The organism is Klebsiella michiganensis, from assembly GCF_002925905.1.
In the GTDB taxonomy this organism is placed as follows: Bacteria; Pseudomonadota; Gammaproteobacteria; order Enterobacterales; family Enterobacteriaceae; genus Klebsiella; species Klebsiella michiganensis.
The window spans coordinates 1-57,671 of record NZ_PRDB01000021.1 but is presented as its reverse complement, the minus strand read 5'-3'; the positions used below and the strand labels follow the sequence as shown (position 1 = coordinate 57,671).

Annotated in this window: 52 protein-coding genes and 1 pseudogene; 33 read left to right on the top strand and 20 right to left on the bottom strand. The window is 57.5% G+C overall.

The window, feature by feature from the left end:
- Positions 1–8: 8 nt before the first annotated feature.
- From CDA56_RS27035 to CDA56_RS27025, 3 genes are read left to right on the top strand one after another with little or no spacing between them, the layout of a single operon-like run.
- A complete protein-coding gene (locus CDA56_RS27035; RefSeq protein ID WP_103814047.1) occupies positions 9–1,373 on the top strand; it encodes an MFS transporter in 1,365 nt (454 codons plus the stop codon).
- An 18-nt stretch (positions 1,374–1,391) separates the two neighbouring features.
- Positions 1,392–3,752, top strand: coding sequence for a beta-glucosidase family protein (locus CDA56_RS27030; protein WP_103814049.1), 2,361 nt, complete (start codon positions 1,392–1,394; stop codon positions 3,750–3,752).
- A 13-nt stretch (positions 3,753–3,765) separates the two neighbouring features.
- Positions 3,766–4,740 carry a helix-turn-helix transcriptional regulator gene (locus CDA56_RS27025; RefSeq protein WP_047724012.1) on the top strand — a complete coding sequence of 325 codons (975 nt, stop codon included), beginning with the start codon at positions 3,766–3,768 and terminating at the stop codon, positions 4,738–4,740.
- On the opposite strand, the gene cobO is transcribed toward CDA56_RS27025, so the two are convergent.
- Both cobO and CDA56_RS27015 read right to left on the bottom strand, forming a co-directional pair.
- Entirely contained in the window at positions 4,712–5,302 is a 591-nt protein-coding gene (gene cobO / locus CDA56_RS27020; RefSeq protein WP_004850148.1) for a cob(I)yrinic acid a,c-diamide adenosyltransferase, read from the bottom strand. The two genes, CDA56_RS27025 and cobO, sit on opposite strands and share 29 nt — an antisense overlap.
- Positions 5,299–6,060, bottom strand: coding sequence for a YciK family oxidoreductase (locus CDA56_RS27015; RefSeq protein ID WP_014229011.1), 762 nt, complete (start codon positions 6,058–6,060; stop codon positions 5,299–5,301). Before CDA56_RS27015 ends, cobO begins: the two co-directional genes overlap by 4 nt.
- A gap of 254 nt (positions 6,061–6,314) precedes the next feature.
- Here CDA56_RS27015 and sohB point away from each other — a divergent pair, with 254 nt between their 5' ends.
- Positions 6,315–7,361 (top strand): protease SohB, encoded by a 1,047-nt coding sequence (gene sohB, locus CDA56_RS27005; RefSeq protein WP_025106986.1) that lies wholly within the window; start codon positions 6,315–6,317, stop codon positions 7,359–7,361.
- A 55-nt stretch (positions 7,362–7,416) separates the two neighbouring features.
- Here sohB and CDA56_RS27000 read toward each other — a convergent pair whose 3' ends face one another.
- A complete protein-coding gene (locus CDA56_RS27000; RefSeq protein ID WP_004101388.1) occupies positions 7,417–7,668 on the bottom strand; it encodes a YciN family protein in 252 nt (83 codons plus the stop codon).
- 410 nt (positions 7,669–8,078) lie between these two features.
- On the opposite strand from CDA56_RS27000, the gene topA reads away from it, so the two are divergent.
- The 4 genes from topA to acnA all read left to right on the top strand — a co-directional run bounded on the left by topA (position 8,079) and on the right by acnA (position 15,463).
- The gene (gene topA / locus CDA56_RS26995) at positions 8,079–10,676 is read left to right on the top strand and encodes a type I DNA topoisomerase (RefSeq protein WP_014229012.1); all 2,598 of its coding nucleotides are present in this window, start codon (positions 8,079–8,081) and stop codon (positions 10,674–10,676) included.
- Positions 10,677–11,007: 331 nt separating this feature from the next.
- On the top strand, positions 11,008–11,982 hold the full coding sequence (gene cysB / locus CDA56_RS26990; RefSeq protein ID WP_004121248.1) for an HTH-type transcriptional regulator CysB: 975 nt from the start codon (positions 11,008–11,010) through the stop codon (positions 11,980–11,982).
- Positions 11,983–12,227: 245 nt separating this feature from the next.
- The gene (locus tag CDA56_RS26985) at positions 12,228–12,395 is read left to right on the top strand and encodes a YmiA family putative membrane protein (protein WP_004121247.1); all 168 of its coding nucleotides are present in this window, start codon (positions 12,228–12,230) and stop codon (positions 12,393–12,395) included.
- Between the two features lie 395 nt (positions 12,396–12,790).
- Positions 12,791–15,463 (top strand): aconitate hydratase AcnA, encoded by a 2,673-nt coding sequence (gene acnA, locus CDA56_RS26980; RefSeq protein ID WP_102802794.1) that lies wholly within the window; start codon positions 12,791–12,793, stop codon positions 15,461–15,463.
- Between the two features lie 57 nt (positions 15,464–15,520).
- Here acnA and ribA read toward each other — a convergent pair whose 3' ends face one another.
- On the bottom strand, positions 15,521–16,111 hold the full coding sequence (ribA, locus tag CDA56_RS26975) for a GTP cyclohydrolase II (RefSeq protein ID WP_004121245.1): 591 nt from the start codon (positions 16,109–16,111) through the stop codon (positions 15,521–15,523).
- A 162-nt stretch (positions 16,112–16,273) separates the two neighbouring features.
- On the opposite strand from ribA, the gene pgpB reads away from it, so the two are divergent.
- The 5 genes from pgpB (at position 16,274) to yciH (ending at position 19,916) form a co-directional block, all read left to right on the top strand.
- Positions 16,274–17,041 (top strand): phosphatidylglycerophosphatase B, encoded by a 768-nt coding sequence (pgpB, locus tag CDA56_RS26970; protein ID WP_102802793.1) that lies wholly within the window; start codon positions 16,274–16,276, stop codon positions 17,039–17,041.
- Between the two features lie 135 nt (positions 17,042–17,176).
- Positions 17,177–17,485 (top strand): LapA family protein, encoded by a 309-nt coding sequence (locus tag CDA56_RS26965; protein ID WP_014229014.1) that lies wholly within the window; start codon positions 17,177–17,179, stop codon positions 17,483–17,485.
- Positions 17,486–17,491: 6 nt separating this feature from the next.
- Complete coding sequence (lapB, locus tag CDA56_RS26960) at positions 17,492–18,661, top strand: lipopolysaccharide assembly protein LapB (protein WP_004850164.1); 1,170 nt, start codon at positions 17,492–17,494, stop codon at positions 18,659–18,661.
- 191 nt (positions 18,662–18,852) lie between these two features.
- Entirely contained in the window at positions 18,853–19,590 is a 738-nt protein-coding gene (gene pyrF, locus CDA56_RS26955) for an orotidine-5'-phosphate decarboxylase (RefSeq protein ID WP_014229016.1), read from the top strand.
- Positions 19,590–19,916, top strand: coding sequence for a stress response translation initiation inhibitor YciH (yciH, locus tag CDA56_RS26950; protein WP_014229017.1), 327 nt, complete (start codon positions 19,590–19,592; stop codon positions 19,914–19,916). The genes pyrF and yciH overlap by 1 nt, the downstream gene beginning before the upstream one ends.
- A gap of 97 nt (positions 19,917–20,013) precedes the next feature.
- Here the strand turns inward: yciH and osmB are convergent, their stop codons facing one another.
- From osmB to CDA56_RS26885, 13 genes are all read right to left on the bottom strand, one after another.
- Positions 20,014–20,232: an osmotically-inducible lipoprotein OsmB gene (gene osmB, locus CDA56_RS26945; protein WP_004139496.1), complete on the bottom strand. Its 219-nt coding sequence runs from the start codon at positions 20,230–20,232 to the stop codon at positions 20,014–20,016.
- 277 nt (positions 20,233–20,509) lie between these two features.
- Positions 20,510–21,259: a DNA-binding transcriptional regulator YciT gene (gene yciT / locus CDA56_RS26940; protein WP_014229018.1), complete on the bottom strand. Its 750-nt coding sequence runs from the start codon at positions 21,257–21,259 to the stop codon at positions 20,510–20,512.
- Positions 21,260–21,329: 70 nt separating this feature from the next.
- Positions 21,330–21,512, bottom strand: coding sequence for a YciZ family protein (locus CDA56_RS26935; protein WP_004121231.1), 183 nt, complete (start codon positions 21,510–21,512; stop codon positions 21,330–21,332).
- A 176-nt stretch (positions 21,513–21,688) separates the two neighbouring features.
- Complete coding sequence (locus CDA56_RS26930) at positions 21,689–23,623, bottom strand: exoribonuclease II (RefSeq protein ID WP_032749434.1); 1,935 nt, start codon at positions 23,621–23,623, stop codon at positions 21,689–21,691.
- A gap of 81 nt (positions 23,624–23,704) precedes the next feature.
- Complete coding sequence (locus CDA56_RS26925) at positions 23,705–24,862, bottom strand: carboxymuconolactone decarboxylase family protein (RefSeq protein ID WP_048261850.1); 1,158 nt, start codon at positions 24,860–24,862, stop codon at positions 23,705–23,707.
- Between the two features lie 182 nt (positions 24,863–25,044).
- The gene (gene fabI, locus CDA56_RS26920; protein WP_004121225.1) at positions 25,045–25,833 is read right to left on the bottom strand and encodes an enoyl-ACP reductase FabI; all 789 of its coding nucleotides are present in this window, start codon (positions 25,831–25,833) and stop codon (positions 25,045–25,047) included.
- A 236-nt stretch (positions 25,834–26,069) separates the two neighbouring features.
- Positions 26,070–26,879: a putrescine export ABC transporter ATP-binding protein SapF gene (sapF, locus tag CDA56_RS26915; protein WP_004850180.1), complete on the bottom strand. Its 810-nt coding sequence runs from the start codon at positions 26,877–26,879 to the stop codon at positions 26,070–26,072.
- 1 nt (position 26,880) lies between these two features.
- On the bottom strand, positions 26,881–27,873 hold the full coding sequence (gene sapD, locus CDA56_RS26910) for a putrescine export ABC transporter ATP-binding protein SapD (RefSeq protein WP_004850183.1): 993 nt from the start codon (positions 27,871–27,873) through the stop codon (positions 26,881–26,883).
- Entirely contained in the window at positions 27,873–28,763 is an 891-nt protein-coding gene (gene sapC, locus CDA56_RS26905) for a putrescine export ABC transporter permease SapC (RefSeq protein ID WP_004139490.1), read from the bottom strand. The genes sapD and sapC overlap by 1 nt, the downstream gene beginning before the upstream one ends.
- On the bottom strand, positions 28,750–29,715 hold the full coding sequence (gene sapB / locus CDA56_RS26900) for a putrescine export ABC transporter permease SapB (protein WP_004850191.1): 966 nt from the start codon (positions 29,713–29,715) through the stop codon (positions 28,750–28,752). The genes sapC and sapB overlap by 14 nt, the downstream gene beginning before the upstream one ends.
- The gene (gene sapA, locus CDA56_RS26895) at positions 29,712–31,355 is read right to left on the bottom strand and encodes an ABC transporter substrate-binding protein SapA (RefSeq protein WP_004850192.1); all 1,644 of its coding nucleotides are present in this window, start codon (positions 31,353–31,355) and stop codon (positions 29,712–29,714) included. The genes sapB and sapA overlap by 4 nt, the downstream gene beginning before the upstream one ends.
- Before the next feature lie 363 nt (positions 31,356–31,718).
- Positions 31,719–32,003, bottom strand: a complete 285-nt coding sequence (locus CDA56_RS26890) for a hypothetical protein (RefSeq protein WP_004850195.1) — start codon at positions 32,001–32,003, stop codon at positions 31,719–31,721.
- Between the two features lie 170 nt (positions 32,004–32,173).
- Complete coding sequence (locus tag CDA56_RS26885; RefSeq protein ID WP_102802792.1) at positions 32,174–34,480, bottom strand: helix-turn-helix domain-containing protein; 2,307 nt, start codon at positions 34,478–34,480, stop codon at positions 32,174–32,176.
- 169 nt (positions 34,481–34,649) lie between these two features.
- On the opposite strand from CDA56_RS26885, the gene CDA56_RS26880 reads away from it, so the two are divergent.
- Positions 34,650–35,819, top strand: a complete 1,170-nt coding sequence (locus tag CDA56_RS26880; RefSeq protein WP_064377168.1) for a M20 aminoacylase family protein — start codon at positions 34,650–34,652, stop codon at positions 35,817–35,819.
- A gap of 25 nt (positions 35,820–35,844) precedes the next feature.
- Positions 35,845–37,236 (top strand): MFS transporter, encoded by a 1,392-nt coding sequence (locus CDA56_RS26875; RefSeq protein ID WP_004850201.1) that lies wholly within the window; start codon positions 35,845–35,847, stop codon positions 37,234–37,236.
- On the opposite strand, the gene pspF is transcribed toward CDA56_RS26875, so the two are convergent.
- Positions 37,227–38,216 carry a phage shock protein operon transcriptional activator gene (pspF, locus tag CDA56_RS26870; protein WP_014838225.1) on the bottom strand — a complete coding sequence of 330 codons (990 nt, stop codon included), beginning with the start codon at positions 38,214–38,216 and terminating at the stop codon, positions 37,227–37,229. The two genes, CDA56_RS26875 and pspF, sit on opposite strands and share 10 nt — an antisense overlap.
- 152 nt (positions 38,217–38,368) lie before the next feature.
- Between pspF and pspA the strand changes: the two genes are divergently transcribed.
- The 9 genes from pspA to CDA56_RS26825 all read left to right on the top strand — a co-directional run bounded on the left by pspA (position 38,369) and on the right by CDA56_RS26825 (position 45,812).
- Positions 38,369–39,037 (top strand): phage shock protein PspA, encoded by a 669-nt coding sequence (gene pspA / locus CDA56_RS26865; protein ID WP_004121203.1) that lies wholly within the window; start codon positions 38,369–38,371, stop codon positions 39,035–39,037.
- 50 nt (positions 39,038–39,087) lie between these two features.
- On the top strand, positions 39,088–39,312 hold the full coding sequence (pspB, locus tag CDA56_RS26860; RefSeq protein WP_004101459.1) for an envelope stress response membrane protein PspB: 225 nt from the start codon (positions 39,088–39,090) through the stop codon (positions 39,310–39,312).
- On the top strand, positions 39,312–39,671 hold the full coding sequence (pspC, locus tag CDA56_RS26855; RefSeq protein WP_025106993.1) for an envelope stress response membrane protein PspC: 360 nt from the start codon (positions 39,312–39,314) through the stop codon (positions 39,669–39,671). Before pspB ends, pspC begins: the two co-directional genes overlap by 1 nt.
- Positions 39,672–39,690: 19 nt before the next feature.
- Positions 39,691–39,921 (top strand): phage shock protein PspD, encoded by a 231-nt coding sequence (gene pspD, locus CDA56_RS26850; RefSeq protein ID WP_064377174.1) that lies wholly within the window; start codon positions 39,691–39,693, stop codon positions 39,919–39,921.
- Between the two features lie 33 nt (positions 39,922–39,954).
- Positions 39,955–40,269 (top strand): thiosulfate sulfurtransferase PspE, encoded by a 315-nt coding sequence (gene pspE / locus CDA56_RS26845; protein ID WP_014229028.1) that lies wholly within the window; start codon positions 39,955–39,957, stop codon positions 40,267–40,269.
- Positions 40,270–40,357: 88 nt separating this feature from the next.
- On the top strand, positions 40,358–41,755 hold the full coding sequence (locus CDA56_RS26840) for a YcjX family GTP-binding protein (protein ID WP_014229029.1): 1,398 nt from the start codon (positions 40,358–40,360) through the stop codon (positions 41,753–41,755).
- Positions 41,752–42,813: a YcjF family protein gene (locus tag CDA56_RS26835; RefSeq protein ID WP_032692728.1), complete on the top strand. Its 1,062-nt coding sequence runs from the start codon at positions 41,752–41,754 to the stop codon at positions 42,811–42,813. Before CDA56_RS26840 ends, CDA56_RS26835 begins: the two co-directional genes overlap by 4 nt.
- 285 nt (positions 42,814–43,098) lie before the next feature.
- On the top strand, positions 43,099–44,640 hold the full coding sequence (tyrR, locus tag CDA56_RS26830) for a transcriptional regulator TyrR (RefSeq protein WP_004850219.1): 1,542 nt from the start codon (positions 43,099–43,101) through the stop codon (positions 44,638–44,640).
- A gap of 116 nt (positions 44,641–44,756) precedes the next feature.
- A complete protein-coding gene (locus tag CDA56_RS26825; RefSeq protein WP_032749413.1) occupies positions 44,757–45,812 on the top strand; it encodes an AbrB family transcriptional regulator in 1,056 nt (351 codons plus the stop codon).
- Positions 45,813–45,857: 45 nt separating this feature from the next.
- On the opposite strand, the gene tpx is transcribed toward CDA56_RS26825, so the two are convergent.
- Complete coding sequence (gene tpx, locus CDA56_RS26820) at positions 45,858–46,364, bottom strand: thiol peroxidase (protein ID WP_004850226.1); 507 nt, start codon at positions 46,362–46,364, stop codon at positions 45,858–45,860.
- Positions 46,365–46,465: 101 nt separating this feature from the next.
- On the opposite strand from tpx, the gene ycjG reads away from it, so the two are divergent.
- Entirely contained in the window at positions 46,466–47,431 is a 966-nt protein-coding gene (gene ycjG / locus CDA56_RS26815) for an L-Ala-D/L-Glu epimerase (protein ID WP_049084316.1), read from the top strand.
- On the opposite strand, the gene mpaA is transcribed toward ycjG, so the two are convergent.
- Positions 47,422–48,135, bottom strand: a complete 714-nt coding sequence (mpaA, locus tag CDA56_RS26810; RefSeq protein WP_102802791.1) for a murein tripeptide amidase MpaA — start codon at positions 48,133–48,135, stop codon at positions 47,422–47,424. The genes ycjG and mpaA overlap by 10 nt on opposite strands.
- A 189-nt stretch (positions 48,136–48,324) precedes the next feature.
- Between mpaA and CDA56_RS26805 the strand changes: the two genes are divergently transcribed.
- From CDA56_RS26805 to CDA56_RS26770, 8 genes and pseudogenes are all read left to right on the top strand, one after another.
- On the top strand, positions 48,325–49,941 hold the full coding sequence (locus CDA56_RS26805; protein ID WP_009653393.1) for a peptide ABC transporter substrate-binding protein: 1,617 nt from the start codon (positions 48,325–48,327) through the stop codon (positions 49,939–49,941).
- A gap of 484 nt (positions 49,942–50,425) precedes the next feature.
- A pseudogene (locus tag CDA56_RS31390) lies at positions 50,426–50,596 on the top strand (FAD-dependent oxidoreductase); the annotation flags it as partial.
- A gap of 143 nt (positions 50,597–50,739) precedes the next feature.
- A complete protein-coding gene (locus tag CDA56_RS26795; RefSeq protein ID WP_048261867.1) occupies positions 50,740–52,146 on the top strand; it encodes an LLM class flavin-dependent oxidoreductase in 1,407 nt (468 codons plus the stop codon).
- Complete coding sequence (locus CDA56_RS26790) at positions 52,143–53,162, top strand: methionine ABC transporter ATP-binding protein (RefSeq protein ID WP_032749403.1); 1,020 nt, start codon at positions 52,143–52,145, stop codon at positions 53,160–53,162. The genes CDA56_RS26795 and CDA56_RS26790 overlap by 4 nt, the downstream gene beginning before the upstream one ends.
- Positions 53,159–53,857 carry a methionine ABC transporter permease gene (locus tag CDA56_RS26785; protein WP_014229035.1) on the top strand — a complete coding sequence of 233 codons (699 nt, stop codon included), beginning with the start codon at positions 53,159–53,161 and terminating at the stop codon, positions 53,855–53,857. Before CDA56_RS26790 ends, CDA56_RS26785 begins: the two co-directional genes overlap by 4 nt.
- Positions 53,854–54,732: a MetQ/NlpA family ABC transporter substrate-binding protein gene (locus CDA56_RS26780; protein ID WP_014229036.1), complete on the top strand. Its 879-nt coding sequence runs from the start codon at positions 53,854–53,856 to the stop codon at positions 54,730–54,732. Before CDA56_RS26785 ends, CDA56_RS26780 begins: the two co-directional genes overlap by 4 nt.
- Before the next feature lie 175 nt (positions 54,733–54,907).
- On the top strand, positions 54,908–56,329 hold the full coding sequence (locus CDA56_RS26775; RefSeq protein ID WP_014838232.1) for an MFS transporter: 1,422 nt from the start codon (positions 54,908–54,910) through the stop codon (positions 56,327–56,329).
- Positions 56,330–56,339: 10 nt separating this feature from the next.
- The gene (locus CDA56_RS26770; RefSeq protein ID WP_032719789.1) at positions 56,340–57,563 is read left to right on the top strand and encodes an acyl-CoA dehydrogenase family protein; all 1,224 of its coding nucleotides are present in this window, start codon (positions 56,340–56,342) and stop codon (positions 57,561–57,563) included.
- Positions 57,564–57,671: the final 108 nt, after the last annotated feature.

The following is a 57,671-nucleotide window of genomic DNA, read 5'->3' as shown; positions in this document are numbered from 1 at the left end:
AGCCTAAAATGGAAACAGCAGGAAAACTTTCGGCAAGCTATGTGGTTATCGGCGTTAAAGAAAAAATAGGGTATGGTTTTGGCGATTTCGCCTCTAATTTATCCTTCGGCTTCGTTTCTCTGTTTTTACTTTTTTTCTATACCAATATTTACGGCATTAGCGCCGTACAGGCGAGCCTGATCTTTGTTATTGCCCGCGTGGTTGATGCGGTATTTAATATTCTGATTGGTTTTGCCATCGATAAAACCCACAGCCGCTACGGTAAGCTTCGACCCTGGTTGTTGTATGGTTCAATTCCGCTCGGCTTCTTAACGGTGCTCTGCTTTGTGCCTTTCGGCGGTGAGGCGAAATTCTACTTCGCACTGATTTCCTATACTATTTATTGCCTGGCCTATACGGCGGTAAATACGCCTTATTCGGCGTTGACCAACCGTTTAACCCAGCATGAAGCCTCCCGCTCATCGCTGTCGGTATACCGGTTTGTCCTGGCGATTGTTGGCTATCTGATTGTGTCCACTACCGCGGACAGGCTGATTTCCCCGTTTAGCGATAAACAGCTGGGGTACGTCTTCGCCGTCTCTTGCTTTGCGCTGCTGGCGACGTTTTTGTTCCTTGCCTGCTTCGGGATGACCAAAGAGCGCGTTGGTGAAGAAGAGGAAGAGACTCCGGCGCCAACGCTGAGGGAAATGTTGAAGGCGGTGGCAGGCAACGCGCCGCTAATTAACCTTTCCATGTTCACCGTCTTTTTTTATATTGCCTATACCGTGTGGATGGCGATCGCTATTTACTTTATCAAATATATAATTGGTAGCGAAGGCTTTACCTCCACCTTCTTTATGATTCAGTCGGCGGCTTATATTGTCGGTACCGTTATTTCGGAAAAAATCATTGCGTTGATAGGTAAAAAGAAAATGACGCTGGTGGCGCTGTTGATCGGCATTGCGGGCGTACTGATGCAATATTTTATCGCTGGCGACAATATCTGGCTGATCATGACCGGCGTGTGTCTGTACAGTATTACGCTGGGGATGGGCTTTGTTTCAATGTGGTCAATGATTGCCGATACCGTGGAATATGCCGAGTGGCACCATGGGGTGCGCACCGAAGGCGCAATTTACGGTTTCTTTAATTTCATCACCAAAATAGCGATGGCCATCGGCGGCGGCTGCGCGGGCTGGATGCTGGACTATTACCACTATGACGCGGGCAACATTACCGCCAGCGCGATTAACGGCATTAACGTACTGATGACGCTATTTCCCGGCGCGATGTTTGCGCTCAGCGCACTGTTTGTCGCCTGCTATTCGCTGGATGAAAAAACCTATCGCGATATTGTGCAAAAAATCAGCCTGCGCAAACAGAACGCGCTTTAACCTCAGGGAGCCAGAGAGATGAATAACGATTTTAACACCACCCTCGCCGCGATGAGCGCGGAAGAAAAAGTGGCGCTGCTGACCGGCAGCGGCCTGTGGCGGACGGCCTCGCTGCCGCAGCACGGTATCGAAGATATCATTATGACCGACGGCACCTACGGCGTGCGCTACAGCAGCGCGCAGATTGATGGCCGGGAAAAGTGGAGCATGGATGATTTTATCTCGGTCATCACCCAAACCGCAGACCAGGCCAGCGCGGAAGAGCCCGCCGCGAAAGGGGGGAGTGAGGCGCTATTCAGCACTTCGCTACCGGCGACCTGCTTTCCTAATGGTTCCAGCCTGGCCTGCAGCTGGGACGTGGAGCTGGTGCATCAGATGGGGGAAGCGCTGGGGCGGGAGTGTCAGCAAATGGGCGTCGGGATCCTGCTCGGGCCGGGGATTAACATTCGCCGTACGCCGCTGGCCGGGCGAGGCTATGAATATTACGCCGAAGACCCGGTGGTCAGCGGCGATATTGCCGCTGCGCTGATCAACGGCCTGCAGCAGGAGGGGGTTGGTGCCAGCCTGAAACACTTTGCGGCGAACAACTCGGAGTACCGCCGCACGGAAATGGATTCGATTATTGAAGAACGGGCGCTGCGGGAAATCTATCTGGCGGGTTTCCAGCGCGCGATTGCGAAATCCCGGCCGTGGACGGTGATGTCTTCCTACAATCGTCTTAACGGCGTGCAAACCTCCCAGGATCCGTTTTTGCTCACTCAGGTTTTGCGCGATGAGTGGGGATATGAAGGGCTGGTGATGTCCGACTGGTACGGTATTAAAGATCGCCCCGCATCGCTGATGGCGGGTAACGATCTGGCGATGCCCGAAACCCGCCACGATAAACAAACCCTGCTGGCGGCGATTGAAGCCGGAGAGGTGCCGATGGCGGTGGTGGACCGCGCCTGTCTCCGCATGCTGGAACTGCTCGACAAGGTCCAGCGCCATCGCCGCCCGCAAACGCGAGCCGATTTTACGGCGCACCACGGGCTGGCGCAGCGGCTTGCCGGTGAATCCATTGTCTTGCTGAAAAATGAAGATAATCTGCTGCCGCTGCGTCCGGAGAAAACGCCGCGCGTCGCGGTGCTGGGTAAACCGGCTCAGGAGCCGGTGATCCAGGGGGCCGGATGCGCGACCACGGTGCCGTATCTGCTCGATCGGCCGCTGGATGAAATTTTTGACCTCGCCGGCGACGACTTCAGCGTCTCCTGGGCCGTGGGCGCGCCGGACGATCTGCGCTGCGATGAACAGGCGCTGGCGCAGGCCTGCCGCGTCGCGCAGGAGGCCGACGTGGCGGTGATCTTCGTCAGCACCGCCGTAGGTGAAGATGGCGAAAACGGCGATCGTCAGGATCTGCATATTCTGCCGGTGCACGAACGGTTAATTCGCGAAGTGGCGACGGTCCAGCCGAATATCGTGGTGGTGCTGGCGAATAGCGATGCGGTGGTGATGCCGTGGCTCGGCGAGTGCAAAGCGCTGCTGGAAACGTTCTTTGCCGGGCAAGGGATGGGGCGCGCGGTGGCGGAAATCCTCTTCGGCCAGCGTAACCCCTGCGGCAAACTGACGGTAACGGTACCTAATTCCCTGGAGGAAACGCCGGCCTGGCTGCACTATCCGGGCGAAAACCTGCGTCATCATTACGGAGAAGGGCTTTTTGTCGGCTATCGCTATTATGATAAACGTCGTATGACGCCGCAGTTTCCGTTTGGCTTTGGCTTAAGCTATACCCGGTTTGCGTACGATAATATCGCGCTGTCAGCCCGCCGTGCAGGTGCAGGCGAGACGCTTACCGTGTCGTTCGACCTGACCAACTGCGGAGAGTATGCGGGCAAAGAGATCGTCCAGCTGTACGTTAGCGCGCCGAAGGGGGAGCTGATTCGCGAAGTGCAGTCATTAAAAGCGTTCAGCAAAGTGGCGCTGGCCGCCGGAGAGACCCGTCGCGTGAGCCTGCAGCTGCCCATTGGCGAGCTGGCCTGCTATCATCCGGGCCTGGGTGATTGGGTCGTGACGCCGGGCATCTGGCAGGTTCGCGTTGGCGCCTCATCCCGGGATCTGCCGTTGATCGCGGAGATTGAGGTAGATTGTCCGCAGCGGTACGTCCCGCTGCGCGATGATAACTCTCTACAACAGCTGATCCAGCAGCCGGAGGCCTTTGCCCGCGTAGTGAAGCTGATTGCCGATAAGAGCCAGATGCCGGCGGAGCAGGTGCGTGAAAAACTGATTCGCCTGGCGCCGGATCTGTTCTGCGGGCTGCTGATTGCGCTGACCGAATTCCTGGCGCTGGATATCGAACGCGACGAGCTTAACGCCGTGCTGGCCGGCGCTCATCATTGCCAATGACAGGAGAGTGCGCATGTTTCCTTTTTCAGTGACTCACCCTCGCTCGGTCACCCAGAGCGGACGACAAACGGCGAACAGCGGCTACGAGCTGATTGCCTTTGACGCGGAGAAGCTGAACGTGTTTGCCGCGGAGGTTCGCTACTGCGAGCCTCACTGGCATCCGGCTCCGGAGCTGATTACCGTGCTGGCGGGGCGATTTACCCTCGTCGTCGGCCAGCAAAGCCTGGAGCTGGCGCAGGGAGACATGCTGTATATCAATGCCGAAGAGGTCCATTCGCTGAGCGCCGAGGAGGCGGGCAGCCAGCTGCTCACCGTACAGTTTTCCCCCGGCCTGTTTGATGAACTTCATCCCTCGCCGCAGCTGGACTGGAGTACCTGCGGACGACCTTACTCTCCGGCAGACAGCGAGGTACGCCAGCGGCTGGCGAGGCTACTGGAACAGCTGATCGATAACCACGCGCCATTTCAGCGTATCGCGGCGATTTATCTGCTGCTGGATGCGGTCGTCTCCGCCGGAAAGCCGACGCGGCGCGCCGAAAGCTCGCTGCGCGACGAGGCGATGATCAAAAAAGGCATTGATTTTATCAATCAACACTTTGATCAGCCGCTGACGCTGAGCGAGGTCGCCTGCCATAGCGGGATGAGCTACTCCTGGTTCTCGCGGCTGTTCAAAAAGGTGAGCCGGTATAATTTTAAAGAGTATCTGACGCTGGTGCGGCTAAATAAAGCCCGCACCCTGCTGCGCGATACCCGCACCCCGATCACGGAGATTAGCCACAGCTGCGGCTTTCAGGAACACAAGTATCTGATCGCCGCCTTTAATAAATACTGCGGCGTCACGCCAACCGAATACCGCAAGCGCTTCGTCTCGCGGCAAAATATGCGCGAAAGCGAACTGGCGCTGGGGGAGGATTGCCTGTGCCTGCCGCTGAATCATGCGCTGCTCAAGCGGCTGGCGGCTAGTAGTCGATCCCCATCTGCGCTTTGATTCCGGCGTCAAAGGCGTGCTTCACCGGGCGCAGCTCGCTGACGGTATCGGCCAGTTCGGTAATCTCACGGTGGCAGCCGCGGCCGGTAATAATCACCGTCTGGTGCGCCGGGCGGTTGCGCAGCGCGGTAAGCACCTCTTCCAGCGGCAGGTAATCATAAGCCACCATGTAGGTTAGCTCGTCCAGCAAAACGAGGTCGAGGCTTTCATCAGCCAGCATGCGGCGCCCGTGCTCCCAGACCGCGAGGCAGGCGGCGGTGTCGCTTTCGCGATCCTGCGTATTCCAGGTAAAACCGGTCGCCATCACCTGAAACTCAACGCCGTGCGGCTCAAGCAGGTTGCGCTCGCCGTTTGGCCAGGTACCTTTAATAAACTGCACGACGGCGGCTTTTTTACCGTGCCCGACGGCGCGGGTGACGGTGCCAAAAGCGGCGGTGGTTTTGCCTTTACCGTTGCCGGTAAAGACGATCACGATGCCGCGCTCTTCCTGCGCGGCGGCGACGCGAGCGTCAACTTTATCTTTTACCCGCTGCTGGCGTTCGCGGTGGCGTTCATCACTCATTGTGCGATTCCTGGTTTGCGGCCCGGCTGGGCGTCAAAGGTCATTCCCGTTTTGCGACGACTGTCGTCGCCCATCAGCCACAGGTAAACCGGCATGATATCAGCGGGGGTTTTCAATTTTTGCGGATCTTCCGTCGGGAACGCATTGGCGCGCATTTTGGTTCGGGTGCCGCCTGGGTTAATGCAGTTGACCCGCAGATGACGGTTCTGATACTCCTCGGCCAGCACCTGCATCATGCCCTCGGTGGCGAATTTCGACGCGGCGTACGCGCCCCAGTTCGCGCGTCCCTGGCGGCCGACGCTGGAAGAGGTAAAGACCAGCGAACCCGATTCGGATTTAAGTAATAAAGGAAGCAGCGCCTGGGTGAGCATAAAGGTGCCGTTCACGTTCACCTGCATCACCTGCTGCCATACTTCCGGCTTTTGTTGATCCATCGGGCACACGTCGCCCAACAGACCCGCGTTGTGCAGCACCCCGTCGAGGCGCGGGTAGTGGATGGCTATTTTCTGCGCCAGCTGCTGGCACTCCTGCGGCGTGCAGGTTAACAGGTCGAGAGTAAACCAGCGGGCGGGAATGCCGCCCGCCTGCTGAATTTCGTGCGCGACGCTGCGCAGCTTTTCTTCGTTGCGGCCGACCAGGATAACGCTGGCGCTATAGCGGGAATAGGTCAGGGCGGCTTCACGGCCAATGCCGTCGCTGGCGCCGGTAACCAGGATGATGCGGTCCTGTAACAGGTGACGTTGCGGTTGATAGTGCACGGCGACTCCTCGGGCGATCTGCTGACGATCGCGCTTGCTGTTCGGTATCTCACTTTTGCGCTTTATGCCTGAAAGCGCCCGCTATTGCAATCGGCGAAGCGGAAACTCTTCGCGGAATTAATATCTTGCAACGATTTCATCGTCGCTGAAAAAAACAGGAAGGCGCCTCGCGTGCGACACAAAGCACAAAGACTTCTCGCCGACGGCTGATGTACACTGTGCGCCAACGTCAGCGGTTTACACAAGGTGAAAACGTGGAATTACTTGCTCAATATGGCCTGTTTTTGGCCAAAATCGCGACCATCGTTGTCGCAATTGCGGTTATCGTCGCCATTATTGTTAACCTGACTCAGCGCAAAAAACAGCGCGGCGAGCTGCGGGTCACCAATCTTAGCGAGCAATATAAGGAGATGAAGGAAGAGCTGGCGGTTTCGTTGCTCGATGGGCCGCAGCAGAAGCTGTGGCATAAAGCGCAAAAGAAAAAGCTCAAGCAGGAAGCAAAGGCGTCAAAGGCGCGGGCGAAGCTCGGCACGCCAGAGCCGGACGTCAAACCGCGCGTTTGGGTGCTGGATTTTAAAGGCAGTATGGATGCCCATGAAGTCAGCAGCCTGCGCGAAGAAATCACCGCCGTTCTGGCGGCGGCAAAAGCGCGCGACCAGGTCGTCATTCGCCTTGAAAGCCCAGGCGGCGTGGTTCACGGTTACGGCCTGGCGGCTTCACAGCTGCAGCGCCTGCGCGACAAGCAGATCCCGTTAACGGTCGCGGTCGATAAAGTCGCGGCCAGCGGCGGCTATATGATGGCCTGCGTGGCGAACAAAATCGTCAGTGCACCCTTTGCTATCCTGGGCTCTATTGGCGTTGTGGCGCAAATTCCCAACATCAATCGCTTCCTGAAAAATAAAGATATCGACATTGAGCTGCATACGGCCGGGCAGTACAAACGCACCCTGACGATGCTGGGTGAAAATACCGAAGAAGGGCGGCAGAAATTTCGCGAAGACCTCAACGATACTCATCGGCTATTCAAAGATTTTGTCCACCAGATGCGCCCCGGGCTGGATATCGAGCAGGTAGCGACGGGTGAACACTGGTACGGCGTTCAGGCGCTGGAAAAAGGCCTTGTGGACGCGGTGGAAACCAGCGATGAACTTCTGCTGGGGCTGATGGATAAGCACGAGGTTATCAGCGTGCGCTATCAGCAGCGTAAGAAAATGCTCGAGCGGTTTACTGGCAGCGCGGCGGAAAGCGCCGATAAACTTCTGCTGCGCTGGTGGCAGCGCGGGCAAAAGCCGCTGATGTAAACAAACAACGCGAGGCTTCGGCCTCGCGTTGTTGTCATGGCCCTGCAGGCAGCGGTTAATCCGCCAGGTGGTACTTATCAGACAGCTCGTGTGCGAGGTATTTAAACATATTAAATACCGCCGTACTCTTCGCCGTTGGCAGACCCTGCTCGTCAAGATAGAACTCGCCGCTGAACACCAGCACGCCGTTACGCTGAACGACGTCGGTGGCCTCGATCCCGGCTAACGTATCTTCATGTTCGCGAATGAGTTTGTTGGCTTTTTCCAGAAGCGTCTGGCGATCGATGGGTTGGGTTGTACCTTGCATAAATGCCTCCTGTGTTTCTTCGCGGCTAGTCTACGCCGCGCGGCGGCGAGGGGCAAATTTTCCATTGATCTTGCAGGGGTAATCGCAGAAGCCTAATAAACATCAGTTTAGTGGCGGGATTTGCTTTTGCATGCTAATAAAGTTGCGTAACGAATTTTATCAGGTACAGTGTGACGCTTTCAGCGATCTGGCAACAGATTTGCTTGACATTCGGCCAAAAATTATTCGTGCTATGTCGCCTGGCGAGAAAAAGCCAGCAAACTCAGCTATCTGGTTTTATGGATGCGAAACCGGTGCAAGGGGTTGATATCCATCGATAACGACGCAACATAGGTTGTGACGTGTCGCCAGTGGATGGTGAATCAATGTGCGATGTATTCCTGGATGAATCAAATTAGGTAAAGGTGAATATGGGTAAAGCTCTCGTTATCGTTGAGTCCCCGGCAAAAGCCAAAACGATCAATAAGTATCTGGGTAATGACTACGTGGTTAAGTCCAGCGTCGGTCATATCCGCGATTTGCCGACCAGTGGCTCAGCTTCCAAAAAGAGCGCCGACTCTACCTCCACCAAAGGGGCTAAAAAGCCTAAGAAGGATGAACGCGGCGCTCTGGTCAACCGTATGGGCGTGGACCCGTGGCATGACTGGAATGCGCACTATGAAATACTCCCGGGTAAAGAAAAGGTCGTTTCTGAACTCAAACAGTTGGCGGAAAAAGCTGACCACATCTATCTCGCAACCGACCTTGACCGCGAAGGGGAAGCCATCGCATGGCACCTGCGGGAAGTTATCGGCGGTGATGAACAGCGCTATAGCCGCGTGGTGTTCAACGAGATCACGAAGAATGCGATTCGTCAGGCTTTCGAAAAGCCGGGCGAACTGAATATTGACCGTGTCAACGCTCAGCAGGCGCGCCGTTTTATGGATCGCGTGGTGGGCTACATGGTCTCTCCACTGCTGTGGAAAAAAATTGCCCGCGGTCTGTCAGCAGGCCGCGTCCAGTCGGTTGCGGTGCGTCTGGTGGTCGAGCGCGAGCGCGAAATTAAAGCGTTCGTTCCGGAAGAGTACTGGGAAGTTGACGCCAGCACCACGACCCCTGGCGGCGATGCGTTACCGCTGCAGGTCACGCATAACGGCGATAAGCCGTTCCGTCCGGTAAACCGTGATGAAACCATGGCGGCGGTCGCGCTGCTTGAGAAAGCCAGCTACAGCGTGCTGGAGCGTGAAGATAAGCCGACCAGCAGCAAGCCGGGCGCGCCGTTTATCACCTCCACGCTGCAGCAGGCCGCCAGCACGCGTCTTGGCTTCGGCGTGAAGAAAACCATGATGATGGCGCAGCGTCTCTACGAAGCGGGCCACATTACCTATATGCGTACCGACTCGACGAACCTGAGCCAGGACGCGCTGAGCATGGTGCGCGGCTACATTGGCGACAACTTCGGTAAGAAATATCTGCCGGAGAGCGCGAATCAGTACGCCAGCAAAGAAAACTCGCAGGAAGCGCACGAGGCGATTCGTCCATCCGACGTCAACGTGCTGGCCGAAACGTTAAAAGATATGGAATCTGATGCGCAGAAACTGTATCAGCTGATCTGGCGCCAGTTTGTCGCCTGTCAGATGACGCCTGCGCAGTACGACTCCACCACGCTGACGGTGAAAGCCGGCGATTTCAAACTGAAAGCCCGCGGCCGTACGCTGCGCTTTGACGGCTGGACCAAAGTAATGCCAGCTCTGCGTAAAGGCGATGAAGACCGTACGTTACCGATGGTCAATAAGGGCGACAGCCTGAGCCTGGTCGAGCTGACCCCTGCGCAGCACTTTACCAAGCCGCCGGCGCGTTTTAGCGAAGCTTCGCTGGTTAAAGAGCTGGAAAAACGCGGCATCGGTCGTCCGTCCACCTATGCGTCGATCATTTCGACCATTCAGGATCGCGGCTACGTGCGGGTGGAAAACCGCCGCTTCTATGCGGAAAAGATGGGCGAAATCGTTACCGATCGTCTGGAAGAGAACTTCCGCGATCTGATGAACTATGATTTCACCGCGCAGATGGAAGACCGCCTCGACCAGGTGGCTAACCATCAGGCCGAGTGGAAGCAGGTCCTCGACAGCTTCTTCGGAGACTTTACCTCGCAGCTGCAGACGGCAGAGAAAGATCCGGAAGAGGGCGGCATGCAGCCGAACCCAATGGTGCTGACCACCATCGACTGCCCAACCTGCGGGCGCAAGATGGGGATCCGTACCGCCAGCACCGGCGTATTCCTCGGCTGCTCGGGCTACGCGCTGTCGCCAAAAGAGCGCTGTAAAACCACCATTAACCTGGTGCCGGAAAACGAAGTGCTCAACGTGCTGGAAGGCGATGACGCTGAAACCAACGCGCTGCGCGCTAAACGCCGCTGTAAAAAATGCGGCACGGCGATGGACAGCTACCTCATCGATCCGAAGCGCAAGCTGCACGTCTGCGGTAATAACCCGACCTGCGATGGCTACGAGATCGAAGAGGGCGAGTTCCGCATCAAGGGCTATGACGGCCCGATCGTTGAGTGTGAAAAATGTGGCTCCGAAATGCACCTGAAGATGGGGCGTTTTGGTAAGTATATGGCCTGCACCAACGACGAGTGTAAAAACACCCGTAAGATCCTGCGTAACGGGGAAGTGGCGCCGCCGAAAGAAGATCCGGTGCCGCTGCCGGAGCTGCCGTGCGAGAAATCGGACGCTTACTTTGTTCTGCGCGATGGCGCGGCGGGCGTCTTCCTGGCCGCCAACACCTTCCCGAAATCGCGCGAAACCCGCGCGCCGCTGGTGGAAGAACTGTACCGCTTCCGCGACCGTCTGGCAGAGAAGCTGCGCTATCTGGCCGATGCGCCGCAGCAGGATCCGGAAGGCAACAAAACGATGGTGCGTTTTAGCCGTAAAACTAAGCAGCAGTACGTTGCCTCAGAGAAAGATGGCAAAGCCACCGGCTGGTCAGCTTTCTATATAGATGGCAAATGGACTGAAGCAAAGAAGTAACTGCTATCATCTGATAAAAGGGCCGCGCCGCGGCCCTTTTTTGACATCACATGTTGTTGATATCCAAGATATTACTCTGTTCCTCCTCTCGCCTTATAACCGCCTTATTATTTTTTGTTAGTATCTATACACTGTAGATATAAATGATATAGTGGTTATAGCTAATCCCTTTTTTATTATCTTATCGTCTTATACATCACCGTCATCAGGATACGTTGTGGCGCCAACACGGCGAGTCGCAGGGAGGTTCGGGCTAGCCCGTCCACCGCCAAGTGACCTGAGCGTAAAATGTATTAAGCGGGTTTATTTTACGTGCTATCGGATATCAGCCATGAAACTACAGCAGCTCCGCTATATCGTTGAGGTTGTTAACCATAATCTGAACGTCTCCTCCACGGCCGAAGGCCTGTACACCTCACAGCCGGGCATCAGCAAGCAGGTTCGCATGCTGGAGGATGAGCTGGGAATTCAGATTTTCGCCCGCAGCGGCAAACATTTGACCCAGGTCACGCCCGCAGGCCAGGAGATCATACGCATCGCTCGCGAGGTCCTGTCGAAGGTCGATGCGATCAAATCGGTAGCGGGTGAGCATACCTGGCCTGATAAGGGGTCGCTGTACGTAGCAACTACCCACACCCAGGCCCGCTACGCGCTACCGGGCGTTATCAAAGGCTTTATCGAACGCTATCCCCGCGTCTCCTTGCACATGCATCAGGGGTCGCCAACGCAAATCGCCGAGGCGGTGTCGAAAGGCAATGCTGACTTCGCTATCGCGACCGAAGCGCTTCATCTTTATGATGATTTGGTGATGCTGCCGTGCTACCACTGGAACCGCTCCGTGGTCGTCACGCCAGAGCATCCGCTGGCGTCGCGAGAGTCGGTATCGATTGAGGAGCTGGCGCAATATCCGCTGGTGACTTATACCTTCGGCTTCACCGGCCGCTCCGAACTGGATACCGCCTTTAATCGCGCCGGCTTAACGCCGCGCATCGTTTTCACCGCCACCGACGCCGATGTGATTAAAACCTATGTGCGTCTGGGCCTTGGGGTAGGGGTAATTGCCAGCATGGCGGTGGATCCGGTTTCCGACCCGGACCTGGTGAAGCTGGACGCCAATGGTATTTTCAGCCACAGCACCACGAAAATAGGTTTCCGTCGCAGTACCTTCTTGCGAAGCTATATGTATGATTTTATTCAGCGATTTGCGCCGCATCTGACCCGGGATGTGGTCGATACCGCCGTTGCTTTGCGCTCAAATGAAGATATTGAAGCGATGTTCAAAGATATTAAATTACCGGAAAAATAACCACAGAAAAAATAATGGCATCCTCTCGGGGATGCCAAAGCCTATAATGGCCTGAAATGGAATATCTAAACCTCGTCTGAATCACAATTTTCGTTAACTCCTCGTACCACATTTGCAAATATACCTGCCGCGATCAAATTAATGATGAAAGATATCTGCTGAAAAGCGAATTCACTGGATTAATAGCCAATCCATAATTAAGATTTATCTGTGGTTAGTAATTCTTAGCGATTGGTGGTGAAAAAATGATTAGTGATATCGATTATATGAAGTTTGCGATGTCACAGGAACGTGACAAGACTGAGATAGATCCAGTTTTGAGAAGTAAGGCCTGGAGCGCCGTTATCCTTGGGCTTGCGATGTTCTGGAGCGTCATTGCTCTGGTTGTCTGCAACGTTTGGTTACTAAGCTAGAGCACCTTCCAGTCACAGCGGTTATGTCAGTTTTATGACAAGTGAATTATTGAGAATTATTTGTATCTGATAAAATAGCGGTAATAAGGAGGATATAATTTTTCCCTTTTTAGACTCGCTCGATAAATTTTCTCTATTGGACTAATCGCCAGAATAATGGCGATTAGTCTTTCTTTGTACTCGTGTACTAATACGACGCGCTCGCCGACGCAAAACTGACTTCTTCAATCCTTCTCAATATATCCGCCCTCATTATTCAAATTTCCTGTCTTAATGCGTTACGCCTATTTTAGCAATCTGGGTTGTTATCAAAATGTTACATCAAAGATGTGTTATCTTTAATAATGACCCTGAGGAGGATCAGGGGATGCTATCCCTAAGGTAAAGGAGGAGCTATGTCGTCAACCCTACGAGCAGCCAGTAAGGATACGCTCCAGGTTAAAGATAAAACCTGGCATTACTACAGCTTACCGCTGGCCGCTAAACAACTGGGCGATCTCTCGCGCTTGCCCAAATCGCTCAAAGTGCTACTGGAAAACCTGCTGCGCTGGCAGGACGGCGATTCCGTGACCGCCGAAGATATTCATGCCCTGGCCGGATGGCTGAAGCATGCCCATGCCGACAGGGAGATTGCCTACCGTCCGGCGCGCGTCCTGATGCAGGACTTTACCGGGGTTCCTGCCGTGGTGGACCTGGCGGCGATGCGCGAAGCGGTCAAACGCCTGGGCGGCGATACCGCCAAAGTGAACCCGCTTTCTCCTGTCGACCTGGTCATTGACCATTCGGTTACGGTAGACCGTTTCGGCGATGATGATGCCTTTGAAGAAAACGTCCGGCTTGAGATGGAGCGTAACCATGAGCGCTATGTCTTCTTACGTTGGGGACAACAGGCTTTCAGCCGCTTCAGCGTAGTACCGCCGGGTACCGGTATTTGCCACCAGGTAAACCTCGAATACCTTGGCCGGGCGGTGTGGAGCGAACAGCAAAACGGCGAGTGGGTGGCTTTCCCCGACACCCTGGTCGGCACCGATTCCCATACCACGATGATTAACGGTTTAGGCGTTCTGGGCTGGGGCGTCGGCGGTATCGAAGCGGAAGCCGCCATGCTCGGTCAGCCGGTTTCCATGCTGATCCCGGACGTTGTTGGCTTCAAGCTGAGCGGCAAGCTGCGTGAAGGCATTACCGCGACGGACCTGGTCCTGACGGTCACCCAAATGCTGCGTAAACACGGCGTTGTGGGTAAGTTTGTTGAATTCTACGGCGATGGCCTCGATTCTCTGCCGCTGGCGGACCGCGCGACGATTGCCAATATGTCCCCGGAGTATGGCGCGACCTGCGGCTTTTTCCCGATCGATGCGGTAACGCTTGACTATATGCGTCTGACCGGCCGCAGCGAAGAGCAGGTGGCGCTGGTAGAGGCCTATGCGAAAGCGCAGGGTATGTGGCGTCAGCCCGGAGATGAACCGGTATTCACCAGCACGCTGGCGCTGGATATGGGAACCGTTGAAGCCAGCCTGGCCGGGCCGAAACGCCCGCAGGACCGCGTAGCGCTCGGCGATGTGCCCCAGGCCTTTGCCGCCAGCACCGAGCTGGAAGTTAATCACGCGCAGAAAGATAAACGGCCAATTGACTACACGCTGAACGGACAGCAGTATTCGCTGCCTGACGGCGCGGTGGTGATTGCCGCCATTACCTCCTGTACTAACACGTCGAACCCCAGCGTCCTGATGGCCGCCGGCTTGCTGGCCAAAAAAGCCGTTGAGCGGGGGCTGAAACCGCAGCCGTGGGTTAAAGCGTCGCTGGCTCCCGGGTCGAAGGTCGTTTCCGACTATCTGGCCCACGCAAAGCTGACGCCGTATCTTGATGAACTGGGCTTCAATCTGGTCGGCTATGGCTGTACCACCTGCATCGGTAACTCCGGACCGCTGCCGGACCCGATCGAGCGCGCAATCAAGCAGGGCGATCTGACCGTCGGGGCTGTGCTCTCCGGGAACCGCAACTTTGAAGGACGTATTCATCCGCTAGTAAAAACCAACTGGCTGGCGTCGCCGCCGCTGGTGGTTGCCTACGCCCTGGCGGGGAATATGAATCTCGACCTGACCTGTGAGCCGTTAGGGACGGGTAAAGATGGTCAGCCGGTGTATCTGAAGGATATCTGGCCGAGCGGAATCGAAGTCGCGCAGGCGGTTGAGCAAGTCTCAACGGAGATGTTCCGTAAAGAGTACGCCGAAGTGTTTGAAGGGACAGCCGAGTGGAAGGCGATTAAAGTGGATCGCTCTGATACCTACGACTGGCAGGATGATTCCACCTACATTCGCCTGTCGCCGTTCTTTGATGAGATGGGCGTTGAGCCTAAACCGGTAGAGGATATTCACGGCGCGCGCATTCTGGCCATGTTGGGCGACTCGGTTACCACCGACCATATCTCCCCGGCGGGCAGCATTAAAGCCGACAGCCCCGCGGGCCGTTATCTGCAAAATCACGGCGTCGAACGCATCGATTTTAACTCCTACGGCTCCCGTCGCGGCAACCATGAGGTGATGATGCGCGGGACGTTTGCCAATATTCGTATTCGTAACGAAATGGTCCCCGGCGTGGAAGGGGGGATGACCCGTCATCTTCCTGATAGCCAACCCATCGCTATTTACGATGCCGCTATGCTCTACAAAGCGGAGGGCACGCCGCTGGCGGTGATCGCAGGCAAAGAGTACGGTTCCGGCTCCAGCCGCGACTGGGCGGCTAAAGGACCGCGTTTGCTCGGCGTCAGGGTGGTGATTGCCGAGTCTTTCGAGCGCATCCACCGCTCCAACCTGATTGGGATGGGGATTTTACCGCTGGAATTCCCGCAGGGGGTGACGCGTAAAACGCTGGGACTGAGCGGCGAGGAGCGGATAGATATCAGCAACCTGCAGGCTCTGCAGCCCGGTATGACGGTGCCGGTCACGCTGACGCGCGCTGATGGCCGGCAGGAAGTGATTGATTGCCGCTGCCGCATCGATACCGCGACTGAGCTGACCTACTATCAGAACGACGGTATTTTGCACTATGTGATCCGCAATATGCTGTAAACCCGCGTCTGATATAAAAAGGGCCAGCACAGGCTGGCCCTTCATTTTTCAACGGAATTACTTGCTCAGCAGGTGCCCCATTTTGGCAGCCTTAGTATCCAGATAGTGGGCATTTTTCGGGTTTCGCCCCACAATCAGCGGCACGCGTTCCACAATGTTAATTCCCGCTTCAGTCAGAATTTCGACCTTCTTCGGGTTGTTGGTCAACAGGCGTACCTGGTCGACGTTGAGCAGCTTAAACATATCTGCGCACAGCGTGAAGTCGCGTTCATCGGCGGCAAAACCCAGCTGATGGTTGGCTTCCACGGTGTCATAGCCTTGATCCTGTAACGCGTAGGCGCGGATTTTGTTCAGCAGACCGATATTGCGCCCTTCCTGGCGGTGATACAGCAGAATGCCGCGCCCCTCTTCGGCAATATGCGACAACGCCGCTTCCAGTTGAAATCCGCAATCACAGCGCAGGCTAAAAAGGGCGTCGCCCGTTAAACACTCAGAGTGTACGCGAGCCAGAACCGGGGATTGCCCCGAAATATCGCCAAATACCAGCGCGACGTGATCCTGCCCGGTTGCCAGTTCTTCAAAACCCACCATGAGAAAATCGCCCCATGGGGTTGGCAGTTTGGCTTCTGCCACACGTTTAAGCTGCATGTGATTCTCCAGATTCTATCAGCACCTGACTGTGCTTCTGTTTGCCGCTATTTTGCCACAATGGCGCGACGTTCTCCTAATTGCGTAGGGTTACCTGCGCGCAAAGCGCACAAACGAACTACTTTCCGTTATGATATTGAGGTTAATGAATAAGGAGACGAGATGCTGTTGATTGCCAGACGAACCGCCGTTGGCGCGGCCCTGTTATTAATCATGCCTGCTGCGATCTGGATTTCGGGCTGGAAATGGCATCCCGGGCTGTCGGCAGGGACGATGAAGCTGCTGTACTGGGTGACCGAAACGGTGACGCAGCCATGGGGCATCATTACGCACGTTATCTTATGCGCCTGGTTTCTGTGGTGCCTGCGTTTTCGTCTGCGAGCGGCGTTAATGCTGTTTCTCATTCTGGCCGCAGCGATACTGGTTGGGCAGGGAATGAAGACGTGGATTAAAGGCCGCGTTCAGGAGCCTCGTCCCTTTGTCATCTGGCTGGAGCAGACGCAGCAGGTGCCGGTCACGCAATTCTACGCGTTGAAACGCAAAGAACGCGCTAAACTGGTGCATGAGCAGCTGGCGCAAGAGCAGCAAATCCCCGGATTTTTGCGCAAGCACTGGCAAAAAGAGACCGGCTTCGCTTTCCCATCTGGCCATACGATGTTCGCTGCCAGCTGGGCGCTGCTCGGCGTTGGTTTGCTGTGGCCGCGGCGTCGCTGGGTCACCCTGGCGCTGCTGCTAACGTGGGCGACGGCGGTGATGGGCAGCCGCCTGGCGCTGGGCATGCACTGGCCGCAGGATCTGATCGTCGCAACGCTGATTTCCTGGCTGCTGGTGACCCTGGCGACCTGGCTTGCCCAGCGGTTCTGCGGCCCGCTATCGCCGCCGGGAGAAGAGGCGCAGGATATTAAAAAAAGGGCGGCAGCGCCGGAATAATGTTGATATTACCCCTGTCAGGCCGCATATCCTGTACTGGTGTCATGCATTTCCATTTCACCGCTGCGGCGAAAATGGTACTTTATAGGGCTGAACGCGGGATTTTTTCGCGCAACCCACAGAACGGGAAGTCATGTGAAATATTTTCTTATTTTCTTACTGGTGTTAGCCATCTTCGTCATTTCAGTGACGCTGGGCGCGCAGAATGACCAGGTGGTCACGTTCAACTATCTCCTCGCGCAGGGTGAGTTCCGTATTTCGACGCTGCTGGCCGTGCTTTTTGCTGCCGGTTTTGCTATCGGCTGGCTGATCTGCGGTCTTTTCTGGCTACGCGTTCGCGTCTCTCTGGCGCGCGCTGAGCGTAAAATTAAGCGTCTGGAGCATCAGATCGCGCCAGCCAGCGCTACGCCTGCGGAAGCCGGTGTTCCTGCGGTGAAGGAATAATCATTTATGCTGGAGTTGTTGTTTCTGCTTTTGCCCGTTGCCGCAGCGTATGGCTGGTACATGGGGCGCAGAAGTGCACAACAGTCCAAACAGGACGATGCGAGCCGTCTGTCGCGTGACTACGTTACAGGGGTCAACTTCCTGCTGAGCAATCAGCAGGATAAAGCCGTCGATCTGTTCCTCGATATGCTGAAAGAGGATACCGGCACCGTCGAAGCCCATCTGACGTTGGGCAACCTGTTCCGCTCGCGCGGTGAAGTTGACCGCGCTATCCGCATCCACCAGAGCTTAATGGAAAGCGCCTCGCTGACTTACGACCAGCGCCTGCTGGCGGTTCAGCAGCTGGGGCGCGATTATATGGCCGCCGGGCTCTACGATCGGGCGGAGGGAATGTTCAAACAGCTGGTGGATGAAACGGATTTTCGCCTGAGCGCCCTACAGCAGCTGCTGCAAATTTATCAGGCAACCAGCGACTGGCAGTCGGCGATAGAAGTGGCCGAGCGTCTGGTTAAGCTGGGGAAAGAGAAACATCGCGGCGAAATCGCCAATTTCTGGTGTGAACTGGCGCTGCAGCAAATGGCGGGCAACGATCTGGATAAGGCGATGGCGCTGCTGAAAAAAGGCGCCGCGGCGGATCGCAACAGCGCTCGCGTCTCCATCATGATGGGTCGGGTATGGATGGAGAAGGGCGACTATGCCAAAGCGGTAGAGAGCCTGGAGCGGGTGATTGAGCAGGATAAAGAACTGGTGGGTGAAACCCTGGAGATGCTGCAAACCTGTTACCAGCAGTTAGGGAAAACCGACGAGTGGGAAGCATTTTTGCGCCGCTGCGCGGAGGAAAATACCGGCGCTACGGCCGATCTGATGCTGGCGCAGATCCTCGAACAGCGGGAAGGGGTTGACGCCGCGCAAAACTACGTGACTCGCCAGCTGGAGCGTCATCCGACGATGCGCGTTTTCCATAAGCTCATCGATTACCACATCAATGAAGCCGAAGAGGGGCGTGCGAAGGAGAGCCTGGGCGTGCTGCGCCACATGGTGGGCGAGCAGGTCCGCAGCAAGCCGCGCTACCGCTGCCAGAAATGCGGCTTTACCGCCCATACGCTGTACTGGCACTGTCCATCCTGCCGGTCGTGGTCAACCATTAAGCCCATTCGCGGACTCGACGGGCAGTAATTTTAAAAAAAGCCGCACTTTAGTTACAACATACTTATGGATTATTATGTCCGTCTCCTCCGGCTACGGCTATTAAGGCGTCCGGCAGGGAGGGAAATGCAGCCTGTTATTTTCGGCTTATCGCAGGTAGAATGCTGCCCGTTTACCTTTTTTGCGCCGAACCGGCGCTCATCAACAATTAAGGTCCGGTCATGACGTCTACTGCAACATCTTCTTCCCGCGTTGTCACATCCTCTCCCATCGTCGTTGCTCTCGATTATGATAACCGTGATAAAGCGCTGGCGTTTGTCGACCGTATCGACCCGCGCGACTGCCGGCTCAAGGTTGGTAAAGAGATGTTTACCCTGCTGGGGCCGCAGTTTGTTCGCGACCTGCACCAGCGCGGTTTTGAGATTTTCCTCGATCTAAAGTTTCACGATATCCCGAATACCACGGCGCGTGCGGTCGCCGCAGCGGCAGAGCTTGGCGTCTGGATGGTTAACGTTCATGCCTCCGGCGGCGCGCGTATGATGACCGCCGCACGTGAGGCCCTGCTGCCTTTCGGAAAAGATGCGCCGCTATTAATTGCGGTAACGGTGTTAACCAGCATGGAAGCCAGCGATCTGCAGGATCTGGGCATTACGCTATCTCCGGCAGACCACGCCGCGAAGCTGGCGGCGCTGACCCAGCGCTGCGGGCTGGATGGCGTTGTCTGTTCGGCGCAGGAGGCGGTTCGCTTTAAACAAGAGCTGGGCCAGGCGTTCAAGCTGGTGACGCCTGGCATTCGTCCGCAAGGTAGCGACGCGGGTGACCAGCGGCGCATTATGACGCCGGAACAGGCGCAGGCGGCGGGGGTAGATTACATGGTGATCGGTCGTCCGGTAACGCAGTCTGCCGATCCGGCCGCCACCCTGCGCGGTATCAACGCATCGTTGAATAAGGGGGTATGATGAGCGACTCCAACAGTCGTCTGGTTTATTCAACGGACAGCGGTCGTATTGATGAGCCCAAAGCGGTACAGGCGCGTCCGAAAGGGGACGGTATCGTACGTATCCAGCGCCAGACCAGCGGGCGCAAGGGGAAGGGCGTGTGTCTGATTAGCGGAATAGATGAAAGTGACGACGCGCTGGCTAAGCTGGCTGCCGAGCTGAAAAAGAAATGCGGCTGCGGCGGGGCGGTAAAAGATGGCGTGATTGAGATTCAGGGCGATAAGCGTGACTTGCTCAAATCGCTTCTGGAAGCCAAAGGCATGAAGGTTAAGCTGGCTGGCGGTTGATTAATAATAAGGCCACGATAAATATCGTGGCCTTTATTTTTGTGCTGGTGTACTGGTCAGCAAATATAAACTTTCATTTTATTGTTCGTGGTTAATATTATTTACCCACCTGGTGGCCGATAATCCCGCCGACTGCTGCGCCGCCGAGGGTACCCAGGGTGCTGCCGTCCGTTAATACCGCACCGCCCAGTGCACCGGCACCTGCGCCGATAGCGGTGTTACGGTCGCGTTTAGACCAGTTAGAACAAGCGCTCAGAGACATTGCAACAGTGACGGCCAGAACCACAGCGGCCATTTTTTTGTTCATTGAAGTCATCATTTTTTTTCTCCTGAATAATCTATTCATGGATACAACTTCCCTTAAGCATAGCTTGTTACGCCAGCCCGGGGGGTATTCCATGAAGCTTTAGTTGCGCAGGTGTTGCTCTATTCACGCAGGTGATAGTTACTTCCTGTTATATCGCTAACATTAATTCTACTTTCTATAAATTTTTCAGGCAGGTAAAAAGTCTGAATTCAGGTGTCAGAAAAGTCTCAGACCAGGGCGATGCCGGGGAGAGCCCGGCAAAGCGGCGGTAAGGCAGAAATAAGGATCAGGGATGGTTAACGATATCGACGGCTAAACCGCACTGGGTTAACTGGTTGCGCACGGCATCATTGAGATTATCATCGGTGATAATGCGGTTGAAGCGCCCTATCGGGCCGAGCGGATAGGGATGAACCACGTTGAATTTCGAGCTATCGCTCAGCACAATCGCTTCACAGCCCTTTTCAAGCACCGCGTTGACCACGTCAGCACGCATCATATCCCGTCCGGTAAATCCGGTTTCAGCCTGCCAGCCGTCAATGCCAATAAAGGCCTTGCTGAAGTGGACCTGCTGAATAAACTGGCGGGTTAGCGGACCCACCATGCTTTCACTGCGCTTTTGATAGATCCCGCCCAGCAGGATGACTTCTCCGGGCGTCTCTTTCAGCAGATGCGCAATATAGCTGCTGACGGTGATGATAGTGATATCGCCGCGTTCGGCAAGCGTACGGGCGAGCAGGGCGTTGCAGCTCCCGTTTTCGATAAACACCGTTTCCCCGGACGAAACGAGCGTAGCGGCCCGCGCAGCCAGCTCTCGCTTAATGGCGAAGTTGGTCATCATGCGGGTTTCCACATCTTCACTATCCAGCGGAACGGCGAAGCCGTGGGTACGCCGCAGGTAGCTCTGTTTCTCGAGTGAATTCAGATCCTGGCGAATGGTGACTTCAGAGACACCGGTCATCTTCGCGAGATCGGCCACGCTCATACGGCCTTTATCGATGACCATTTGCAAAATACTTTGTTGTCGGGCGTTCATAGCAACTTCGCAGTTAAGGGCTATTTGGGCGCGATCGGCCCTGGATGGCCGATGGCGACGATGAAGATTATCAAATTTCCCACGGCGCTTTAGGCTGACCGGGTTTATTTTCCTGCTCGTCGCTGGAAAGCGCCTGCAGTTCAGCTTTCAGAATTTCCAGATTATGGATTGCGGAGTGATAATCCCCGGCAACCAGAATATCCAGCACGGTATCGATTCGTTGGGCGAGCAGGCGGGCATTCAGATCTGACATGGCGTTATCCTGGTTACAAATGTGAATAAAATCAATGATGCTAAAAACGGATGAAAAAGAGAAGCGAAAAAAACGCACAAACTAACTCATCTACAATGATTCGTGGGCAACGCGCAGAAAAACAACGGGAAGGGCTAAAATGCGGCTCCATATAAGGGAGCCGCACAGGTGAACTATCAGGCGGCTGGACGCGCAATCACGCTACGGGTTTCCATGCGCACTTCGGCAATCGTGACGTCGATAACATCCGTGACTTTGTAGACGACTTCGCCTTTGATCTGCACGGTGCCGTTTTCCTGGCTGCACACCAGTTCATCGCGCACGGCGTGAAGGAACGGCGCCGGGATAAAGGCAACCGCGCCGTTATCAACCAGACGCACGCGCATGCCGCCGCGGCTGACATCGATAATCTCAGCTGCAAACCGGGTAGTGGTGCCGGCCTGCGGATTCAGATAGCGGGCGTACAGCCAGTCTCCAACATCGCGCTCCGCCATGCGGTTGAGGCGACGGCGTTCAGCCATTTGGATCGCAACGTCATCCTGCGGACGGGAGATCGCTTCCCCTTTGATAATTGCTTTCAGCAGACGATGGTTAATCATATCGCCGTACTTACGGATCGGGGAAGTCCAGGTCGCATAGGCCTCAAGACCCAGGCCGAAGTGCGGACCCGGCTCGGTGCTGATTTCCGCAAACGACTGGAAGCGACGAATACGGCTATCGAGGAAACCAGACGGCTGCGCGTCCAGCTCGCGACGCAGCTTGCAGAAGCCTTCCAGCGTCAGCACTTCCACCGGGTCAACGTGCACATCGTGAGTCTTCAGTAAGGCCGCGAGCTGCTCGGTGTTGGCCGGATCGAAACCGGTGTGGACGTTATAAACGCCGAAACCGAGTTTGTCGCGCAGCACGCGGGCGGCACAGATGTTGGCGGCAATCATTGACTCTTCAACGATGCGATTGGCGATACGACGCGGTTCGGCGACGATATCCAGCACTTCGCCCTTGTCGCCAAGCACAAAGCGGTAATCCGGGCGGTCCTTGAATACCAACGCGTGGTTTTTACGCCATTCGCTACGACGCAGGCAGGCCTCCTGCAGCAGCTTAATTTGCTGGGCGATAGTCTCGCTTCCCGGCTGCCAGCCACCGTTATTTTCCAGCCAGTCGGAAACATCATCGTAGGCCAGCTTCGCTTTCGACTCGATGGTCGCCGCGAAGAACTGAATATCATCTTCGATGGTGCCGTCATCCGCGAGGATCATGCGGCAGGCCAGAACCGGGCGAACCTCGTTGGGGCGCAGAGAGCAGAGGTCGTCCGAGAGCTCGCGCGGCAGCATCGGAATGTTGAAGCCCGGCAGATAGTTGGTAAAGGCGCGAATTTTCGCCGTGTTGTCCAGCTTGCTGCCTTCGGCAATCCACGCGGTCGGATCGGCGATAGCGACGGTCAGATGCAGCTTGCCGTCAGCGGTTTGCTCAACGTACAGCGCATCGTCCATATCTTCGGTGCTGGCGCTGTCGATGGTCACGAAAGCCAGGGCCGTTAAATCACGGCGTTCCAGACCTTCATCAAGCATCTCGGTCGCCACGCCGTCCGGCGCTTCTTTTTCCAGATTATGACGCGCCAGGGTGACCCACCATGGAACGAAATGATCGTCGCCGTAGGTAATGTACTGGGTGAGCTCAGCGTAGAAACCGCGGTCGCCTTTCAGCGGATGACGGCGCATTTCGGCAACGGCCCAGTCACCCTCTTTAAAATCATGCTCTACGCCGCGTGCGGCGCGGCAAGGAATGGCATCTTTCAGCAGCGGATGGTCAGGAACGATGGAAAGACGATCGTCTTTCTTATGAACTTTGCCGACAAAACGCGTCAGGAACGGCTCAACCAGTTCTTCAGGCTCAGCGCTTTCGCGTTCCTTTTCAGTATTGACCACGGCGATAATACGATCGCCATGCATCACTTTTTTCATTTGCGGCGGCGGAATGAAATAGCTTTTCTGCGAGTCGACTTCGAGGAAGCCAAATCCTTTTTCCGTCCCCTTAACGACCCCTTCAACGCGCGGAGTCTGGGAATGCAGTTGCTGTTTAAGCTGCGCTAGCAGCGGGTTGTCCTGAAACATAATTTCGTATTTTCGTGGCTAAAAGAGCGGCTGACATTTTTACGCGAATATGCCTGCCGCAGCAAGCGCTGTTTCAGCATTTTACGTCTCCTGACGTACATTCCCGAGGGCGATTTTCAGCCGATTCATCCAACCGCACAGCCCGCACCAGGCGAGTAGATCGATAGCCGCGCTACGGGAAAGCCCGTAATCAGTGAGGGGAGTTAGCTGGGCGGCGCTGAAGCGGTCGGGCGCGCGGGTCAAAAGCTGTACGGATTGTAGAAGCTGGCGTTCCATTGACGGGTTGTCTCCCCATGGCTGGACGCCGGATTCATTACCACGCAAAGCGTCCGTGAGATCGGCTAAATCTGGACATCGCGAGGCCCACGCGTTAAAGCAGCTGATGCTGCCATTAATTCGCGCAGCGATCAGCGCCACCTGCGCGGCGAACGGTTGTCGATCGCTGAGGTGGGTCAGGAGCTGTTCCAGCAGAGCCAGAGGAGGTTCCTGAGCCGCCAGCAGCGGGGCCAGTTCAAACAGGCCCGGATGTTTTCGCCAGTTCGCTAAAAGAGACTGGCGCTCATCGTCGGCATAGCGTAAGTCCGCGTCGTCAAGTCCAGGCTGCCAGTCACTCTCCCTCGCGACGAAAAGCGCTTCCGGGGCATCTTCCTGCTGCGGCATGCCGGGGATCCAGCGCACCGGGTAACCCAGCGCGGCATGGAAGGCGGCGATAGCGCGGGCCTGGAAGCTGATAAAGCCAATAATCTGATTGATAAGGATAATATCGCGACTGGTCAGGCCGACTTCGTCCAGCTGGCTGCGGGCGAGCGCGTTGATCAGCGAAGGAGAGCTCGCGAGCTGACGCGCGTACTGGGTAATTTGCGCCAGACGACGGTTGCTCTCACGCGAGGAGTCCGGGCCGGGAAGCGGCGCCAGGCGAGCGGCGTAGTGATTACACAGGCGCTGTACGCCATAAACCTGGGCGACGGTCAGCGCCGTACTTAGCCGGTCATAGGCGCTAAATGTCTGTAGACGGTTAACCGTCACTGACGCGGGAAAGAGGGCATCTGCCAGCCGACGGGCCGGCGTAAGCCAGCGCGCATGCGCCTCGAGCAGCTCCCGGGGGAGAGTCAGATCGAGTAGAAAACGATCTTCGACATGGGCGGCTTCAGGGACGAGCGGCAATACATCCACCGGGCAGATTGTTGACTGGGTCTCATGATACCAGTGGTTTTTGCCGTTAACGCGGCGTTGCTCCATGGGCGTTCCTTGTTCGGTATGTGGCAAACCGCCGTTTCGCGGTCATGCTATGCGGAACTATCCTGGCTTAACCCTGGAGCGGGAGAAAATATTGATCCGTGCTAACAAATAGCGGATTGGAATAACAGAAGGAAAGCGCGGGGGAAATACCCCTCCTCGCGGGCGCGAGGAGGGAAACGAACTTATTTCAGTTCCAGCTCGTTCATGGCGGCGATGCTGAAGCCGCCGTCAACGTGAACGACTTCGCCGGAGATGCCGGCAGACAGGTCGGAGCACAGGAATGCTGCGCTGTTGCCCACGTCTTCAGTGGTGACGGTGCGACGGATCGGGGTGACCGCTTCGCAGTGCGCCAGCATCTTACGGAAATCTTTAATACCGGAAGCCGCCAGGGTACGGATCGGACCGGCAGAGATGGCGTTAACGCGAACGCCTTCCGGGCCCATGGCGTTCGCCATGTAGCGCACGTTAGCTTCAAGAGAGGCTTTCGCCAGACCCATCACGTTGTAGTTCGGGATGGCGCGCTCTGCGCCCAGGTAGGAGAGCGTCAGCAGGGCGGAGCCCGGGTTCAGCATACCGCGGCAGGCTTTCGCCATCGCCACAAAGCTGTAGGCGCTGATATCGTGAGCGATTTTGAAACCTTCACGAGTCACCGCGTTAACGTAGTCGCCGTCCAGCTGGTCTGCCGGCGCAAAGCCGATAGAGTGGACGAAACCGTCGAACTTCGGCCACACTTTTGCCAGCTCGGTGAACAGAGACTCGATGCTCTCATCTTCCGCGACATCGCACGGCAGGACGATATTAGAGCCCAGCGCGGCGGCAAATTCTTCCACACGACCTTTCAGTTTTTCGTTCTGATAGGTGAACGCCAGTTCAGCCCCTTCACGGTGCATGGCTTGCGCGATGCCGTAGGCGATGGACAGTTTGCTGGCAAGGCCAGTCAACAGAATGCGCTTACCGGAAAGAAAACCCATAGCTTTTAATCCTTATCGTTATTGCGTATTTTTACTTTAACAATCATTTGGTTAGCATTGTTATTTCAAAATAACTCAAATTTAGCCGGGAATTATATCCCACTGACGACCCTTGTGTCACGATATTTTTCTGCCATTCGCCACGTCATATCGCGCTTTGGCTACCGTGTATACAAGAGTATACCATCGGATATGACGGCGACCTGGCGCTAGCGCCGTGCAAATTACGCCTCGGTTTATTTACCGTCTTTACGCCAGGCATCGGCAGTCAGCGCCTCGCCGAAATGACCGGCAATCAGGCGTTTTGTCAGCTCGTGCAGCGGAGACGCCAGAACGTCGGCGGTGCTGCCGCGTTCGACCACTTCGCCCTGATGCATCACCAGCACCTGATCGCTGATGTGCTTCATCATGCCCAGATGCTGAGTCACGTAAATGTAGGAGATACCCTGTTTTTCCTGCAGCTCCAGCATCAGGTTTATCAGCTGCGAGCGCATTGACATATCCAGCGACGCCAGCGCTTCATCGCAGACGATGACCTTCGGACGCAGGATCAGCGCGCGCGCCAGGCCCAGACGCTGTTTCTGTCCCGGCGCCAGCATATGCGGGTAGTAGCTGACGTGGTCCGGCAGCAGGCCAACCATTCGCAACGTTTCGATAATCTGCTTCTGCCGCGCCTCGGGTTCAAGGTCAGTGTTCAGACGCAGCGGAAAATCGAGGATTTGCGAAATACGCTGCCGCGGATTGAGCGAGGTCGACGGATCCTGAAAGATCATGCGAATCTTCTGGCTGCGGAAAGAGTAATCGCCAAACGCCAGCGGGCGATCGTCAATCAGCAGTTCGCCGGTGCTGGGTTCGACCATTCCGGCGAGCATTTTTGCCAGCGTTGACTTGCCGGAGCCGTTCTCGCCGATAATCGCCAGCGTCTGGCGCTCGCGCAGGGTAAAGCTTAACGGCTTAACCGCCTCCACCGTTTGCCGATGAAACCAGCCGGTGCGGTAGCGAAAGGTCTTACTCAGATTGCGCACTTCAAGCAATGTTTCGACCATTTCACTCTTTCTCCATGTTCAGCGGGAAATGACAGGCATAGAGGTGGTTACGGGCGCCCACCAGCCGGGGCGTTTCGATACATTCGCGCTGGGCATAGGGGCAGCGCGGCCCGAGCCGGCAGCCGATGGGCAGCTGTTCGAGCAAGGGGATCGCCCCCGGCAAGGTGTTGAGCCGACTCTTGTGCGGCATGGCGCTGCCGAAATCGGGAATCGCCCGAATCAGCGCCTGGGTATAGGGATGGTGCGGAATTGTCACCAGCTCTTCGCTCGGCGCGGTTTCCACCGTCTGCCCGCAGTACATCACGTTGATTTTGTCCGCCCATTTACTGAGCATCTGCATATCGTGACTGATCAGCAAAATGGTGGTGTTATTGTTTTGGTTTAACCGCGTCAGCAGGCGGATGATTTGCGCCTGCGTCGTGGCCTCCATGGCGTTGGTCGGCTCATCGGCGATCAGCAGCCGCGGCTGGTTAGCCAGCGCGATGGCGATCATGACCTTCTGGCACTCTCCGTCAGTCAGCTCGTAGGGGAAGCTGCGCATCGCATCTTTATGGTCTTTGATCCCCACGCGGTGCAGGAGCTCAATGGCGCGCCGCTTGCGCCAGCCCAGGCGCTGCCACCAGCGGCCTTTAAAGGTCCAGCCGGGAATATTCTGCGTTAATTGCTGGCCGATCCGTTCGGAAGGGTCGAGACAGGATTGCGGCTCCTGAAAAATCATTGAGACGTTGTGGCCCACCAGCTTACGCCGCTCGCGCACCGAGAGACGCAGCAGATCGATGTCGTCGAAGCGCATGCGGTCGGCGGTTACCCGCCAGTTGTCCTTGGTGACGCCGCATATCGCTTTAGCTATTAAGCTTTTGCCGGAGCCGGACTCCCCGACGAGGCCGCGTATTTCCCCCTCGGCGAGAGTCAGGCTGACGCGATCGACGGCTTTCACCCAGCCTTCGTTGGTCTTGAATTCAATGGTTAAATTACGGATGTCGAGTAACGGCATTATTCCACCCCGGCGATGATGGCGCGGCGGATCCCGTCGCCCAGCAGATTAACCAGCAGGACGCTTATCATGATTGCCGCACCCGGCAGCATCACCGTCCACGGCGCCACGTAAATCAGCTCCAGCGCGTCGCCGAGCATCGCTCCCCATTCGGGGGAAGGCAGTTGAGCGCCGAGATCGAGGAAGCCCAGCGCAGCGATATCCAGGATCGCCATCGACAGCGCGCGGGTGATCTCGGTGACCAGGCCTGAGGTAATATTCGGCAGCACCGCGAACCATAAAATATTCAGCGTCGAGGCCCCGTCAAGGCGGGCGGCGATAACGTACTCTTTTTCCAGTTCGTCATGCACCATGCTGTAGACCGAACGCACCATCCGCGGCAGAAGCGCCAGCCAGACGGCGAACATCGCGTGGCTGAGGTGCGGCCCGGCGAAGGCGACCACGATAATGGCCAGCAGCAGGGACGGGATCGACAGCAGCGTGTCAAGAATATGGTTCATCACCGCCGACCGCAGGCCGTGGGTAGAACCGGCAATCACGCCAAGCACCAGTCCCAGCAGGGCGGCGCCCAGCGTCACCACAAACGCGCCGCCGACCGTCGGCGCCGCGCCGCTCAGCAGGCGGCTCAGGACGTCGCGACCGAGATCGTCGGTACCGAGAAAGAACGACACTTCGCCGTACCGCGACCAGGACGGCGGCAGCAGCTGGTAGCCGAGAAACTGCTGGTCGATGCCGTAAGGAGCGAACCAGCCGCCGAAAACGCACAGCAGCGCCAGCGCCGCACAGCCGTACAGGCCGATCATGGCGGTCGTATCGCCGTAGAATTTTCGCCATACGGTGCGCAGCGCACCCGGCGGGCGCTTCTCCAGATAGACGCTATCGTAGGGCATACCATTCCTTATGTTTCAGTGGGTTAGCCATAGCACCCAGAATATCGGATATCACGTTCACAATGATCACCAGCGCGCCGATGACCATCACGCCCGCTGAGATCGCGGCGTAGTCCTGTTGGCGAATCGCGTTAATCAGCCAGCGGCCCAGCCCCGGCCAGCTAAAGACCATTTCGGTAATCATCGCCAGCGTTAGCATGGTGGAAAACTGCAGCCCCAGGCGCGGGATCACCGGCGGCAGGGCGTTGTGCAGGACGTGGCGGTGTAAAATCGTCCGCCGCGATACGCCGCGGGTGGCGGCGGCTTTGACATAGTTGGTGTCGTATACTTCGCTGGTGCTGATACGCATCAAACGGATCACTTCCGTCGTCGGCGCTACCGCCAGGGTTAGCACCGGCAGCACCATGTGGCGCGCCGCGCTGACGATCATTTCATGGCGCCACGGAGAGTCGGATAGCCATGCGTCGATCAGCGCAAAGCCGGTGACCGATTTCACTTCATACAGCAGATCGAAGCGCCCGGAGACCGGAAACCAGCCCAGGGTAAGGGAGAAAAACAGGGTCAGCAGCAGCGCCAGCCAGAAGACGGGAATCGAAAAGCCCAGCAGCGCGAGGGCGCTGATCAGGGTATCTTGCCATTTGTTGCGCATAATGCCCGCCAGCATACCGACGGGGATCCCGACCACCAGCGCGAAGCCGAAGGCGAGGATACAGAGCTCCATGGTGGCGGGAAAGACCTCTTTAAGCTGCTCGGAAATCAGCTGACCGTTGATGCTGGAAACGCCGAAATCCCAGTGCAGCACGCCCTCAAACCAGAATAGCCAGGCGTTCCACAGCGAGGCGCCCTGCAGCGGCGCGTGGGGCGTAAAATAGCTCAGGCTAAAACCGACAAAGGTCAGCAGGAAGAGGGTAATCAGCAACAGCAGCAGGCGACGCAGAGTAAAAATAATCATGGTTTTTTCACCTCGTCTTCTTTTTCCCGCGAGACGCCTGCGAAAGAGGCGTTGCCAAACGGGCTCAGCACCAGGCCTTTCATGTCGTAACGATAGGCCTGCAAGCGCAGGGAGGAGGCCAGCGGCAGCACCGGCAGTTCATTGGCAAGAATGCGCTGCGCCTCTTTATAGGCCTCAATGCGCGAGGCCAGCTGCTGCGAAGTGAGCGCCTTTTGCAGCACCTCGTCGAATTCGCGATGACACCAGTGAGCATAGTTGGTTTGTGAGGTAATCGCCGCGCAGCTCAAAAGCGGACGGAAAAAGCTGTCCGGATCGTTACTGTCCGTTGCCCAGCCGGACAGCGTCAGGTCATGACTCATATCCATTAATCTGGCCTCCTGGAAGCGGCCTTCGACCGGCACAATAATCACCTTCACGCCAATTTGCGCCATATCCGCCTGAATAAGCTCGGCGGTTTTCAGCGGGCTGGGGTTCCAGGCCTGCGAGCTGGTTGGCACCCACAGCTTAAGCGTTAGATTTTCCAGCCCCAGGGCTTTCAGCCGGGCGCGGGCTTCCGTGGGGTTATATTCGGTGATCCTGGCGTCGTTATCGTAGGCCCAGGAGGCGCGAGGCAGCATAGACGCGGCGGTTTCCGCCGTGCCGTAGTAGATAGACTGCATCAGGCGCTGATTATTGATGGCCAGCGCCAGCGCATGGCGCACCTCAGGATTATCGAGCGGCGGCTTAGCGGTGTTAAACGCCAGCCAGGCGATGTTCATTCCCGGGCGCAGGGTCAGGCGCAGACGCGGGTCGTCACGCAGAATAGAGAGCTGGCTTGCGGCGGGCCAGGCCAGCACGTCGCACTCGCCGGTCAGCAGTTTTGACAAGCGGCCGGTGCCGCCGGAGCCGAGATCGACCACCACCTGCGGCATCAGCGGTTTACCGCGCCAGTAGGCCGGATGGCGCTGCAGGCGAATGTACTGACCGCTGCGATACTCCTCCAACTGGAACGGACCGGTGCCGACCGGTTGCCGGTCGATCAGTTCCTGGCGATCGTTCTGCGCCAGCTTCGCGGCATACTCTGCCGACATCACCGAGGCGTAGTGGGTGGCCAGATGCCACAGGAACGAGGCGTCCGGGCGTTTGAGGCGAAACTCGACGGTATGACTATCCAGCTTACGCACGCTTTCCACGCTGTCGGCAAACTGTAAGCTATCGAAATAGGGAAAGCTGCTGCCGTTAACGTTGTGCCACGGGTGGTCGCGATTAAAAATGCGGCCAAAGGTGAAAATGACGTCATCGGCATTAAAATTACGGGTCGGTTTGAACCAGGCGGTGGTCTGAAAAGGCACGTTGTTGCGCAGGTGGAAGCGGTAGGTTGCGCCGTTGTCCAGCACCTCCCAGCTTTCTGCCAGTTCGGGAACCAGGCGATAAGTATAGGGGTCGACGTCAAGCAACCGGTCATAGAGCTGGGCGGCCAGGGTATCGACAATCAGGCCGCTGCTGACCTTTTGCGGGTTGAAGGTGTTGACCTGTCCGCTCACGCAATAAACGAAGCCGCTATCGCGAATATCCGCGTGCGCAGGCAGCGCTGGCGCGGCAAAAGCTTGCCCGTACAGCATACATACCGCTGCCAGGAGAGAAGACAATTTCAGGCGCATAGTTTCTTTTTGATTATAGAGCAAGGCTCTATCTTATTAATATTAAATAACATTTACCACCACCTTATTGCTCATGGAGATAATATAAGCGAGGGCTGCGTCGGTTATTTGACCAACTGATTCAAATTCATACTGCTTATTAACTTCGAGTATACCTCGTAAATCATCCGACGTTTGTCATCAGGCAAGCGAGGGGTTGAGCAAAGCGTATTTTCGATTCATCTGCCGCACGGCTTGAGGAAGCTATGGGTATTGAGCATGGCGCTTATTTGCGTCGAAGCCCCGATATCCGCCACATGGTATCTTTTTATTGGCGGTTTCTCCAGCCAGCCGTGGCTGTACGGCTGGCTGGCGGTCGAGGCGCTACAGGGGAAGGAGTCGGTTATAGCGGGCGATGTAATCTTTGGGATTAATTTCCAGCTTTTCGCCATCGTGATGGTGGGCAACATAAGTACGCAGTACCAGGCCGCTGTTTTGCGGCGTAATTGTCCAGCCCTGTTGACGATATGCATCTTCGGTTGAGCGGATAAGCAGGTCCGAAAAGATCATCATGACCGAGAGCGCCGGCGCGCGGTGGCTTTTCATGGTATGGACCAGGCTGACGTGCGCCGCATAGCGGCCGAGCGTTGAAGGATTAACCGGAATCATCTTTATTTTCAGTCCATTGAGTCATGATGCGCTGATGATAGTTCACATGAGGATATCTTGCTAGTTACAATTTTTTAACCCCATGCGAACGGGCTTCCGCGCAAGCAAAAGCTATTTTTCACGGCACAGGCCGCTTGCAGAAAGAAGCAGGGTAGTGACGCTGTCACTTTTCAATCGCCGAGCGGCGTGAATTCATAAAGCGCCAGCGCATTGCTCTCCAGCGAATCGACAAGCTGCCAGCGGTCGCTATCCGGCATCTCTTCACTGACGCGCAGCGCCGGACGCGCTCTGTGCATCAACCAGCGATAGTCCTCATCGTCCGGGCCGCTTTGGCTGCGAAAGGCCTCAAACAGCGGGAAGAGCGCGCCATGGTGCCGATCGAACAGATGATGTTTGATTCGCCAGCGTCCTTCAAGGCCGAGCAGGCGCACGCTCCAGGGCTGACTAAAGCGCTGGATAAACGCCTCCTCGCTGGAAAGCCAGGGATTGAAAACTACCGTGTTGCGCAGCAGTAGCTGATAATGGCCGTTATGGCGCAGCAGCAGCAAGTTCTTGTCGTTGATCACCACCTCGCCCCGCAGCCTGCGCCACAGCCATAGCACCCAGTAGACCGGTCGCGGCAGACCGTGGAGATAGTGCAGCGCCAGGCTGGAAGTATCCAGCTTGCCGTTGGCGCGGGCTTCCCCCTGCAGCCCTGAATTCAGCCAGAACCCCGCGAGCCAAACCTGATCCGCCAGTCCCAGCAGATTATCCATCAGCAGCGCGCCGCGAAAGAAACGGCCGTTGGTATCGCGGGTATCGCCGGTGAGGGTATTCCACGAGAGCAGCCAAAGCGGCAGCAGGAGCTGCCGCTGGCGCAGCGCGCTATGAAGTTTGCGCAATTTGTGTACCGGATAGTTTTCGCTGGCGGCCAGTTTCTGGCTATCCACCTGCGCGAGATCCAGCAGTTCATTAGCATCGGCCTGGCAGGCCAGAAAATCCGCCTCGACCAGCAGCGGTGAACGCAGAAGGGGATCGTCCTCCACCTGTTGAGGGAAACGGTGCCAGATCCCCAGCGCCGACTGCGGCGATAGCCTCTGCAGGATCGTCTTTTGTTGCCGCCAGGCGTGCTGGCGGGCCTCGTCGCTGGCCTGAGGGGACCAGTGCCAGACGAAGTGCCAGCTGGCGAGGGTTGCCGGCGGAAAATGGTTAGCGGACAGAGAGAGGAAACGTTGCAGCAGGTCGCCGCGGGTGGTGAGCCCGGTATGCAGTATCACCGCCAAGCCCTGGGTCGCCAGCCAGCTAAAAATGCGCTGCAGGTTATACCAGCAGGCATACCCGGCCATTTGCGGATCGTCCCAGCCGGTGCCGAACAGGCGGCTGCTGAGAAACGGATCGTGAATATCGATGGCGAATATCGGCAGCGCGTCGTGCAGCTGTTCCAGTTCGCGGCGGACATCCTCGCGCAGCAGATCGTCCAGTTCGCGAACGGTAATCACCATTCGGGTGTGACGCAGCGGCGCGCCGCGCGCCGGGAGTTCGCGAACATCGAGATGGCGGGTTTGTTGGGGGCTGAGCCGCAGCGGCGGGCTATCCAGACCGTAGGTTTGCGGCGCGTTGAGCCGGGCGTACAGCCGATCGATTGACACCGGCTGCCATCGCTCGGTCTGCTGTAGGTGCGGGCGGAGAGATTCGACCGCCGTCTGCGGGTGCTGCTGGCGGAACTGGCGCGGCGTCAGGCCGTGCTCGCGTTTAAACAGGTCGCTCATCACCCGGCTGCTGGCAAAGCCCTGCTGCTGAGCGATCTGCTGTATCGATTGACGCGTCGTCGTCAGCTGCTCCGCGGCTTTGCGCAGGCGCAGCCCGGTGATGTACTGCATAAAGCTGACGCCCACCTCTTTGCGGAACAGACGCGAGAGCCAAGCCTCAGAAACAAACTCCGCGGCGGCTATCTCCTGCAGCGACAGGCGCCGTTGATAGTTGGCGTCGATTCGCGCCACCACTCTGTTAATTCGCTGGCTCCAGCGTTCGGCTCCGCGAGGCGCCTGGGCGGTGAGGGGACGGCTGAAGCGTGACGCCAGCAGGAGAGCAATTTCGCTAAGCCAGCGGTTGGCCTCCAGCCGGTAGTGGGCCTGCGGATTGACCAGACCGAGGACCAGCAGCTGGCGCATCAGGTAGCGCAGGGTGTCTTCGGCATCGCGCGTTTCGCTGCTGCTCTGGTAGGCGGAGGCAAAAAAATCGCCGTCGAGGCGGGTCAGCCATCCGGCGTTCAGCGACAGCGCCATCACGACGTTCGCCGTCTTGCTGTGCAGGCTCCAGCGGCGATGACGATTCACTATCGCCAGTTCATCGGCCTGCAGGTACCGACCCGTCTCGCCATCGCGGAGTTCGACGCTGCCCTCAAGCAGCCATAGCAGCGTCAGAGCATCGTTTTCCTGCTGGCTCAGCTGCCGGATATCGCGAACCACAACCTGAAAGTCGCCTGAATGATGCTCCACCGTCGCCTCCTGAAGACAAAAAACAGCACCTCATTTTTTGTCATAACCGTTTTGTATGAAAAACACTCATTAATAATCCGTCACTATAAAACAAAAAAGCGCATTTTAAAGCCAACAGGGATGCATAAACTCGAAAGTGTCGTGCAAACACAACACAGGAATAATAAAAATGACACACCCGATTATTGAGGCATTACAGGTTAACGAGGCGCAGTTTGTCGCGCTTCGCCGCCGTTTCCATCAGCAGCCGGAAATTGGTTTTGAAGAGCATAAAACCAGCGAAGAGGTTGCCCGCCTGCTCGGCGAATGGGGATATCAGGTTCACCGCGGTCTGGCGGGCACCGGCGTGGTCGGTACTTTACGCGTCGGCGAGGGTAAAAAACGGTTGGGGCTACGGGCGGATATGGACGCGCTGCCGATGCAGGAGATGAGCGGCAAAGGGTGGGCCAGCCGGGTCGACGGTCGTTTTCACGGCTGCGGCCACGACGGCCATACCACCACGCTATTGTACGCCGCGGAATATCTGGCGCGCACCCGGCAGTTTAACGGCACCCTGCAGCTTATTTTTCAGCCTGCCGAGGAATTGCTCTACGGCGGTCGGGTCATGCTGGAAGACGGCCTGTTTGACCAGTTCCCCTGCGATGCCATTTTTGGCCTGCATAATATGCCGGGGCAGCCGTTAGGCAGAATCGGCCTGCGCGATGGGGCGATGATGGCCTCCTCGGATACTCTCCATATTGAAGTCAAAGGGGTGGGCGGACACGGCGCGGTACCGGAGCATACCGTCGACGCCACGCTGGTTGCCTGTCATATCACCCTGGCGCTGCAATCCATTGTTTCCCGAAACATCACGCCGTTTGAACCAGCGGTCGTGACCGTGGGCAGTATTCAGGCCGGGCACGCCCCGAACATTATCAACGACAAGGTGCTAATGAAGCTCACGGTGCGCACCTTAAACGAACAGGTTCGCGAGACCGTCCTGCAGCGCATTCACGATATCGCCGTTGCTCAGGCCGAGAGCTTTAACGCCAGCGCCGCCTTAACCCACGTTAACGGCAGCCCGGTTTTAAGGAACGATCCGGCTGCCAATGAGATGGTCCGCACGGTGGCGACCGCGCTGTTTGGCGCGGCGCAGGTCGGCGAGGTGAAGCCGTTTATGGGCAGCGAAGATTTTGCTTTTATGCTCGAGCGCAATCCGAACGGCTGCTATTTCACTATCGGGGCCGGGGACGAAGCGGATCGCTGCATGGTGCATAACCCGGGATACGACTTCAACGATGCGCTGTTGCTGAAAGGCGCCGCGCTGTGGTGCGCCCTGACGGAACACTATTTGCGTTAATGTCCGCAACGAAGAGGACCCTGCTATGAGTTCTGTATCGCTAAGCGAAGCGCAGTTCGTCGGCACCGATCGTCTGCTGGCGGGTATTGTATTGAGCGTTCTGACCTTCTGGCTGTTTGCCCAGTCGGTGATTAACGTGGTTCCGGCGATGAAGAGCAGCCTCGATATTTCGCTGGAAACCCTGACCCTGGCGGTGAGCCTGAGCGCGTTATTCAGCGGCTGCTTCGTGGTCGCCAGCGGCGGGCTGGCGGATAAATTCGGCCGCATGCGCATGACTACCCTGGGCCTGATCCTCAGCATTGTCGGTAGCGCAATGCTGGTGCTCTCTCAGGGACCCGCGCTGTTCCTGGCCGGGCGCGTTTTACAGGGGCTGTCGGCCGCCTGCATCATGCCGGCGACGCTGGCGTTAATTAAAACCTGGTATGAAGGCAAAGCGCGCCAGCGGGCGGTCAGCTTCTGGGTCATCGGCTCGTGGGGCGGCAGCGGTCTGTGTTCGTTTGTCGGCGGGGCGATCGCCACCGGTCTGGGCTGGCGCTGGATCTTTGTTTTCTCCATCGCGGTAGCGCTGGCGGCGCTGTTTTTGCTGCGCGGTACGCCGGAAAGCCGCAGCGCCAGCGCGCAGCAGCATAAGCTGGACATCAGCGGCCTGCTCAGCCTGATCCTTGCGCTGGTGCTGCTAAATCTGTTTATCAGCAAAGGCCACGGCTGGGGCTGGACCAGCGCAACCTCGCTGGCGATGCTGGCCGGCGCGCTGGCATCGGGGCTGTTTTTTATCCGCAGCGGCCAGCGTAAGGGCGACGCGGCGCTGATTGATTTCGCGCTGTTTCGCAACCGGGCCTACAGCGCCGCGGTGTTGTCGAACTTTATGCTCAACGGCGCCATCGGTACGATGATGATTGCCAGCATCTGGCTCCAGCAGGGGCATCATCTGAGCCCGCTGGAGAGCGGAATGATGACGCTCGGCTATCTGGTTACCGTGCTGGCGATGATTCGGGTGGGCGAGAAGCTGCTGCAACGCTACGGCGCGCGTTTGCCGATGATGAGCGGCCCGGTCTTTACCGCGGTCGGTATTCTTCTTATCTCCTGCACCTTCCTCGATAAATCGACCTATATCGTCACGGTCTTTTTCAGCAACGTGCTGTTTGGCTTCGGCCTGGGCTGCTACGCCACCCCGTCAACGGACACCGCGGTGGTTAACGCTCCTGAGAATAAGGTAGGCGTGGCCTCGGGGATCTATAAGATGGGCAGTTCGCTCGGCGGAGCGATGGGCATTGCGGTGACAGCGTCACTTTTTGCGCTGTTTTTACCGCTCGGCATGGCCAGCGCGGCGCAGTATGCGCTGTGGTTTAACGCCGCGCTCTGCCTGGGTTCAATGGCGGTGAGCGCGCTGCTGCTTCCGCGTACAGGTCAAAGCTGATGTTTTTTCAGCAGCGCCCGCAGCTGGTGGTAGGTTAGCCCCAGCAGTTCGGCCGCCTGCTTTTGATTGTACTTCGCCTGTTCGAGGCTTCTCTCGAGCAGGCTTTTTTCTTGCTCCTGCTGGAAAGCGCGTAAATCGAGCGGCAGCGTGGGGCCAGGCGTCTTCTCCACTTCGACGGGCGTCGCCGCGTGCTGCTGGCGGAAGGGGTTAATAATAATATTATCCAGCTCGCGCTCGCTGCTGCCGTGGCGGTAGACCGAGCGTTCAACCACGTTTTTTAATTCACGGATATTCCCCGGCCAGCGGTAGTTCTGCAGCGTCATGGCGGCGCGTTCGCTAAAGCCGGGAAACAGCGGCAGTCCGAGCTCGCGGCACATCTGGATAGCAAACTGGGTGGCGAGCAGCATGATGTCGCTCTGGCGCTCGCGCAGCGGCGGCAGCTGCACCACATCAAAGGCCAGACGGTCGAGAAGGTCGGCGCGAAAAAGTCCGTCTTCCACCATTTGTGGCAGGTCGGCGTTGGTCGCGCACACCAGGCGGACGTTAACCTGCAGCGGTTGGCTGCCGCCGACGCGCTCCAGTTCGCCATACTCAATCACGCGCAGCAGTTTTTCCTGTACCAGCATCGGCGCGGTGGCCAGCTCATCGAGAAACAGGGTACCGCCGTCGGCGCGCTCGAAGCGCCCCGGGTGACGTTTACTGGCCCCCGTAAAGGCGCCGGCCTCATGCCCGAACAGCTCCGAATCGAGCAGATTTTCATTGAGCGCCGCGCAGTTCAGGGAGATAAACGGCCCCTGCCAGCGGGAAGAGAGGAAGTGCAGACGGCTGGCAATCAGCTCCTTGCCGGTTCCGCGCTCGCCAATAACCAGCACCGGTTTATCGAGCGGCGCCAGTCTTGAGACCTGCTCCAGCACCTCAAGAAAGCTATTGGCCTCGCCGAGCAGGTTGTCCTTGTAATCCGCCATGATGAATTTCGCCATTTAGTAGTGTGATTCACCAGGTCACTTTAGCAATACGCTGGCCAGATAACAACCACTTCCATTAAAATCAATAAGATAAAAACTTGGCACGGCATTTGTATTAGTCATGGCACAGGCCGGTGCCTGACACCAGAACTATGAGGATTGAAATTATGGGTATTTTTTCTCGTTTTGCCGACATCGTGAACGCCAACATTAACTCTCTGCTGGAGAAAGCGGAAGATCCGCAGAAGCTGGTTCGGCTGATGATCCAGGAGATGGAAGACACGCTGGTTGAAGTCCGTTCGACCTCGGCGCGGGCGTTGGCTGAAAAGAAACAGCTGAGCCGTCGTATTGAACAGGCCGTTGCCCAGCAGGCGGAATGGCAGGAAAAAGCCGAACTGGCGCTGCGTAAAGAGAAAGAGGATCTGGCCCGTGCGGCGCTGATCGAAAAGCAGAAGCTGACCGACCTTATCGGCAGCCTGGAAAACGAAGCGCAGCTGGTTGATGAAACGCTGGCGCGGATGAAAAAAGAGATTGGCGAGCTGGAAAACAAACTCAGCGAAACCCGCGCCCGTCAGCAGGCGCTGATGCTGCGTCATCAGGCTGCAAGCTCCTCCCGCGACGTTCGCCGTCAGCTGGACAGCGGTAAGATTGACGAGGCGATGGCGCGTTTTGAATCGTTTGAACGCCGCATCGATCATATGGAAGCCGAAGCCGAAAGCCACCGCTTCGGTAAAGATAAATCGCTGGATCAGCAGTTCGCCGATCTGAAAGCGGACGATGAAATCAGCGAGCAGCTGGCGGCGTTGAAAGCCAAAATGAATCAAAATAACCAGTAATATCTTCGGGCGGCACCAAGACGTGCCGCCGCCATCAGCAAGGAGTTCACATGAGCATGCTTTTTCTCGCCATCCCTTTGACGTTGTTTGTGCTGTTTGTTTTGCCGGTCTGGCTCTGGCTGCATTACAACAACCGCACCGCCAGCGGCAGCCTATCGCAGAACGAACAGCAGCGCCTGCTGCAGCTGACCGATGACGCGAAGCGTATGCGCGAGCGTATTCAGGCGCTGGAGGCGATTCTTGACGCTGAGCATCCGAACTGGAGAGAGAAATAATGAGCGGACTGGATCTGAGTAAAAAACTGTGGCGCATTCCGCAGCAGGGCATGGTGAAAGGGGTTTGCGCCGGCATCGCGCAGTATCTGGACGTGCCGGTTAAGCTGGTGCGCCTGATTACCGTACTGGCAATGATTTTTGGCCTGTTCCTGTTTGTGGTGGTGGCCTACATCATTCTCTCGTTTGCGCTGGATCCTATGCCGGAAAGCGAGCTGTATGGTGAAAAAACGCCGAGCAGCGGAGAGCTATTGGCCGCCGCGGATAAGGAGCTGGCAACAGGGGAGCGTCGTCTGCGTGAAATGGAACGCTACGTCACTTCCGACACCTTTTCGCTACGCAGTCGTTTTCGCCAGCTATAACTGAAAGTTGAGGTTAATAATGAACATGAAATGGCAGCAGGCCAGGCAAAAAGTCAAACCGGGTCTGAAAATCGCAGGCAAGCTGGTGCTGCTCACCGCGCTGCGCTACGGCCCGGCGGGCGTCGCAGGCTGGGCGGTAAAATCCGTCGCGCGTCGGCCGCTGAAAATGCTGCTGATGCTTGTTCTGGAACCGATGCTCAGCCGGGCGGCGCAGCGGTTTTCTAAACGTCGCGGATGGCGTATGTTATGAGTGCCTAAAAACTCACTCTATCAGGATGATAAAATGCGAAAACTGCTTCTGGGTTTAGCGCTGGCCATGGCCTTACCCGTCTTCGCGGCGGAGCACTGGATTGACGTCCGCGTTCCGCAGCAGTATCAAAAAGAACACGTCGACGGGGCGGTGAATATCCCGCTGGCGGATTTAAAAACGCGGATTGCGGCTGAAGTACCGGATAAAAACGATACCATTCACGTCTATTGCAACGTTGGCCGGCAATCTGGCCAGGCTCAGCAGATGCTGAGCGAAATGGGCTACACGCAGGTGGTGAATGCCGGCGGCCTCAGTCAGATCGCCAGGCCGAAAAGCGCCAGCAAATAATCTTCAGCCCCGTCGCAGCGGGGCTATTGCACTTTATGATTAGCCCTCATGTCTATTTCCCTCGTTCTTCAGGCTCAACAGGATGGCGATGAAGCGACTCAAAACAGAATTTAATGCGCTGGTGAATCGTGGGGTTGACCGGCATCTTCGCCTGGCCGTCACCGGCCTTAGCCGCAGCGGCAAGACCGCCTTTATCACCGCGCTGGTAAATCAACTGCTCAATATTCACGCCGGGGCGCGGCTGCCGCTGCTCAGCGCAGCGCGTGAAGAACGCCTGCTGGGCGTCAAGCGCGTCCCGCAGCGGGATTTCGGCATTCCGCGTTTTACCTATGACGAAGGGCTGGCCCAGCTGTACGGTCAGCCGCCGGTCTGGCCAACGCCCACCCGCGGCGTCAGCGAAATCCGCCTCGCTCTGCGCTATCGCTCCAACGATTCGCTGCTGCGCCATTTTAAAGAGACCTCGACCCTCTACCTGGAGATTGTCGACTATCCCGGCGAGTGGCTGCTGGATCTGCCGATGCTGGCCCAGGACTATCTGACCTGGTCACGGCAGATGACCGGATTACTGCAGGGGCAGAGGGCGGAGTGGTCAGCGCGCTGGCGGCAGCTATGCGAAGGACTGGATCCGCTGGCGCCCGCCGATGAAACCCGTCTGGCGGAGATCGCCGCGGCGTGGACCGACTATCTGCATACCTGTAAGCGCGAAGGGATGCACTTCATTCAGCCGGGGCGCTTTGTGCTGCCCGGCGAAATGGCCGGCGCGCCGGCGCTGCAGTTCTTCCCCTGGCCGGACGTTGATGCCGCCGGTGAAGCTAAGCTGGCGCAGGCGGACAAACAGACCAATGCCGGAATGCTGCGCGAGCGTTTTAAATACTATTGCGAGAAAGTGGTTAAGGGCTTCTACAAAGATCATTTCCTGCGCTTCGATCGGCAGATCGTGCTGGTGGATTGCCTGCAGCCGCTTAATAGCGGGCCGCAGGCGTTTAACGACATGCGTCTCGCGCTGACGCAGCTGATGCAAAGCTTCCACTACGGGCAGCGCACGCTGTTTCGTCGCCTGTTCTCACCGGTTATCGATAAGCTGCTGTTTGCCGCGACCAAAGCCGATCACGTCACCGTCGATCAGCACAGCAATATGGTGTCGCTGCTGCAGCAGCTGATTCAGGATGCCTGGCAGAACGCGGCGTTTGAAGGCATCAGCATGGATTGTCTGGGGCTGGCGTCGATTCAGGCGACGCAGAGCGGCCTTATCGAGGTGAACGGTGAGAAGATCCCTGCGCTGCGGGGACATCGGCTAAGCGACGGACAGCCGCTGACCGTCTATCCCGGAGAAGTGCCCGCGCGCCTGCCGGGTCAGGCCTTCTGGGAGCAGCAGGGCTTTCAGTTTGAAAACTTTCGCCCGCAGGTAATGGACGTTGATAAACCGCTGCCGCATATTCGCCTTGACGCGGCGCTGGAATTTTTGATCGGAGATAAATTGCGATGACCGAACCTTTAAAACCGCGTATCGATTTCGATGGCCCGCTGGAGGTGGAAAAGGCGCAAATTCTGAAATCCGCGCGCGCTTTTGACGGCGCCGATGCGGAGAAGTTCGCTCCTGCGCGGCTCGACGCGCCGGAAGAAGAAGAGGGCGCGGCGGAAGCGGTGGTGGAATCGGTGCTGCGACCTAAGCGCAGCCTGTGGCGAAAGATGGTCAGCGCCGGGCTGGCTATTTTTGGCGTCAGCGTCGTGGCGCAGGGCGTGCAGTGGACGATGACCGCCTGGCAAACGCAGGACTGGATCGCCCTCGGCGGCTGCGCTGCCGGCGCGCTGATCGTCGGGGCGGGCGTCGGTTCGGTGGCGACCGAATGGCGCCGGCTGTGGCGGCTACGCCAGCGCGCCCACGAGCGCGATGAGGCGCGGGACCTGATGCACAGCCATGCGGTTGGCAAAGGGCGCGCCTTTTGCGAAAAGCTGGCCCAGCAGGCGGGGCTGGATCACTCGCACCCGGCGCTGCAGCGCTGGTATGCGGCGATCCATGAAACGCAGAACGATCGTGAAGTGGTGAGCCTGTACGCGCAGATCGTGCAGCCGGTACTGGATGCGCAGGCGCGGCGTGAGATTAGCCGTTCGGCGGCGGAATCGACGCTGATGATTGCCGTCAGCCCGCTGGCGCTGGTGGATATGGCGTTTATCGCCTGGCGTAATTTACGTCTGATCAACCGCATCGCCACTCTGTACGGTATTGAACTGGGCTACTACAGCCGCCTGCGCCTGTTCCGCCTGGTGCTGCTGAATATCGCTTTTGCCGGCGCCAGCGAGCTGGTGCGGGAAGTCGGGATGGACTGGATGTCGCAGGATCTCGCGGCCAGGCTATCGGCGCGCGCGGCGCAGGGAATTGGCGCCGGTCTGCTGACGGCGCGGCTGGGTATTAAGGCGATGGAGCTGTGCCGTCCGCTGCCGTGGATCGCCGACGATAAACCGCGGCTGGGGGATTTTCGCCGCGAGCTGATCGGCCAGCTAAAAGAGACGTTGCAGAAGAGCAAAAGCGGCGCGGAAAAATAAGTCGCTTAAGCATTCCCGGCTTGCGGCGTGAACGCCTTAGCCGGGCTACCGTTTCACAGAAGGCTGTAACCTGTAGCCCGGCTACGCGCAGCGCAAGCCGGGGAGAAAAGCAGAAGCGATGATAGCCGCTTATCTCATCGTCATTTTTCCTCTGAGCGCATAACTTTACGGCAGAAAGGCCATTTTTCCGCCATACTGTCAATAATTGTTGACAGCTATCTTCACGCCAGCAAATAACTGTCCTATCATTCATCGGTTATTGGCCTCTTTAGGGTGAAAACGCCTATGCGTCTTGAAGTCTTTTGTGAAGACCGTCTTGGTCTGACTCGTGAATTGCTCGATTTACTGGTGCTGCGCGGTATCGACCTGCGGGGCATCGATATTGACCCTATTGGCCGAATTTATCTCAACTTCGCCGAGCTGGATTTCGCCAGCTTCAGCAGCCTGATGGCGGAAATTCGTCGTATCGCCGGCGTCACCGACGTGCGCACCGTGGCGTGGATGCCGTCAGAGCGCGAACATCTGGCGCTCAGCGCGCTGCTGGTGGCGATGCCTGAGCCGGTGCTGTCTCTCGACACCAAAGGAAAAGTCGAACTGGCTAACCCGGCCAGCTGCCAGCTGTTTGGCCAGAGTCAGGAGAAGCTGCGCAGCCACCCGGTCGCGCAGCTGATTACCGATTTTAACGTCCAGCGCTGGCTGGAAAACAGTCCGCAGGAGTCCCACGCCGAGCACGTGGTGGTCAACGGGCAGAACTTCCTGCTGGAGATCACCCCGGTTTATCTCGAAGGCGAACACGGCGAGAAGGTACTAACCGGCGCGGTAGCGATGCTGCGTTCGACGGTCCGTATGGGGCGCCAGCTGCAAACGATGACCATTCAGGACACCAGCGCCTTTAGCCAGATCCTCGCCGTAGGCCCGAAAATGCGCCACGTTGTCGAGCAGGCCCGTAAGCTGGCCATGCTCAGCGCGCCGCTGCTGATCGTCGGTGATACCGGCACAGGGAAAGATTTGCTGGCCCACGCCTGCCATCTGGCCAGCCCGCGCGCGGGGAAACCTTATCTGGCGCTGAACTGCGGCTCCATCCCGGAAGACGCGGTGGAGAGCGAGCTGTTCGGCGACGCCGTTCAGGGCAAGAAAGGCTTCTTCGAGCAGGCTAACGGCGGCTCGGTTTTGCTGGATGAAATTGGCGAAATGTCGCCGCGCATGCAGACCAAGCTGCTGCGCTTCCTCAACGATGGAACTTTCCGCCGCGTTGGTGAAGATCATGAAGTCCACGTTGATGTCCGGGTGATCTGCGCTACCCAGAAAAACCTGGTGGAGCTGGTGCAAAAAGGGCTGTTCCGCGAGGACCTCTACTATCGTCTTAACGTCCTGACCCTGTATCTGCCGCCGCTGCGCGATTGCCCGCAGGACATCATGCCGCTGACCGAGCTGTTCGTGGCGCGTTTTGCCGATGAGCAGGGCATCCCGCGGCCGAAACTCTCCGCTGATTTGAACAGCGTTTTGATGCGCTACAGCTGGCCGGGCAACGTGCGCCAGCTCAAAAATGCGATCTATCGCGCGCTGACGCAGCTGGACGGTTTCGAGCTGCGCCCTCAGGATATTCTGCTGCCGGATCACGACGTCTCCTCGCTGGCGGTAGGCGAAGAAGCGATGGAAGGCTCACTGGATGATATTACCCGCCGTTTCGAACGCTCGGTGCTCACCCAGCTTTATCGCAGCTTCCCCAGCACGCGTAAGCTGGCCAAGCGTCTTGGCGTCTCGCATACCGCCATCGCCAATAAGCTGCGCGAATATGGCCTGAGCCAGAAAAAGGGCGATGAGTAATGCCCGTCGGCCGGCTGCCTGCGCCGCCGGCCGGCATTTCCAGAAAAGGGAGGGGGGCTGGCGTCAAATGAATCGGTATATACTGCGTTTTTACCCTCTTTATGGCAGGCATACGCATGCGGATCTGGCGTAGTCATTTTTTTCAATGGATGAAACTGCTGGCGCTCTCCAGCGCGATCTCTTTTGTGCTGTTCTGGTTTCACCTTCCCGCCGCGCTGCTGCTGGGGCCGATGATTGCCGGCATCACCCTGAGCCTGCGCGGTGCGGCAATTCGCGTACCCCGTCCCTTTTTTATTGCCGCCCAGGCGATTATCGGCTGCATGATTGCCCGCAGCCTGACGCCCTCCATTTTCGGCGTTCTGCTGGCAAACTGGGCGCTGGTGCTGCTGATTCTCTTTTCCACGCTCGCTATCAGCGCGCTGGCGGGATGGCTGCTGGTGCGCTACAGCGATCTGCCCGGCGCCACCGGGGCGTGGGGGAGTTCGCCGGGCGGCGCCTCGGCGATGGTGATTATGGCCCAGGAGTACGGCGCCGATGTCCGGCTGGTCGCGCTGATGCAGTATCTGCGGGTGCTGTTTGTTGCCGGCGCCGCGGCGCTGGTGGTGCGCGTCGCGCTCGGCGGTGAAGCGCAGGAGATGACTCAGCAGGTCGCCTGGTTTCCGCCGATCAGCCGGCAGCTGCCGCTTACGCTTCTGTTGACGGCGGCGGCGGGGTGGCTTGGGCTGCGGCTGCGCTTTCCTTCCGGGGCGATGCTCTTCCCGATGCTGATTGGCGCGCTGGTGCAGGGAGAAGGCTGGCTGCTGCTCGAACTTCCCGAATGGCTGCTGGCGCTGGCCTATGCCGCCGTCGGCTGGAGCGTTGGTCTAAAGTTTAATAAACAGATTTTCCTGCTGGCGCTGAAAACCCTGCCGCAGATCCTGGCATCGATTATCGGCCTGATCCTGCTGTGCGCGCTGATGGCTTATGGGCTGACGCAGATTTTGCCGCTGGACTTTATGACCGCCTATCTGGCAACCAGTCCGGGCGGACTGGACACGGTGGCGATTATCGCCGCCGGTACGCGGGCGGATATGTCGTTTATTATGGCAATGCAGACGCTGCGCCTGTTCACCATCTTATTGACCGGCCCGGCGATTGCGCGCTTCATCTCCCGCTATGCGGCGCGGCAATAAAAAAAGCCCCCGGTTAACGAGGGCTTATATTACCTGGCGGGGATATTACGCTTTCAGCGCGGCCAGGGCTGCGTCGTAGTCCGGCTCTTCGGTGATTTCATTCACCAGCTGGCTGTAAACAACCTGGTCATTTTCATCAATGACGACCACAGCACGCGCCGCCAGACCGGCCAGCGGGCCCGCGGAGATAGCGACGCCGTAGTCGGCCAGGAACTGCGCGCCGCGCAGGGTAGACAGAGTGACAACGTTGTTCAGGCCTTCAGCGCCGCAGAAGCGAGACTGCGCGAACGGCAGGTCAGCGGAAATGCACAGCACGACGGTGTTGTCCAGTTCAGACGCCAGCTGGTTAAATTTACGTACCGATGCCGCGCAAACGCCGGTATCGATGCTTGGGAAAATGTTCAGCACTTTACGGGAGCCGGCGAACTGGCTCAGCGCGACGTCAGAGAGATCTTTGGCCACCAGCGTAAACGGCTGCGCTTTAGCGCCTGCCTGCGGAATGGTGCCTTGAACAGAAACGGGGTTGCCCTGGAAATGCACGGTTTGTGACATGGTTATCTTCCTGTTTACATATAGTTAACGTCGCGGCTAGTGTATGACATCCGTCATCAGCACGGCAAATCCTTTTAATACTTACCTGCGAGGTTCAGGGAATGCGAAATCTGCGAGTCTATGAAGAAGCCTGGCCGTTACATACTCCGTTTGTGATCGCCCGCGGCAGCCGCAGCGAGGCAAAAGTCGTGGTGGTGGAGATTGAAGAGAATGGCGTCAAGGGGACAGGTGAGTGCACGCCCTATCCTCGTTACGGAGAGAGTATAGCCTCGGTGATGGCGCAGATTATGGCGATTGGCGAACAGATTGAACGCGGCGTCTCTCGTGAGCAGATTCAGCACCTGCTGCCCCCCGGGGCCGCGCGTAACGCCGTGGACTGCGCGCTCTGGGACTGTCAGGCGCGCAGCGCGGGTAAGAGCATCGCGCAGCTGTTGGGCGTGACGCTGCCCAACCGGGTGGTTACGGCGCAAACGGTGGTTATCGGCACGCCGGACCAGATGGCGGCGAGCGCGGCGGCGCTGTGGGAAAAAGGGGCCACGTTGCTGAAAGTGAAGCTCGACGATCATCTGATTAGCGAGCGGTTGATTGCCATTCGTGAAGCGGTTCCGCAGGCAACGCTCATCGTGGATGCCAACGAAGCCTGGCGCAGCGATGGCCTGGCCGAGCGCTGTCAGCTGCTGGCGGATATTGGCGTGGCGATGCTGGAACAGCCGCTTCCGGCTGGGGCCGATGAAGCGCTGGAGAATTTTATCCACCCGCTGCCCATTTGCGCCGATGAGAGCTGTCATACGCGCGACAGCCTGGCGGCGCTGCGCGGCCGCTATGAGATGGTCAATATCAAACTGGATAAGACCGGCGGTCTGACCGAAGCGCTGCTATTGGCTGAGGAGGCGGAGCGCCTGGGATTTGCGCGGATGCTGGGCTGCATGCTGTGTACCTCAAGAGCCATCAGCGCGGCGCTGCCGCTGGTGCCGCTGGCCCGATTTGCCGACCTCGATGGCCCGACCTGGCTGGCGGTGGACGTTGAGCCGGCGCTGCATTTCAGCACCGGCGTGCTTCATCTTTGAGGATGCCAGTGCAGCAGGTCCGTCATCGCCTGAAGGTATTTATCCGTCGCCTCGTCGGCGGATATCGGCGGGAATTCGGCGGTGATGCAGGGCAGGCCGATATCCGCGCACCAGCTGCCAAAGGAGCCGGGCGTTTCATAGCCGACGCTGCCTACCAGCGGCAGGCTGAACGCCCCGGCAAGCCACTGCCCCAGCGCGCTGTGGCCGGGGTCTTCAATACAGGCCAGCGGATCGTGAAACGAAACCACCCATGCGGGATGGATCAGGTGGATCAGCTGGCACAGCGCCTGGGTTTCCGGTTCTGAACCGGGTTTTTCGCCGGTGAGCAGAACCACATCGCGCTGTTCCGCCGCGCTGTTCCAGCGATAGACCGTTTCGCCTTCTTTCCAGTTTGCCGCCGGAAAATTCCGGTTCAGGTCGATGCCGCGCGCGTTGGCGCGCAGCCCCAGCTGGCAACCGTCCGGGTTGACCGCCAGCACGACATGATGGCGGCGCAGCTCGGGTTTGAGCGTACGTAGCGCGCAGGAGAGGGTGACAATCGATGCGTTTTCATCGCCGTGGGTACCGGCAAGGATCAGGCCGCTGCGGCTATCGGCCAGCGGTGCAGGGAACCACAGCAGCGGCGCGCCGAGGTGAGACTGGCCATAGCGTTGTGTGCCGGGCGGAAAATCACCGCGCTGAGGGCGAGGACGAGAAACTGGCATAGGGCATCCTGTTGTCAGGTTATTTTTCAGCAGTGTTGTGTAAAACCGTCCCGGAATCAAATAGTTTCCAGCGAGGACGAAATCAGCATATATGTCAACTTTCTTTCACAAGCCGTTTGCAATTTCAGGTGATGAAACAAATAATTATCGCACTGCCAGCTCTGGTTTTTTTATTTTAAAGGGGATCTTATGAAGTATCCTGTCACATTGACATGCGGCGCGCTGTGGTTAGCCAGCGTCTCTTCTCTTGCCTGGGCGGCCGATGTCCCGCCGGGCACCGTATTAGCCGAAAAACAGGTGCTGGTGCGGCACATTAAAGATGAACCCGCCTCCTTAGATCCCGCCAAAGCCGTCGGTCTGCCTGAAATTCAGGTTATCCGCGATCTTTTTGAAGGTTTAGTCAATCAGGACGAGAAAGGCAATCTGATCCCAGGCGTGGCGACTCGCTGGCAGAGCAATGATAATCGCGTCTGGACATTTACCCTGCGCGATAACGCCCGCTGGTCCGACGGAACGCCGGTAACGGCGGAGGATTTCGTCTATAGCTGGCGGCGGCTGGTTGATCCTAAAACCACCTCCCCGTTTGCCTGGTTTGCTGCGCTGGCCGGAATCGCCAATGCGCAAAATATTATTGATGGTAAAGCCGCGCCGGATACCCTCGGCGTCACCGCCGTGGACGCGCGTACCTTGCGCGTGCAGCTGGATAAACCGCTGCCGTGGTTCAGCAATCTGACGGCGAGCTTTGCTTTCTATCCGGTGCAGAAGGCTAACGTGGAGAGCGGCGACAACTGGACGCGTCCGGGAAGCCTGATTGGCAACGGCGCGTATGTCTTAAAAGATCGCGTGGTGAATGAAAAGCTGGTGGTGGTTCCCAATACGCACTACTGGGATAACGGCAAAACGGTGATCCAGCAGGTCACATTTACGCCCATTAACCAGGAATCGGCGGCCACCAAACGTTATCTGGCCGGCGATATCGATATCACCGAGTCGTTCCCGAAAAATCTGTACCAGAAGCTGCTGAAGGATATTCCGGGGCAGGTCTATACCCCGCCGCAGCTGGGCACTTATTATTACGCGTTTAACACGCAGAAAGGGCCAACCGCCGATGAGCGCGTCCGCCTGGCGCTCAGCATGACTATCGATCGCCGTCTGATGGCGGAGAAAATTCTGGGTACCGGCGAGAAACCGGCCTGGCGCTTTACCCCGGACGTGACCGCAGGCTTTACCCCGCAGCCGACGCAAATCGAGAGCATGAGCCAGGCCGAGCTGAATGCCCAGGCCAAAGCGCTGCTGCAGGCGGCGGGCTACGGTCCGAACCGTCCGCTGAAGCTGACGCTGCTGTACAACACCTCGGAGAACCACCAGAAAATCGCGATTGCGGTGGCTTCCATGTGGAAGAAAAATCTGGGCGTCGACGTGAAGCTGCAAAATCAGGAGTGGAAAACCTATATCGACAGCCGCAATACCGGCAACTTCGATGTGATTCGCGCCTCATGGGTCGGGGATTACAACGAGCCGTCGACGTTCCTGTCGCTGCTCACCTCGACCCACAGCGGTAATATCTCCCGTTTCAACGATCCGGCCTACGACAAAATTCTGACCCAGGCGGCGCTGGAAACGTCGGAAAAGGCGCGCAATGACGATTACAACGCGGCGGAAAAAATCATTATGGCGAAAGCGCCCATCGCGCCGATTTATCAGTACACCAACGGGCGTCTGATTAAACCGTGGCTGAAAGGGTATCCGATAGCCAATCCGGAGGACGTGGCCTATAGCCGCACAATGTATATCGTGAAGCACTGATGCGTACTGACCTCCTGCTAACATCAGACAACCATCGCTAAACCCACAACTGGCGCGGCTTACAGCGCCAGTGTCTCCTTTCGCATTCTGAGTATCTTCATCCAGGTCGTTTCAGCCCCAAACTCCCACTTTCCGATGCTGTTATTCGTTCAGGATTAAAGCAGTGCCGTCAACTCAGTGAACAACTTTAGCTCGCACGCGTTGCAGGCGTCGCAACGTAATAGTACTGGCACCAGCAACCAGAGGCACGCCTTGCCCGGCTGTTGCTAATACAACAGGCTGTGTGCATCAGTTGGCGCATTCGCAACAGCTCTTGCGCAAGCCTATTTTTTAAAACCATTGATTAACATGAATTAAATAATGCGCAGCCTTTGGCATGATTATCGCTAACACCCATATAACAAAATTAAAATAAGTCTTCGATAAATATCGAATATGGTTATATAGGAAATGGATAATGACGCAGAAAGCTGACGATAATATCAACATATTGGCGTTCTCTCGCCGTAGATTGCTCTCGCAGAGCAACCTTAGCGGAGAAAGCGAGGAATGGCCTGGCGACTATCGGCAGGGAACGCTGCGCCAGCGCTTCCTGCATCATCTGCGTAGCTACTGGGATGTGTATCGTTATCGGAAAGCGCCACAGGTGGCCGATCGTGCTGCCGCCATTGCCGGAGAAACGCTGGCGACGCTGGGTTTCAGCCTGTCCGCCCGATGTCCCGAGTCCTGATTTTTTCCCCTTTTATCCTTTTCATTAATAAGCGTGTGCCAGTACCTGGACACACCGTGGAGAGCGCTATGCCATCGCAACGAGAGATTCGCCTTAACGCGTTTGATATGAACTGTGTCGGTCACCAGTCGCCGGGCCTGTGGGCCCATCCGCGCGACCGCTCCTGGCAATATAAAGATCTGGAATATTGGGTCGATCTGGCGCGCCTTCTGGAGCGCGGCAAATTTGACGGCTTGTTTATTGCCGATGTGCTTGGCGTTTACGATGTATTTAACGGCAACGGCGATGCGGCGATTCGTCAGGCGACGCAGGTGCCGGTAAACGATCCGCTGGCGCTGATAACCCCGATGGCGCTGGTGACGGAACACCTTGGCTTTGGTCTGACCGCATCGCTGTCATTTGAGCATCCCTATCCATTTGCCCGTCGGCTGTCGACGCTCGATCATCTGACCAAAGGACGGGTGGGCTGGAATATTGTTACCTCGTATCTGGAAAGCGGCGCCCGCAATATTGGGTATCAGGCGCAGACCGACCATGATGCGCGCTACGACTACGCCGATGAATACCTCGACGTCGTGTATAAACTGCTGGAAGGCAGTTGGGAAGACGGCGCGGTTTTGCGCGATCGCGAACGGGGAATTTTTAGCGATCCGCAGAAAATCCATCCGATTAACCATCAGGGCAACTTTTTCTCCGTTCCGGGCATCCATCTGTGCGAGCCGTCGCCGCAGCGCACGCCGGTTCTCTATCAGGCGGGGGCCTCCAGCCGCGGAAAACAGTTTGCCGCCACGCATGCCGAGTGCGTTTTTGTCGCTGCGCCGTCGAAAGTTCTGTTGAAGAAGACGGTCGCGGATATTCGTCGTCGCGCCGCGGAAGCCGGGCGCGATCCGCGCAGCATTCTGATTTTCAATCTGCAAACGGCGATCGTGGGTGAAACCGATCGCGAGGCGCAGGCCAAATGGCAGGAATACAAATCATACGTTAGCTATGAGGGCGCGCTGGCGCTGATCTCCGGCTGGACCGGTATTGACTTCGGTCAGTATCGGCCGGACCAGGTGCTGAAATACCTGCATACCAACGCCATCCAGTCGGCGGTTGAGGCGTTTTCCACCGCCGACCCGAATCGTCAATGGACGGTGGAAGCGCTGGCGGACTGGGTGGGCATCGGCGGCTTTGGCCCGCTGCTCGTCGGCAGTGCGGAAACGGTGGCCGATGAACTGCAATCCTGGGTCGAGGAAACCGATGTCGATGGCTTCAATCTGGCCTACGCCGTGACGCATGAAACCTTCCGCGACGTGGTGGAGCTATTAATACCAGAGCTGCAAAAACGCGGCGTCTTTAAGCAGGATTACCGGGAAGGCACGCTGCGCGAAAAACTGTTCGGCGCCGGGCCGCGCCTGACCGCGCCGCACCCGGGGGCAGACTACCGTCGCGGCGTGCGAAACGATGTTGGGGCGAAGGAGACGGCGGCATGATTGATATCGATAATCTGCATAAACGCTACCGCACGGCGGATGGCCGCGTCAGCGAGGTTCTGAAGGGATTATCGCTCAGGGTGCCCGCCAGCTCCATTACCGCGGTGGTAGGGCCGAGCGGCGCGGGGAAATCGACCCTGGCGCGCTGCATCAGCCTGCTGGAACGCCCCGATAGCGGCAGTATCAAGGTTAACGGCAAAGATTTGTCATTACTGTCAGGGGAGGCGCTGCGGCGTGAACGGCGCGCGATCGGCACCGTTTTTCAATCCTCAGCGCTGCTGAATCGCAAAACGGCGTGGCAAAACATCGCGGTGCCGCTGGAGTATCTGGGCGTGGTGGAACGCGACATTAAGGCGCGGGTCGGTGAACTACTGGAGAGCGTAGGGCTGAGTCACAAAGCGGAGGCCTATCCGTCCCAGCTTTCCGGCGGACAGCGTCAGCGCATTGGTATCGCTCGCGCGCTGGCATTACGTCCGTCGGTACTGCTGGCGGACGAGGCCACGTCTGGGCTGGATCCCCAGGCGACCGCCACGGTGCTGGGTTTGCTCCGACAGCTACGTGATGAGTACCGGCTGGCGATAGTCCTGATTACTCATGAAATGGATGCGGTACGCGCCGCGGCGGATGCGGTGGCGGAAATCCGCGATGGCGCGATAGTCCAGTACGGGCAGGTGAAAGAGCTGCTGGCCCGTCCGGATTCCCTGCTTGGTCAGCAGCTATTGCCGCTGTCGCCCATCGCTGTTAACAGCGATCTGCTGCTGCGCCTGAGTTATCGCTGGGATGTGCCGGTGGCGACTGACTGGATCAGCCGTCTGAGCCACCAGCATGCGCTACAGATAGATTTGCTCGGCGGCCATGTGGAAGTGATCAACGGTCAACTGGCGGGGCGTTTACAGGTCGGCGTCCGATTTCAGGGACAACGACTGTCAGCGGATCGAACGATCGCGCTTTTAGCGCAGCTGGGCATTGCGGCGGAAATCCTTGCACACGCCCCCGAGCTACAGGAGGCGGTATGAAACCGACAGTGATAAGCCAGGATACGCCGTGGCATGAAATCCACACATTGCTGCTGCCTGCTTATGGTGAAACCTGGCTGATGGTTGCCATTGTGATGCTGTTTGTGGTGACCCTTGGCGGCGTGGTGGGCGTGGTGTTATTCAACGCCTCGCCGCGAGGATTATTTCCGCGTCCCGCGCTTTACCAGGTGCTTAACTGGGGCGTCAACATGGGGCGCTCTCTGCCCTTTCTGGTGTTAATGGCGGCGATTATCCCGTTTACGTTCTGGCTTACGGGCACCACTATCGGCATCCCTGCCGCGGTGGTGCCGATGATTGCCGCTGGCGTGCCATTTTTTGGCCGTCTGGTGGAAAACGCCCTGCGCGAACTCCCGGCGGAGGTTACCGCGGTGGGGCTGGTGTGCGGCGGTTCGCGCTGGCAGATAATCCGCCACGCGCAGCTCAGCGAGGCGCTGCCTGCGCTGGTGGCGGCGGTCACGCTTAACCTAGTGTCGATGATCGAATATTCGGCGATTGCCGGCACTATCGGTGCGGGCGGGATCGGCTATCTGGCGGTCGTGTACGGCTATCAGCGTTTCGACAATCACATCATGATCGCCACCATTGTCGTGCTGATCGCCACGATTCAGATCATTCAATTCTTTGGCGACCGTCTGGTCAATAAGCTTCGCCACACTCAGGGGATTTCTTCATGACAACAGAACAGTTTGAACTCCGTAAAGCCCGCCGCTGGCCATGGCTGGCGGCGCTGGCAGCGATCGCGGCGCTGGCCGTCGCGTTCTGGTGGTGGCGCGGATACGCGCAGGCGCCGCAGGTCGTTTTCGGTACGACGTTAAAAATTCACTACGAACCGGCGATGGCGGGCGAGCAGCGAATTATTGAGTACATCAGTCAGCATATTGCGCCCGATTATGGCCTGAAGCTGGAGGCGGTGGGCGTACAGGATCCGGTACAGGCGGACAGAGCCGTGGCGGAGGGGCAGTATGCCGGCACTATCTATCAACATCAGTGGTGGCTTAAGCAGGTGGTGGACGCCAACGGCTTTGCGCTTTCGACGACCGTGCCGGTTTTTCAGTGGGCCTTCGGGATCTATTCCGACCGCTATAAATCGGTACAGGATTTGCCCGTCGGGGCGACCCTCGTCGTGCCGGATGATGGCGCTAACCAGGGGCAGGCATTATGGTTGCTGCAAAGGATAGGGTTAATCTCACTCGATCCGGCGGTTGAGCCGCGCACGGCGAAACTGAAAAATATTGTCGGCAACCCGCACAAGTTCAATTTTAAAGAGCTGGATTTATTAACCATGCCGCGTGCGCTGAATTCGGTGGATGCCGCTATTGGTTATGTCTCACAATTTGATGCCGGAAAAGTCCCGCGAGAAAAAGGCATATTATTCCCGCCTGCGCCTAAAACGTTTGCCTCGCAATTAGTCATCGGTACACCGTATTTATCGCAGGAGAATATTGTCAAATTAAAACAGGCTTTTTCCGATCCGCGTATTCAGACGTGGTTAAAGACCACTGACGATCCGCTGGTCAAAGACGTACTGGTTCCGGTCTCAGCAAACTAAGACATCATTGATGAAACGATAATAACCGGACGGGCATCTGCTCGCCCGGTTACTGGTGTCATTATTTATTAACTTATTGAATATATTGATAATTATATGATTATTTATTGTTTTTAATATGCTAAAGCCCGGCTTATAACCAGAGTCACCTGCACAATTATATAAGGTAAATAATATGAGTACTCTGTCTGTTGATAATGCTGGCGCCGTTTCGGCACCGGTGAGTAGCGTCGGGGATGTGGCGCGATTAATTAATTCCGGCAGGGAGCAGAGTAAATATGCGCGGATGATTGTATTCCTCGCGCTCGGCGGTGTATTCCTCGACGCTTATGATTTAACCACGCTCTCTTACGGTATTGATGATGTGGTGCGGGAATTCCAGCTCTCGCCGCTTTTAACCGGCATTGTCACCTCGTCAATAATGGTCGGCACGATTATCGGTAATTTAATCGGCGGCTGGCTGACGGATAAATATGGCCGTTATTCGGTGTTTATGGCCGATATGCTATTTTTTGTGGTATCGGCGATTGCGGCAGGACTGGCGCCGAATGTCTGGGTATTAATCGGCGCGCGATTCCTGATGGGGATTGGCGTCGGGATTGATCTCCCGGTCGCCATGTCTTATCTGGCCGAGTTTTCCCGCTTTAGCGGGAAGGGTAATAAGGCCGCGCGGCTCGCGGCCTGGTGTCCGATGTGGTACGCCGCCTCGACGGTCTGTTTTTTAATCATCTTTGGGCTCTATTTCCTGTTGCCAAAAGAACATCTGGACTGGCTGTGGCGCGCATCGCTGCTGTTCGGCGCGGTTCCGGCGCTGCTGATTATTGCCGTGCGCAGCAAATTCATGAATGAATCGCCGTTATGGGCGGCCAACCAGGGCGATTTGACCTCGGCTGTGCGTATTCTGCGCGACTCTTACGGGATCAACGCTCACGAAGCACCGCCAGAACGTCCTGCTCCGCCGCCCAAAGTGAGCTTTCGCGTGCTATTTGCAAAACCGTACCGCGAACGCACTATTGTCGCCGGGGTGATGAACGTCTGTATCTCATTTGAGTATACGGCGATCGCCTTTTTCCTGCCGTCCATTCTCGCCCAATTCCTTGGTGCTGGCGTGTTCGAAACCATCTCCGCCTCGCTGGGACTCAATGCGCTGTTCGCCTTTACCGGTGGGCTGCTGGGGATGCACCTGGCATGGAAATACCCGTCGCGACACGTCGCGATCGCCGGGTTCGCACTGCAGTTTATCGCCCTGATCGTCCTCGCGCTGGTGGGGCAGCCGCAGGCCGCGCTGGGTGTAGCGCTGGCGATTGCGATGCTGGGGCTGTGGCTGTTTGCCGAGGGCTTTGGTCCCGGCGCGCAGTTGATGATCTATCCGGCGCTTTCATACCCAACCGCTATTCGCGCCACCGGGGTCGGCTTCAGCCGCGCACTTTCCGGTATTGGCAGCGCGCTGGCGCTGTTTGTGCTGCCGCTGCTGCAGGCATCGCTCGGTACGCAAATGTTCTGGGTCGTATCGCTGGCCGCCATTATCCCAATTTTCTTCCTGCTCGCGGTACGCCATGAGCCTACCCAATATGACATTGACGACAGCCACCATTGAGGAACAGAAAATGACTTTACTCTCTACCGGCACTGACTATGAACAGTTGGCGGCGACCTTCCGACCGATTTTTGCCCGTATCGCGCAGGGAGCTGCGGCGCGCGAACAAAACCGCATCCTGCCCGATGAGCAGATCCGCTGGCTGAAAGAGGCCGGATTTGGCACGGTACGCATTCCGCGGGAAAAGGGCGGCTGGGGCGCGTCGTTGCCGCAATTAATTGCGCTGCTTATTGAGCTGGCTCAGGCCGACTCCAACCTGCCGCAGGCGCTGCGGGCGCATTTCGCCTTCGTTGAAGACCGCCTCAATCAACCTGACTCGCCGGCGCGCGATCGCTGGTTCCGTCGCTTCCTCGACGGCGAGCTGGTGGGCAGCGGCTGGACCGAAATCGGCGCGGTCAGGCTGGGGGAGGTTTTCACCCGCGTAACGCCCGTTGAAGGCGGCTGGCGGCTGGACGGTGAGAAATTCTATAGCACAGGTACGCTGTTTGCCGACTGGATAGATGTTTTCGCCCGGCGCAGCGACAACCAGGGCGATGTGATTGCGCTGGTCAGCACGAGCCAGGCCGGCGTTGAACGTGAGGATGACTGGGACGGCTTCGGTCAGCGTCTGACCGGCAGCGGCACGACCCGCTTCAAACAGGCGCAGGTGGAGCAGGATCACGTCTACGACTTTGCGCAGCGCTTTCGTTATCAGACCGCGTTTTATCAGCATATCCTGCTGGCGACGCTGGCGGGAATTGGCCTGGCAGTTGAGCGTGACGTCGCCGAAGGCGTGAAAAAGCGGACCCGGATGTACAGCCACGGCAATGCCGCCGTGCCGCGCGACGATGCGCAGGTACTCCAGGTTGTGGGACAAATCAGTAGCTGGAGTTGGGCGACGCGGGCGGCGGTATTGCAGGCGGCGGAATCGTTGCATCAGGCCTACCTTGCGCATGCCAGCGGCGACGAAGCGCTCATTGAACAGCGCAATCGTCTGGCTGAAGTCGAAGCGGCGCAGGCGCAGGTGATTGCCAGCGACTGGATCCCGCGTGCGGCCACCGAGCTGTTCAACGCCCTCGGCGCGTCGGATACGCGAGTGAGTAAGGCCCTCGATCGGCACTGGCGCAACGCGCGCACCGTGGCATCGCACAATCCGGTGATTTATAAGGCGAGAAATATCGGTAACTGGCTGGTTAACGGCGAAGCGCCAACCTTTATCTGGCAGATTGGCGACGGCGAGAAATCGCAGGGCTGAGAAACACGGCGAAGGAGCCTCTCCGTAAGGATCGTTGGCACCCCCATCACGATTGAGCGGGGGAGCATCCCCCGGATCATGGACGACTGGGGGCAGTAATCATGCCGG

Coding starts and splice junctions, on each gene's coding strand:
- CDA56_RS26835 (WP_032692728.1), top strand. CDS start 41,752: ATGACCGAACCTTTAAAACCGCGTATCGATTTCGATGGCCCGCTGGAG.
- pspC (WP_025106993.1), top strand. CDS start 39,312: ATGAGCGGACTGGATCTGAGTAAAAAACTGTGGCGCATTCCGCAGCAG.
- yciH (WP_014229017.1), top strand. CDS start 19,590: ATGAGCGACTCCAACAGTCGTCTGGTTTATTCAACGGACAGCGGTCGT.
- CDA56_RS27025 (WP_047724012.1), top strand. CDS start 3,766: ATGTTTCCTTTTTCAGTGACTCACCCTCGCTCGGTCACCCAGAGCGGA.
- cobO (WP_004850148.1), bottom strand. CDS start 5,302: ATGAGTGATGAACGCCACCGCGAACGCCAGCAGCGGGTAAAAGATAAA.
- pspE (WP_014229028.1), top strand. CDS start 39,955: ATGCGAAAACTGCTTCTGGGTTTAGCGCTGGCCATGGCCTTACCCGTC.
- CDA56_RS26780 (WP_014229036.1), top strand. CDS start 53,854: ATGACAACAGAACAGTTTGAACTCCGTAAAGCCCGCCGCTGGCCATGG.
- pyrF (WP_014229016.1), top strand. CDS start 18,853: ATGACGTCTACTGCAACATCTTCTTCCCGCGTTGTCACATCCTCTCCC.
- CDA56_RS26985 (WP_004121247.1), top strand. CDS start 12,228: ATGATTAGTGATATCGATTATATGAAGTTTGCGATGTCACAGGAACGT.
- CDA56_RS26925 (WP_048261850.1), bottom strand. CDS start 24,862: ATGGAGCAACGCCGCGTTAACGGCAAAAACCACTGGTATCATGAGACC.
- CDA56_RS27030 (WP_103814049.1), top strand. CDS start 1,392: ATGAATAACGATTTTAACACCACCCTCGCCGCGATGAGCGCGGAAGAA.
- CDA56_RS26785 (WP_014229035.1), top strand. CDS start 53,159: ATGAAACCGACAGTGATAAGCCAGGATACGCCGTGGCATGAAATCCAC.
- tyrR (WP_004850219.1), top strand. CDS start 43,099: ATGCGTCTTGAAGTCTTTTGTGAAGACCGTCTTGGTCTGACTCGTGAA.
- CDA56_RS26930 (WP_032749434.1), bottom strand. CDS start 23,623: ATGTTTCAGGACAACCCGCTGCTAGCGCAGCTTAAACAGCAACTGCAT.
- ycjG (WP_049084316.1), top strand. CDS start 46,466: ATGCGAAATCTGCGAGTCTATGAAGAAGCCTGGCCGTTACATACTCCG.
- sapC (WP_004139490.1), bottom strand. CDS start 28,763: ATGCCCTACGATAGCGTCTATCTGGAGAAGCGCCCGCCGGGTGCGCTG.
- CDA56_RS26875 (WP_004850201.1), top strand. CDS start 35,845: ATGAGTTCTGTATCGCTAAGCGAAGCGCAGTTCGTCGGCACCGATCGT.
- acnA (WP_102802794.1), top strand. CDS start 12,791: ATGTCGTCAACCCTACGAGCAGCCAGTAAGGATACGCTCCAGGTTAAA.
- CDA56_RS27000 (WP_004101388.1), bottom strand. CDS start 7,668: ATGCAAGGTACAACCCAACCCATCGATCGCCAGACGCTTCTGGAAAAA.
- pspD (WP_064377174.1), top strand. CDS start 39,691: ATGAACATGAAATGGCAGCAGGCCAGGCAAAAAGTCAAACCGGGTCTG.
- CDA56_RS26790 (WP_032749403.1), top strand. CDS start 52,143: ATGATTGATATCGATAATCTGCATAAACGCTACCGCACGGCGGATGGC.
- osmB (WP_004139496.1), bottom strand. CDS start 20,232: ATGACTTCAATGAACAAAAAAATGGCCGCTGTGGTTCTGGCCGTCACT.
- CDA56_RS27035 (WP_103814047.1), top strand. CDS start 9: ATGGAAACAGCAGGAAAACTTTCGGCAAGCTATGTGGTTATCGGCGTT.
- pgpB (WP_102802793.1), top strand. CDS start 16,274: ATGCTGTTGATTGCCAGACGAACCGCCGTTGGCGCGGCCCTGTTATTA.
- ribA (WP_004121245.1), bottom strand. CDS start 16,111: ATGCAGCTTAAACGTGTGGCAGAAGCCAAACTGCCAACCCCATGGGGC.
- CDA56_RS26935 (WP_004121231.1), bottom strand. CDS start 21,512: ATGTCAGATCTGAATGCCCGCCTGCTCGCCCAACGAATCGATACCGTG.
- cysB (WP_004121248.1), top strand. CDS start 11,008: ATGAAACTACAGCAGCTCCGCTATATCGTTGAGGTTGTTAACCATAAT.
- CDA56_RS26880 (WP_064377168.1), top strand. CDS start 34,650: ATGACACACCCGATTATTGAGGCATTACAGGTTAACGAGGCGCAGTTT.
- sapF (WP_004850180.1), bottom strand. CDS start 26,879: ATGGTCGAAACATTGCTTGAAGTGCGCAATCTGAGTAAGACCTTTCGC.
- CDA56_RS26805 (WP_009653393.1), top strand. CDS start 48,325: ATGAAGTATCCTGTCACATTGACATGCGGCGCGCTGTGGTTAGCCAGC.
- CDA56_RS26795 (WP_048261867.1), top strand. CDS start 50,740: ATGCCATCGCAACGAGAGATTCGCCTTAACGCGTTTGATATGAACTGT.
- CDA56_RS26825 (WP_032749413.1), top strand. CDS start 44,757: ATGCGGATCTGGCGTAGTCATTTTTTTCAATGGATGAAACTGCTGGCG.
- CDA56_RS26770 (WP_032719789.1), top strand. CDS start 56,340: ATGACTTTACTCTCTACCGGCACTGACTATGAACAGTTGGCGGCGACC.
- yciT (WP_014229018.1), bottom strand. CDS start 21,259: ATGAACGCCCGACAACAAAGTATTTTGCAAATGGTCATCGATAAAGGC.
- sapB (WP_004850191.1), bottom strand. CDS start 29,715: ATGATTATTTTTACTCTGCGTCGCCTGCTGCTGTTGCTGATTACCCTC.
- tpx (WP_004850226.1), bottom strand. CDS start 46,364: ATGTCACAAACCGTGCATTTCCAGGGCAACCCCGTTTCTGTTCAAGGC.
- mpaA (WP_102802791.1), bottom strand. CDS start 48,135: ATGCCAGTTTCTCGTCCTCGCCCTCAGCGCGGTGATTTTCCGCCCGGC.
- sapD (WP_004850183.1), bottom strand. CDS start 27,873: ATGCCGTTACTCGACATCCGTAATTTAACCATTGAATTCAAGACCAAC.
- CDA56_RS26890 (WP_004850195.1), bottom strand. CDS start 32,003: ATGATTCCGGTTAATCCTTCAACGCTCGGCCGCTATGCGGCGCACGTC.
- pspF (WP_014838225.1), bottom strand. CDS start 38,216: ATGGCGAAATTCATCATGGCGGATTACAAGGACAACCTGCTCGGCGAG.
- pspB (WP_004101459.1), top strand. CDS start 39,088: ATGAGCATGCTTTTTCTCGCCATCCCTTTGACGTTGTTTGTGCTGTTT.
- fabI (WP_004121225.1), bottom strand. CDS start 25,833: ATGGGTTTTCTTTCCGGTAAGCGCATTCTGTTGACTGGCCTTGCCAGC.
- CDA56_RS26775 (WP_014838232.1), top strand. CDS start 54,908: ATGAGTACTCTGTCTGTTGATAATGCTGGCGCCGTTTCGGCACCGGTG.
- CDA56_RS26840 (WP_014229029.1), top strand. CDS start 40,358: ATGAAGCGACTCAAAACAGAATTTAATGCGCTGGTGAATCGTGGGGTT.
- lapB (WP_004850164.1), top strand. CDS start 17,492: ATGCTGGAGTTGTTGTTTCTGCTTTTGCCCGTTGCCGCAGCGTATGGC.
- topA (WP_014229012.1), top strand. CDS start 8,079: ATGGGTAAAGCTCTCGTTATCGTTGAGTCCCCGGCAAAAGCCAAAACG.
- pspA (WP_004121203.1), top strand. CDS start 38,369: ATGGGTATTTTTTCTCGTTTTGCCGACATCGTGAACGCCAACATTAAC.
- sapA (WP_004850192.1), bottom strand. CDS start 31,355: ATGCGCCTGAAATTGTCTTCTCTCCTGGCAGCGGTATGTATGCTGTAC.